Genomic DNA, 56,926 nt, shown 5'->3' on the forward strand with positions numbered 1-56,926 from the left:
TTCCTAAACACATGCTGCACGGTGGTGCCGGAATGCGCGTCTCCGTCGACACCGAGTCCTTCCACCAGCAGAACCGATTCCACCCGGTTCTTGCTGAAATGGTGCTTGCTGCTGCGGCTGACCGAGAGGACTTTGGATTCTGTTGTCGAAGCGGTGGCCTCGGACAGGATTCCCGCAGAGATTGGTGCCACGTTATTACCAGACCAAGGCGCGGTCTGCGGGCGCAACCGGCTTTTGGTCGGCGGTGGCTGTAATCAGCCGAACCCTGGGGTAGTAGGTACTTTCGCACACCTCTGCCTCCAACGATTCGAGGTCGAACGACTGCCGGTGGTGGTTATCCAGCACGCAGACATAGGCCAGCGGTGCTTCGGATTCGGGTGAAATGCTGCGGTCTTCGTCTAGCAGACGGCCCAGCTTCACCACGTCAGCAAGGATTGAGCGGCGCTGGAGGCCGCTTGCGGTGCTGGCTCCCACCTTGAGTTCGGAGATCACTGCGAGATGTTTGAGGATTCCTATCCCGGACTTATCCGAGGAACGGGCCTCACCGTTGGCGTAATGCGGGATCATGATTCCCGGATCAGATAATGCGCAAACCACGCCTGATAGCTCGCTTCGTTAGCCCAAAGGTGGCCGCAGGAGGCTGCGAATACCCTCCATGCAGCCTCGAACTTTTGCGCAACGGGTTCGGGCCCGGGATTCCATGCAGACGTCATCTGATGGATCATTCCATGTTTCGGACGGTGTCTCTGTATTCGCTCTCAAGGGTCGTCTCCTCGTGCTGGCCATGACGTGACTACGGCCGGGAGCCGCTGGGGTGTTAACTAACGGAGCGGAATCCCCAGCCAGATACAGATTCCGCTCCTCAATAAGGTTCTTTAGGTAGCGGGCCAGCACCAGTTTCTCGACCAGATGCCCGACGACGCCGAACGGCGCCTCGAACTCGATGCGGTCAACCATCGTGCTGCCCGCGGCATCCGAACTGAACTCGTGAACGTGCCGGAAGCACCGGAACGGGCCCTTGACCTGCTCGTCGATGAAATAGTTGGGCGGGTCCATCTCGGTGACTCGGCTCGTCATCCGCAGCGGAACCCCGAAGTGCCAGGCCCGCCAGGTGACTTCCTCACCTTTGCTGATGAGGCCGGACGTCACGCCGTCGACGGCCTCGTCCCGGGACCGCGCCATCGAATCCTTGTGCGCGTCAATGCTCCGTGCCCGGTCGAACAGCTCCGGCATTGGCAGGCTCGTCCGGGTGGTGCACTCGAAGTGAACGGTCATGGTCAGAGTATGGCAGGCCGTTCTGCAGCAGCCCGGCGCATTCAAACGCTCCTAGAACTGGATTCCCCGGGAGAGGGCACCGTCCGCCAGGACGTTCGCTCCGGTCATTCGGGAGGCGCGCGGACTGGAGACGAACAGAACGACGTCGGCCACCTCCTGCGCGCTGCCCATCCGGCCGGTGGGGTTCAGCGCCAGGGACGAGGCGAACATTTCCGGGCTGTTCTGTTCCATGCTCTGCCAGACGCCGCCGTCGTGATAGGTATTGCCCGGCGACACCGTGTTCGCGCGGATGCCGGTCCCGGCCAGCTGGAAGGCCAGCCCGGCCATATACGCGATCAGCGCGGACTTGACCGTGCCGTATGGACCGGAGGCGAAATCCACCTCCCGGCCGGAGACGCTGGAAATTGCCACCAGCGACGGCGACTCGCTGCGCCCAACATGCGGGATCGCCGTCTGCATCAGGCGCACGGTGCCCATCAGGTCCACCCGCAGGCAGGCCTCCCACGATTCGGCGCTGTCGTCGATGGCCAGGGCGCTGACGTTGCTGACCACCGCGTCCAGCCCGCCGAAGCGTCCGGCGACGGCATCCACCCAGGCAGCCACGGCGTCGCCGTCGCCCACATCCAGGACGGTGCCTTCCACCTTGATCCCGCTGCCGGCCAGCGCCGTTTCGGTGGCGGTGATTTCGGCCGCGTCCCGGGCGCAGAACGCAACGTTGGCCCCCTCCGCGGCGAACCCTTCCACGATGGCCCGCCCGATTCCGCGGGTTCCACCGGTGACCAGTGCCGTCTTGCCGTTCAACTGCAGATCCATGGTTCCTCCGGGACGGGTTGTCGGGGTTTAGAGGAGTTCTTCGCTGCGCCGGCGCAGGTCGGCGTGCAGCCCGCCGTAGGCTGCGGCCTGCGGGAACAGGGCTTTGCGTGCTTTGACCACCACGGAGTAATTGGCGTCCACGGCATTGGCGATCGGTGCCTGCGCTGTCTGGGTGAGCAGCTGGTAGGCATCCATCTGATGCAGGCCGAAAAGCTCACCGAACCAGCGGACCATCTCGAGCTGGCCGATGCGCCAGGAATCCTCCATAGGCCGGGAGGAGCCGACGGCCATCCATTCGGCATCGGTCTCAAGCCGAGGCCAGGCGGGGGCGCCGCCTTTGATCAGCTCCACCAGGATCGTGGAATGCATGGCCCCTTCGACGGCGGTGCCGCAGGCTTCGCCTTCGCCCTGGCGGTAGTGCCCGTCGCCGATGGAGAACAACGCACCCGGCTGGTTCACGCCGAGGTACACAGTGGTTCCGGCCTTCACCTCCGGGGCGTCCATGTTTCCGCCGAAGCGTTCGGGGACGAGAGAGGAGCGGACCTCCCCGCCGGGAGGGGCCACCCCGACCGTTCCCAGCATGGGTTCCAGCGGCAGGGCGACCTCAAAGTCCCCAAACCGGGCCTGGAACCCGACAGTCTGACGGAGCGAGTCCACGTGGTAGATCCAGGTGGTGTCGGGCAACGGATCCTGCAGGAAGGCGGTCCGGTCTGTGCTGGTGAGCCCACCAAAGAAGGGGATGGTGGCGGAGGCGCCGTAGTTTCGCGCCGGGGTCAGCTCCACGATGTGCAGGGCGAGTGTGTCGCCGGGTTCGGCGCCGTCGACGTAGAAGGGTCCGGTCTGCGGGTTTACGAAGTTGAGGTTGACCTTCTCGCTGGACAGGTCCTCGACCGTGGTCAGCGCGTTGTTGAACGCGTCCTCCGACCAGAGCTTCAACGCGGTTCCCGGCCGAACTGTCATTACAGGCTCGGCCCCGCCGAAGGTGTACACCAGCTGGTCCGGGCGCGGGCGGTACTCAAGGATTTCCATGGGTCCGGATGCTATCGGAGGTTTCCGGTTCTGGATATACGCGGCATGGCACCTGCACCTGGCTGGGGGCCAGACCGAAACGCTGCCGGAAGGCACGAGCGAAAGTACCGGGATCCAGAAACCCCGAAGCAAAGCAGGCGCTCTGCACCGCATGGCCCTGTTCCAGCAATGCCCGCGCATGATTCAGACGGACGCGGCGGATTTCGGCGGCCGGCGACATCCCTGCCTCCGCAAAGACTGCCTGCACCGATCGGACCGATAGATGCACCGATGCCGCAAGCTCCGCCGTCGTGAGTTCCGGATCCGGAAACCGGGATCCGATGGTGCGGTACATGGACTCGCGCAGTTCGGCGCGTGCCTGGACGGCCGGTAATCGGGGACCGGAACCGCGCCGGCGCAGCTCCCGCACGATCTGTGCTTCTTCCCGGGACTGCGCAGTGAAGCTGAGGAGTATGCCGTGGCCAGAGCCGATGCTGCGCGTTGACCAGCGCACCGGACGAGTGTCTCCCGCCCGGGTAACGAACCATTCCGAGGCGGTGTCCGCTCCGGGGGAGCGGACAATCGGGCACTCATGCTCCGGGTAGGGGGAGCCATCCGGGCGGAAGCTGTGCAGCAGGTCGTGGCTTGGGCCGCCCACCACCTCGTCCTCGCCCCGGTACCCCAGGAAACCCATAGCCGCCTTGTTGGCCAGTGCCACAAGACCCTGCTGATCGATGACCCAGAGCGGTAAGGGTGCTTCCCGAACAACTTGCGCCAGCAGATCCATATCGTGTTCTCTCCTGCGTCAGCCGCTCAGAACCTCTAATAACGCCACCGTAAGGATCCCGGGCGTGGAATTGATTTCCCTGTTGTTTCGCGGAGGTAAAAGAGTGAGGTGGTTGCGCACTTCGCATGATGGCCTGCGCATAAAGCCTGTGGGCGGCCTTTCAGGCGCACTTACTTTGGGGGAACGGCAAGTGCCTGCAGACCACTTACGAGGAGACACAAATGACGAATTGGAACACCAACCGCGAGCGGGCCACGCTCAAGGTGCGCACCGCCGTCGCCCGCTCGGATTCCTCCTGGGCGGGCGTGGCCGAGCAGCTTGACCGCCCGTTGCTGTGGACCATCGCGGCCCTCCTGGGCTCGCATCCCATGCCTGCAGAACTGGCTGAAAAGGCTGGAAGCCTCCTGGATCTGGATGAGGAAACCGTTCTTGCACTTCAGGAACAGCCGTACCGAACCATGGGGGAGGAGTTGAAGTCCGATCCCACGATTTACCGGTTCTACGAGCTGCTGGGTGTCTACGGGCCGGCGCTGAAGGAAGCCATTCATGAGGAATTCGGAGATGGAATCATGAGCGCGATCAACTGCAATGTGGAGCTGGACCGGCGCGAAGATCCCGAAGGTGACCGGGTGCGCGTGGTTATTGACGGCAAGTTCCTGAAGTACCAGTGGTAAGGGGCCGGCGATGAGTTATGTGATTCCCAAAGAGTTCGCGCTCCGCATGATCGACGCCGGCCATGCGAAAGTTGCCCTGTCCACGCGCGATACCCTGATCCGCAGCTTCATGGCGGGTGCCATTCTGGCGCTCGCAGCGGCGTTTGCTGTCACGATCAGCACCCAGACCGGCTCGCCGCTGCTCGGTGCGGTCCTGTTTCCCGTCGGCTTCTGCATGCTGTACCTGCTCGGCTTCGACCTGCTGACCGGGGTTTTCACGCTGGTCCCGCTCGCCTGGCTGGACCAGCACCCGGGCGTCACCGTGAAGTCGATGCTGCGGAACTGGGGTCTGGTGTTCCTCGGCAACTTCGCCGGTGCCCTGACCACCGCCGTGCTGATGGCGATCGTCTGGACCTACGGCTTCTCTTCCGAGGTGAGTGAGGTGGGGAAGGCGATCGGGCAGATCGGTGAAGGACGCACCGTGGGCTACGCGGAGCACGGTGCCGCCGGCATGCTCACGCTTTTTGTCCGCGGCGTGCTGTGCAACTGGATGGTGTCCACCGGTGTTGTCGGCGCAATGATGTCAGACGGCCTGGCCGGCAAGGTCATCGCCATGTGGATGCCGATCATGCTCTTCTTCTATATGGGCTTTGAGCACTCGGTGGTCAACATGTTCCTGTTTCCGATCGGCTTGATGCTCGGTGGGGAATTCACGCTGGTGGATTACCTGGTCTGGAACGAGATCCCCACGGTGGTGGGCAACCTGGTGGGCGGGCTGACATTCGTCGGCTTGATGATCTATGGCACCCACGCCCGGACTGCTCCGGCGCGGGAAATGGCGGTAAAGATCAAGGCTTAGGGGCTGTTCCCACCCGGATATTCGGCAGGCCTCCCGCATCATGCGGAAGGCCTGCCGTCGTCGTTCGTTCGAGCTAGGAAACCGGAGCCAGTTCCGGGTAGTCCGTGTAGCGAGGTCGAGCCGGAATAGATTGTTGCTAGGGCCCGATCGTCAGGGGCGGATGGCGCCGTCGGCGAGTTCAAACAGGGTGACCGCAGGCCTCCGTCCGACCACCTTAGGAGTGCTCGTTCGCAAGCTTCCCCAAGACGTGAGGTTGTTCGAGGGAGGCTCCGGTCGTTTCGGCATCGCGCGGCCGGCGGAAGCCGACGAGCGTCAGGTAGATCCCCAGCGAGGCCTCCCAGATGATCTCCGGCAGCGTGGCCAGGGCTGAGGGAACCGAGCTCTGTCCATAGGCCCCGAAGAGCACGGCAACGCCGGACAGTGACATCAGCGGACCGCCAATCAGGCCGAACAGTGCCATCGGCCGCGGCACCAGGTGTGAGCGGTACATCAGGAACCCGAGCAGCAGTCCGTTCCCGATGCCGACCACAAACCCCGGGCCCAGCAGGAACGTCCAGCCGTGCACCGCCACCAGGGCCCGGGCAACGGGCAGGTACTCTGCGGCGTCGTCGCCGGCGGTCTGCCGCAGCGTCACCACAGCGAGGATGCTCAGAATGCCGACGGCAATGAACGTGCACTCCACAATCCGGGCTGCGAAGTAGCCAACCGCCGCCGTCTCGCTGTGCCTGCGCAGCACGGGAAAGAGTACGACGGCGGTGCCGATGTTCGTGATGATCAGTACCAGTTCGCAGACCGCACCGAGAAGGATGCGGGTGTCCGCGCCGGGACCGGTGATGTAGTCCGGGTCCGTGAGCAGCGGTGCGTAGAGTGCGGCCCCGGTGATGGCCGAGACGAAGGTCAGAAGGAAAGGAACCCCGGCGGTCCGGGCGGTCCGGTTGGAGGGTTGCATGGTGTTCCCATCGCCAAAGGTGTACGAAGTACACCGTGTGCCATGAACGTAGGTGTATGACGTACACTCTGTCAAGCATCAACTCCCAGGAAGGCGGCATCGTTGGCACAGGTACCTCAGGATCGGCAGGAGGCATCCGCGTCCCGACCGCGCCTGAACCGGGAAACCGTGCTCCGCGCCGGCGTCGACCTGGCTGACCAGGTGGGGATCGAAGGTTTCACCATGCGCACCCTCTCCCAGGAGCTCGGAGTGGTGCCCATGGCGCTGTACAAGCACGTCGCCAATAAGCAGGAACTGCTTGAGGGCATGGTGGATCTCGTTTGGAACGAGGTCACCGAGCCGGACGCCCGGCACGGCTGGAAGCAGGGAATCCGTGATCGTTCTGTCTCCCTCCGGGACGCCCTCGCCCGGCACCGCTGGGCAGTGGGCCTCATGGAGGCAGCGGGCCGTCCGGGTCCCGAGAACCTGCGGCAGCACAACGCGATGCTGGGATGCCTGCGGCAGAGCGGGTTTTCGTTCCGCACCACCGTCCACGTCATGAGCATGCTCGATGCCTATGTGTACGGCTTCGCCCTGCAGCAGAAAACGCTCTCCTTCGAGACTCCGGAGGAATCGGCCGAGGCAGCCGCAGCAACACACGATGCCGAATCCGCGGAGACAGCGGCCCGTTATCCGTACTTGCTCGAAGTGGTGGCCGAGCTGGCAAAGGATGGCTATGACTACGACGCCGAATTCACCGTCGGGCTGGACGTCCTGCTGGACGGCGTTGAGGCTCTTCGGGGTTCTTGGCGTAGCGCTTAGGTTTGCCGGGACTTGTTTAGGAGAGAATGATCCAGCGGTTAGCGATTCAGTACTTTCTTTTCGACACAGGAGCAAAACGATGGATGACGAGATCCAGCTGATCAATGACGGCGATGGTCTTGCGGTCATCGGTGACCCAAACGCCGTCGAGCGTTTCCTGTTGTCTGAGAGGCTGAAATCGAAGGACCTTGGGTTGCACCGGCTCGGCTCCTCCCTCAATAAGGCCGCTGGCGCGGTCGAGGCAGGTTCCCAGCTAGCTGCCAATTCCGGGCGCTGGGTGCAGCTGACGGAGGAATCTGCACAGGCCATAAAGAAATACGGCCTGATGAAGAACTCTAAAACGGGATTCAGCATGGGGATCGTCCAGGCTAAGGGCCAGGGCGGCGGCATCAAAGCAATCGTCCAGTTCAGCAGCGGGAACGCATCCAAGCTAGCCAACCCCGCACTGTTGGCCGGAGCAGCGGGAATCATGGCACAGGTAGCAATGCAGCAGACCATGGATGAAATCACCGACTATCTCGCTGCGATCGACGAGAAGGTGGACGACATTCTCCGATCCCAAAAGGACGCAGTGCTTGCGGACATGCTGGGGGTGGACTTTGTCATCGAGGAGGCGCTGACCGTCCGTGGGGAAGTGGGCAAGGTATCCGAGGTGACATGGTCCAAGGTGCAGGCGACATCAGGCACGATTGGCCGGACGCAGGCGTACGCACTGCGCCAGCTTGAAGCTCTGGCGGAGAAGCTTGAGGGCAAAACAGCGGTCGGGGACCTCGCCAAGGCAACAAAGGAAGCCGAGGCGAAAGTGCGCGAGTGGCTCGCTGTCCTGGCCCGCTGCTTCCAGCTCCAGGATGCCCTCAACATTCTTGAACTGGACCGTGTTCTTGAGGCGGCGCCGGAGGACCTTGACCAGCACCGTCTCGGTCTAAAGACCGCTCGAAGGCACCGGACGGAACATATAGCGCGGACCACGGGACGGCTGATGGTCCGCCTGGATGCCGCTGCCGGTACGGCCAACTCGAAGGTCCTGTTGAACCCCGCCGCGTCTCGTTCCGTCGTGAAATCCAGCAACGAAGCAGCCGCCGGCATTGCTGATTTTCAGGAACTGCTTGGCATCGACACCGGACGGGAGGCGTTGGACGCCAGGCTTTGGGTTGAGGCGGCTGTAGACGTCAAAGATCGAGTTGTGGTGGCGGGGACCGACGGCGTGAACGCGGCCAAGCGGATCAGTGCGGAAGGTGCTGACGCTGCCAAACGTCTGCGGGCTGAGACCATGGGCAAGGCCAAAGCGGCATCGGGAAAGGTGGCATCCCGACTCGCTCAGCAATCTTCTCGCTGGCGGCGTGACGCCGACTAGCTCTCCCGGATCCGGACCCGGACCCGGCACCTGGTCGCTAGCCATGACCCACCCCGCCCATCCCGCATTACTTCGTGGGCCAGAGAATGAAATCGTCACAGACCGCCCGCACTGGCTCCGGACCTGCAGCGTCCAGGGCAGAGCGCACCATGAGGAGGTGTTCGACTGTCATTTCGAGAGGAGGCTCATCGGGTTGGTAGGTCGTGCGTATGGGGTAATCCACGCCGGGGGTGCTGGTCATCTCAATGTGACACCCAAGGACGTAGGTCACCGGGTGCGATCGGCAGAATTCGATGAGGAGATCAATGCTGTGCGAAAAGGCCTGCCAGTCACTGATATACAGTCGGCCCCGGTACACCGTGTCACCTGTGAAAAGGATCCCGGTCCACGGATCGTAGTACGTGACAGCGGCAGCGTCATGACCAGGCGTGGCAAGAATGTCCAGGGTCCGCCCACCAAGCTCCAGCTGTGTTTTGCCCGAGGTGTCGGATAACCCGTGAAAACGCCACGCTGACAACTTGTCCGCCGGCACAAGGGCCGTATGGGCGCGGTCGACGAACTGGGCATCACCGGCTGTGTGGTCGCCGTGTGAATGTGTATGCAGAATCAACAGTTCGTAGGAATTGTCGACGCCGGGATGGCGGCTCATCCACGAATCAATGAGGCCGTCGACAACTGTACGCAGCGGGAAATGCTGTTCAGACACGGTGGCGCCGGTATCGAGCAGCACCACACGCTCGCTACCGAAGAGGAGGAACAAAAAGGGTGCCTCGTAATTGATTGCCTTGTTCTGCCGAAGAACAACAGTGTCAGCGTCATACCAGTAGACCTGCACATCCGGGTCAACATTGTGTTTGGAGGATTCCGAACCATGGATCCACCGCGTAGGCAAAGGTCTTGCTACCGGCCCGGGGGCATGCAGGATTTCCATCGACATGCGCACTCCTCGTTATGGGACACAATGCGCCCCTAGAGTGTCCAGCCTAATTGCCTGACTCCATGACGATGGATCACGACGGCTCGAGCGGCAGGATATGGGAATTGCTCTTGATAATTTGTTCACAAGCCTCAGGGCTCTTCCTGGCTCAGAACCACGAGACGCGTACTTGCGGTTCCTAGACGCGGCCGGAGATGCTGCTCTCCACAGGAATGGTGGGCCGGAGCATGTCACGGGGTCCTGTTCCTCCTGCTTAGCCCCGCGTTCATGGACCTTGACCGGCACGATCTGCACGCGCGGCTTCCAAGTCACACGCAGCCTGCCCGGGGCTGGTCTGGGGGAGTCTTCCGAAGTCGGGAGAGCCGGCTCGGGCATTATGGAGCCATGACTACCAATCCCCGTGACCTGCACTGGCCCGTCACCACCGGGCGCCTTAGCATCCGTCCCGCCGTCGTCGACGATCTGCCGGATGTGTTTGCATACCGCCGGAAGGCCGAGGTCGCGCAGTGGCTGACAGCCCAGCCCGTGGACATGGATGCCTTCGTAGAGCGGCTCCGGCAGCCGGAACAGCTGGCCGCCATCTTTGTCGTGGAACAGGACGGAGCCCTGATCGGCGACCTCTACCTAGCCCTCCGGGACGCATGGGCGCAGAAGGAGATACAGGAACTGGCGCGGGGAACACAGGCCGAAATCGGCTATGTCATCGCACCCGAGTACGCCGGCCGCGGGTATGCGAGCGAAGCCGTGGCCGAACTGGTGCGCATCTGTTTCGAGGAACTGGGCCTGCGCCGAGTCGTGGCGGAGTGTTTTGCGGACAACACCGCATCCTGGCGGGTCATGGAAAAAGCGGGTATGCGGTGCGAAGGTCGGTCCCGCCAGGCATCCCTGCACCGCTCGGGCCGCTGGCTCGACGACCTGCGCTACGCGGTCCTCGCCGACGAATGGCGCGCCGCGCGGGCCGGTGGAAGCGTCCCGGAGCCCCGGGAGATTCAGCGCAGTTCGTAGGCGCGGACGAACGCGTGCACGCCGTTTATCGTGGTCCGACACACACGGGCCGAATCAACGGTGAGCGGATTGGGTTGCTCGTTGGAAGCCAACAGGATGGTGAGGGCGAAGAAGTGGTCGGCTGCGAGCCGGGGATCGTCGACCTCCGGCAGACCCAACTCGGAGACGTTTGCGATCCGTTCCGCGAAAGCAAGCTCCACTGCGGCGGTCTCGACGTCGTCCTCCGGCGCCGGGTCCTGCCAGCGGCGCTGCGCGGACAGGGCGAGGGCGGCGGCGTATTCCGTGGAGTCGACGACCGCATTGCCGAGGTCGACCGCAATGGAACTGAGTGCCGCCTCTAGTTCGGCAATGCCGGTGATGGCGGTCTGCCCGTCCAGATACTTAGCCCCGGATGGTCGAAGCCAGGTTCCGGGCGGCGCCGCCGCCCCCGGCGGTTGGCACCCCGGTCATGAGGTGCTGGTCCGGGCCACTCCCACGGAGGGCGGCACGGCGGGCCCGTTCACCGTCCGGCTCCCGCTCCGGGGCAATGTGGAACCAAAGGCACCATATGAGGCACTGGGGCAGCCTCCTTCGTCCTCACGCCCCGACCGCACTTCAGGCTCTTCAAACAACCGTCATATCCCGCTCCTTTATTCTGTGTTGGACCCCTGGCAGGACCCACTAATGCGGCGCGGTGCTGGTAATCAGAGGTAACTGCCGGCATGAGCCTCCTGTGCCTACATGCACAGCATTCGGTCTATCGTAACTGCCCTGTCACCGCCTCCTGGACGCAACTTCCCATGCATTAACTGCAGACTGCAGCCATCTGCAAACCCGCCCAGCCGGTTCAGATTCCCCTGGTTTCCGCCCGGGGGCTCCAACCAGGAAACGGGCGTCCGCTACGCGGCCGGCTTTTTGGTACGGAGCGCGCCGTCGCAGAGTTCCGGACCCCCCGGACCTGATGTCTACGACGTTTTTTTGCCGTCGCCTCCCCACCGAAGCCACCCCGGCGGACGTTCCACAAATCTGGCACTGCTCGCTGGTAGCTCCGGCGCCATGGTATTCCCCCCATTGATTACGTGCTGTGTCCCGGACGTCTATCCGCAGAATACCTAGTTTCAGGTCCCGCCGGCTACGTGGTTTTTCTGGACGACGAACCGGGCCACCTTCGGGAACTATGTGTCCGCGAAACGGCGCCACCCCTAGGCTTTCACTGCCTCGGCGGGGGCGTGGAGGGGAAACCACTGGAGGCCCGAGGCAAGTCTCGTATTGCACATCCCAATGCTGAGGAGAACACCGTGAAGAAATCATCACCTGCACTCGTCGCCCTCGCCGCCGCCGCAGTTATGGGGCTCGCGGCCTCACCTGCGTCGGCCGGAGGCCGGCAACACCCACCGGCACCGCCGCCCGCTCCCGTTGCCGGAGAAATAAGCACCGTCGCCAGCGGGCTGGCCGGCCCCCTGAGCTTCGCCGTTGGCCGGGGTGGCGCCATCGACATAGCTCAATCGTTCGTCGGGATCGTGAGCCGTGTCAGCAACGGCGGCGCAACAACTGAGCTCCTTGCTGCGGCACCACAGGAAACGCCGGGTCAGTATGGCACCTCCTCCATCTCCCGCGCACGCGGCACCACCTACTTCGCGGTGAGTACCGGGCAGGGCTCGCGGGATCCGGCAACAAACATCGGGCTGCTGCAGTCGGTTGACCGCAACGGCAACGTGCGGACCGTCGCCGATATTGCCGGCTATGAATATGCTGCAAACCCGGACGGCATCAATACCTATGGGTTCGAAGAAGCACTGCCCGCCGACTGTGCCGCCCAGCTGCCGCCAGGCGTTGCACCAGCGCCTTACACCGGCCTGAAGGACTCCAGCCCGGTTGCCTCCCTGCCCGGCCGGAACGGAATAGTCGTGGCTGACGCCGGGATGAATGCCCTGGTGCTGGCCGGTTACGACGGCAGTGTCTCCACGGTTGCCGTGCTGCCGCCGATCACGTTCACCCTCCCTGCCACCTTCCCTCCCGGCTTCGGGTACCCCGAGTGCATAGCGGGCCTCACCTACCGAGCGGAACCCGTCCCGACCGACGTCGAACGCGGCCCCGACGGTGCCCTGTACGTGACCTCGCTGCCGGCGTTTTTTGACGCCGGAGCTCCCGGATCGGTCTTCCGAATCAATCCGGTTACGGGCGTGGCGGAGCTGGTGGCCTTAGGTTCCATTCGGGCAACCGAACTGGCGGTGAACGACAACGGGGACATCTTCGTGGCAGAACTGGACGAAAACCGGATTTCCGTGGTGCCCGCCGGATCTGACACCCCCGAACTGTTCCTGGAAGTCAACCAGCCGTATGCCCTGGAACTGCGCGGGGACGGCCTGTACGCGTCCGTGGATGTACTGGTCGAAGGCCCTCCGCAGGAGCAGGCCAGCGGCAGAATCATCCGGGTTGAACTGGATGACACCTGCCGCGGCCAACACCATCACCACGGCGGCGGACATCACGGGCACGCTGACAGCGGTGTCTTCAGCGACGGGTCGGAGGACTAGCTATGCCGGTAGAGGAAAGTTCTTTCCTCTACCGGCCCACCCGTGTCGATGCGCAACACTTTGTTGTCGCGAATCCACACCACGTCCAGAGGGATGAGGACGTTGCTCATCCATACCTCTGTTTGTTTGGGTTCCCCCAGATCAAAACCCATTCCTTGTCCGCCGAGCAGATCAACCCGGCCGCTGAGGACCTTCTGCTGTTTTTCTGCGCTGTGGCTGGCCCACGCTGCACCGTTGCGGCTCTATTGCTCCTGTTTTCCGCTGGCGCTCCAGCCAGGAAACGGGCGTCCGCTGCGCGGCCGGCTCTTTGGTCCGGGGCCCGCCGTCGCAGAGCTCCGGACTACGAAAGGGCTCATCTGATAACGATCTTAAGGCAACGACCGATTTGAACCTGACAGATCGGCTGTGCTACTTGTCGACAGCGCTACTCCTGTTAGGCGAATTAACTCGTCTTGGAGGTTAGTAAGTTTGTCGCCTGTCGCCCTGCAGGCCTTTTCCGCGTTTTCCCAGTTCTTTCTCGCAGCTTCTGCGTTGTCTCTCAGGTATGGGGTATAACCCCTGTGTTTCTTTTCCTCTGCATCCAGCCAGAGTTGGTTCAGGTTGGCAGCCTCTAGTTTTTTGCTGGCATACGAGTCCCTCATAGCATGGAATTGTTGTTTCCAGGTACCAATTTTCCGCAGAGTATCTTCAGCGTTTGCCCGAGCAGTCTGAGTCTCTGCCAGCTCCTTCCTGACATTGGCAGTCCCTCGGTCACGAAAACAGCTGAGAAAAAACATCAGTACGACAATGACGCAGGCCACGAAACGAGCAGTCTTATCTTCACTAATAGTGAAGAAAGTTATTACAAGGCTGGCGAACGTTGCCGCCCACGCCGTGAAAAACCCGACGGTACTCTGTAGCGCGTTGTTGAATTTCTCTCTCATACTCATAATCCCTAATATAGGGGCCGCGTGAGCGCATGCGATCCGCATCTGGGGGACCCTTCGGGTCACGAATCCTCATAGCGCTCGGTGACGAGCATTTGGGAAGCGGCCCTGCGCTGCGTGCCGGACTGTAGCCGGGATGTTCCTTCGTCACATCCCGGATCTGTCTACGACGTTTTTTGCTGCTGTCCTTCGGATCATACGTACCCGCTCCAGCCCCTCTAGCTGTACCCGGCCAGGACATTGGTAGCGGCGTGGCTGGTTGAACGAAAGAGAACCTCCGGGTGGGATGTGGCTTGTCAAAGACCCACACCAACCCGGAGGTTCTCGTGTCCCACAGTACTGCCCGTTTAACCGTTTACGGTCGTCTGCTGATCGTCCAACGCCACCAGGCCGGCTGGAAACAGGCCCACATAGCTGCGGCCATGGGTGTCTCACGCAAGTGCGTCAAGACCTGGATCGACCGCTACTCCGCGGAGGGCGAAGCAGGGCTGGCCTCCCGGTCCTCCCGGCCGCATACGATGCCAACGCGCACCGGCGCCCACACTGAGCAGAAGGTCATCGCGGCACGCGCCGAGCATCGCGCCGGGCCCGATGTGCTCGGACCGAAGCTGGGCGTGCCCGCCCGCACGGTCTCACGGATCCTGCGCCGCCACGGGGTTGCTTACCTGCGCGATTGCGACCCGATCACCGGAGACGTGATCCGCTCCTCGAAGGCCACCGCCGTGCGCTACGAACGTGAACGGCCCGGCGAACTGGTGCACATGGACGTGAAATAGCTCGGAAAGATCCCCGACGGCGGCGGTTGGAAAGCTCACAGGCGGCAGATGGGCTCCACTAATGCTCGCAAGTAAACCAAGGTTGGCTACGACTACGTCCACTCCCTCATCGACGACCACTCCCGGCTGGCCTACAGCGAGATCCTGCAGGATGAGAAAGGAACCACCTGCGAGGCGTTCCTGGAACGGGCCATCGCCTATTTCGCAGCGCATGGCATCCCACGGATCGAGCGGCTAATGACCGACAACGCGTGGGCCTACCGCTACTCGCTGCGCGATCTGTGCGCCTTGCACGGCATCACGCAAAAGTTCATCAAGCCCCACTGCCCCTGGCAGAACGGCAAAGTGGAGCGCCTGAACCGCACTCTGGCAAGCGAGTGGGCCTACCGGCGGATATTCACCAGCAACCAGGAACGCACAGCAGCACTTGCACCATGGCTCGAGCACTACAACAATGAACGACGCCACAGGGCACTCGGAGGCAAACCACCCATCAGCCGACTGCTACCAACCTGACGGCCGGGTACAGCTAGTTCCGGGTAGTCCGTGTGGTTTGCGGCACCGTTGGTGTAGAAGGTGGAGTAATCGAGTTCTTTCAGCGGCAGGTCCTCCTGTCAGCGGTGGGCTAGATCAGGATTGGCAAGGGCGGGGTGTCCGACGACGACGGCGTCAGTCAGGTCCTCTTAGACCAGCATGATGGCGTCCTTCTCGGCCTAGGAGAGAGCGTTCCGAATACGCCGCTCAGGAATGATGGCTGGCCAAAGACAAAGGTGAACTCCTCGCCACTCTGTGAAGGATCCGTGAATGTCCTCAGTCACGCCTTTAGTCTCGTCGTTCCGTTCCTGAGTAAATCGAGAGCTTTTCGATGAATCTCGAGTGCGTCCCACCAGTTGTCGGTCTTTCGCCATCCTCGGCAATAAGCATCACCGGCCTACAGCTAAGATCAGTCGGTACTGGTACCGCTTTGCAAAACTTCACATGTTAGATAGGGGTCGAATGAAAATTCGCTCGCTCGAGCTCGCCAACTTCAAGGCGGTCAAGCGCACCACTCTGGAACTGCACCCAACGTTCAACGTTTTGGTGGGGTCCAATGGCTCGGGAAAAAGTAGCGTCTTGCAAGCTCTTCATTGGATGCTGCAATCAGGTAGAAACAAGGTGGTGAAGCCAGGGGCGACGGGAAGAGCTTCTACTCTGTCCGAACGAGACGCCATATTTATGCCATCGCCGGAGTATCTAAGCGCCGGACACGGGGCAGATTACGGCAATTTTAGTAGCAACCCTCAGCTTGACCTTCGAATCGTTGCAGTCGATGATGACGCCAACGAAGTTGAGGCAAAGATGTGGCTCAAGGCCGCCCGAAATGAGGGTATTTCCGTCCATGTGCCTGCAAATAATGAATTCGTCGCATTAGTGCGGGATCGCAGGCGCGAGATCAGCGCCTATATCCCAGGGCTGGCTGGTATCCCGCTAGTGGAAGAGAAGCGGTCGCGACTTATCGTTCATAGGTCGGCTGCAGCGGGTGACTCCAACATGGTATTGCGCAACATGCTCGATCTCTTGCGTAGCCAGACGATCAAAGGAAGGAACGGCCTCGATCTGGTTTCTGAGCTCGTTGCCCGGGTGATGGGTGACTTTGCGTTGAAGGTAGAGTTCGATGACGCCAGCCATACCCGAGTGGTCGCGAATTTTCGCGTCGGCGAAATGGGATCTTTGGGCGATAAATCTTTCCGTCCCCTAGAACTCGCTGGAATTGGCTACCTACAGGTCCTGCAGATCTTCTGTTACTTGATCTACTTCAGGCCTGTTCTGTTGCTCGTTGATGAACCGGACGCGCATCTGTATCCAATCGCGCAAGAACGACTCGTAGAGGTGCTATACGAAATGGCGGCGGAACTAGGCTCTCAGGTTATCCTCACTACCCACAGCCCCTCGATTGTTCGCGCCTTACCTCAAGACTCTCGGGTGATTTGGATGAAGGACGGAAAGGTCGAACAGGGCGGAGACGCTACCGCTCGGCAGTTAATGGGCTGGGGCCTGCTTGACCGGAAAATCATCCTTTTAACGGAGGATACCCGGACGGAAATGCTGCGATCATTGCTTGGTCAGTGGCCAGATCTAGAGCGAGTGACTGCAGTCTGGCCCTTTCACGGCACCGGAAAATTGCCAGCACCGGAGACGCTCGAAGGATTCAAGGGTCTTGTTGGCTCGAATGTAAAGCTCGTTGTTCACCGCGATCGAGACTTCTTGATGCCGCAGGAGACGTCCTCGTTCGCAGAGCCCTATCAGAATGGCGGCCATGCAGTTTGGTTCACGAAATACTCGGATATTGAGTCGTACTGGGCGTCCCCCGATGTAGTCGCTAATCATTTCGACTTGTCCGCGGACGATGCGGAGCAGTTGGTAGAGGAAGCGTACAAGCGTGCAAGCGCCGGCGACGAGGCCCTGCATAAGGTGCGCAAAAAGCGGAACGAAGCGCTGCAAAAGCTAAACAAGGATGGAGCTCTTCCGCACTTCGGCGACGAAGAGGTGCTGAGAGAGGCTACCCGTGATGGCAAACAGTTTGCGGTGCTGGGGAAAAAGCTCATTTCTGAACTCCGCAACGTCGCCGCGGAGCAGGGGCACGCCCACGCAAACACCTTTGGAAAATCGGTTCCTCCACAGTCACAGCCCTACCTGGGTGACGACCTGAGAGCAATTCTTAAATCCTGCCTATAGTGAGGTGGCCACCCAAAGTATCAGGCGGAATTTCTTGAAGCCGGACAGCCCTTGGCAGAACGACAAGGTGAAGCCGTAAGTCCGCATACCGAACGGAGAGTCTGGCTGCCGCCAGATATGTGCGTCCAACACTGAACGCCAAACTGCCGGTGGGCGGGACGCCTCATGAAAAAACTGCCTGTTGAGGAGAGGGCTCTCGCAGGCAGCGTGGGGGATGACGGTTCTTGGATGTGGGCCGACCGTGTCTTGAGCAATATGTCTCATCTGCGGGAGTCTCTGAAACACGAAAATCAACCTCAGATGTTACGAGGCAGTGTGGCGAGCCTTGGACGTGGCAAAGCTGTGACTGTCAATCGAGAGTGGGCGACTGTCACAGCTCAACTGGGGGGCTCTATGTCTTACAAGCCATGGGTTGTGAGACGCAGTGAACGAGACAACTGCAATAGCGCAGCCTTTAAGGCATTGAGTGTCCTGCAATTGTGTATCAGAACCTAGTAACGAGGTTTCGGCGCGATCCTGGGATTTAAGACAATTCTGGTTCAGTCGCACGGTAACGGAGGATTTGTATCGTCCGCCGTTGGATGAGACTCGGATGTTCTGAGTAGCGGCTAAACATCACTTGACGTGACCGGCACCACAAGGCACTATGGATAATATACGATTTCGTACTTCATTCAGGAGAGACATGGGCAACGACGCCACCACGGACACGCTGAAGCAGGCCGGCAAGGTCATCGCCGTCCACATCAACTACCCCTCACGGGCAGCCGAACGCGGACGCACCCCGGAACAGCCCTCATACTTCCTGAAGCCCGGATCCTCACTCGCCCTCACCGGAGGCGCCGTGGAGCGTCCGGCCAGCTGCGAACTGCTCGGCTTCGAAGGTGAAATCGCCCTGATCATCGGCAAGACCGCACGCCGCCTGAGCATCGACGAGGCCTGGAGCTACGTCGGGGGAGTGACTGCCAGCAACGACCTGGGCGTGTACGACCTGCGCTGGGCAGACAAAGGCTCCAACCTCCGCTCCAAGGGCGGCGACGGCTTCACCCCGGTTGGCCCGGCCATCCTGGACGCAGCCGACGTCGACCCCGCAGCACTGCGCGTCCGCACCTGGGTCAACGGCACTCTCGCCCAGGACGACACCACTGAAGATCTCCTCTTCCCCTTCGCGCAGCTGGTGGCGGACCTCTCCCAGCTGCTCACGCTGGAACCGGGCGACATGATCCTCACCGGCACTCCCGCCGGCGCCTCCGTAGCTGTCCCCGGCGACGTCCTGGAAATCGAAGTGGACGTCCCCGCCACCGGAGCAACCACCGGCCGCCTCACCACCACCGTCACCGAGGGCACGACGGCGCTGGCCGCCTTCGGCGCGCAGCCCAAGATTGACGACAAGCAGCGTGAAGAAGCCTGGGGCTCCGCCGAAAAGGCCGGGCTGGCCCCCAAGGAGGAACCGGCGTCGGCCCTTACCCCCGAGCTCAAGGCGAAGCTCGAATCCGTCGCCACCGCCACCCTGTCCTCGCAGATGCGCGCCCGCGGCCTGAACAACGTCTCCATCGACGGACTCAGCGGCACCAAGACCGGCCGCAAGGTGGTCGGCACCGCCCGCACCCTGCGCTTTGTCCCCAACCGCGAGGACCTCTTCAAGACCCACGGCGGCGGCTACAACGCCCAGAAGCGCGCCATCGACTCCGTCGGTGAGGGCGAAATCCTGGTCATGGAAGCCCGCGGCGAAAAGGGCACCGGCACCCTGGGTGACATCCTCGCCCTGCGCGCCAAGCACAACGGCGCCGCAGCCATCATCACCGACGGCGGTGTGCGCGACTACTCCACCGTGGCCGGCATCGACCTGCCCGTCTACTGCGCCAACCCGCACCCCGCAGTCCTCGGCCGCAAGCACGTCCCCTGGGACACGGACCTGACCATCGCCTGCGGCGGCGCCACCGTGCAGCCCGGCGACATCATCGTGGCCGACGACGACGGCATCCTGGTCATCCCGCCGGCCATCGCCGAGGAACTGGTGGAGGCCTGCATCAAACAGGAACACCAGGAGGAGTTCATTGCCGAAATGGTCAAGGCCGGCCATGGCGTGGACGGGCTCTACCCGATGAACTCGGCGTGGAAGGAAAAGTACGAGGCCTGGGCGGCGGAACAGGCATGAGCACCGCCGACAGCAGCACCGCCGCCGGCTCCAAGTCGGAGCAGGCCTATGCCCAGCTGAAGGACCGGATCCTGTCCGGAGAAATGACCCCGGGCTACCGGCTGGTCCTCAGCAGCATCGCCAATGACATGGGCTTCAGCGTGGTCCCGGTGCGCGAGGCCATCCGCCGCCTCGAAGCCGAAGGACTCGTCCACTTTGAGCGCAACGTCGGCGCCACCGTGGCCGGCATCGATCCCGACCTGTACCTGCACACCATGCAGACCCTCAGCATCATCGAGGGTGCCGCCACCGCGCTGGCCGCCCCGAGCATCAGCACCGACGACCTGGCGAAGGCCCGGGACCTGAACCGGCAGATGCGCGCCGTCCTCGACGCCTTCGATCCGGTCCGCTTCACCCAGCTGAACACCGAGTTCCACGCCCTGCTGTACGGTCCCTGCCCCAACCCGCACATCCTGGACCTGGTCCACCGCGGCTGGAACCGGCTGAACCGGATGCGCACCTCCACGTTCCGGTACGTGCCGGACCGGTCGCACGCCTCGGTGGAAGAACACGATCACCTCCTGAACCTGATCGAGGCCGGCGCCCCGGCGTCCGACGTCGAGCACGCCGCCCGCGCGCACCGCACCAACACGCTCAACGCCTTCCTGGCGCAGGCCCACCAGCCGCCGTCGCCCATCTGACGGACCGTCTGACAGAACCAACTGACTTGTAACGACTGAGAACACAGAACGCAGAAAGAGGACCACCCCATGGCCGAACACTTTGTTCCCGAGAACCTTCCCACCCACATCCAGCACTTCATCAACGGTAAGTTCGTCGACTCCGCCAACGGCGCCACCTTCGACGTGCTGGATCCGGTCACCAACAAGACGTACGCCACCGCCGCCGCAGGCCAGAAGGAAGACATCGACGCCGCTGTCGCTGCCGCCCGCGACGCCTTCGTGAACGGCCCGTGGCCTAAGATGAAGCCGCGCGAACGCGCCCGCATCCTGAACAAGATCGCCGACGCCGTGGAAGCCCAGGAAGGCCGCCTGGCCGAGATGGAAACCTTCGACACCGGCCTGCCCATCACCCAGGCCAAGGGCCAGGCCCTGCGCGCCTCGGAGAACTTCCGCTTTTTCGCGGACCTCATCGTCGCCCAGTTCGACGACGCCATGAAGGTTCCCGGCGCCCAGATCAACTACGTGAACCGCAAGCCGATCGGCGTGGCCGGTCTCATCACCCCGTGGAACACCCCGTTCATGCTCGAGTCCTGGAAGCTCGCCCCGGCCCTGGCCACCGGCAACACCGTGGTGCTCAAGCCGGCCGAATTCACCCCGCTCTCCGCCTCTCTCTGGGCGGACATCTTCACTGAAGCCGGCGTTCCGGCGGGTGTATTCAACCTGGTCAACGGCCTGGGCGAGGAAGCCGGCGACGCATTGGTCAAGCATCCGGACGTGCCGCTGATCTCCTTCACCGGTGAGACCACCACCGGCAAGACGATCTTCCGCAACGCCGCGGAGAACCTCAAGGGGATGTCCATGGAGCTCGGCGGCAAGAGCCCCTGCGTCATCTTCGCCGACGCGGACCTGGACTCCGCCATCGACTCGGCCCTGTTCGGTGTCTTCTCGCTCAACGGTGAACGCTGCACCGCCGGCTCCCGCATTCTGGTGGAACGCCCGGTCTACGATGAGTTCTGCGAGCGGTTCGCGGCCCGCGCCAAGACCATCGTCGTCGGCGACCCGCACGACCCCAAGACCCAGGTGGGCGCCCTGGTGCACCCGGAGCACTTCAAGAAGGTCGCCTCCTACGTGGAGATCGGCAAGACCGAAGGCCGCCTGCTCGCCGGCGGCGGACGCCCCGAAGGCCTGGAGGAGGGCAACTACATCGCCCCCACCGTCTTCGCCGACGTTGCTCCCGACGCACGGATCTTCCAGGAGGAGATCTTCGGCCCCGTCGTCGCCATCACCCCCTTCGACACCGAAGCCGAAGCCCTGGAACTGGCCAACAACACCAAGTACGGCCTGGCCGCCTACATCTGGACGTCAGACCTCACCCGCGCGCACAACTTCGCGCAGAACACCGAAGCCGGCATGGTCTGGCTGAACAGCCATAACGTCCGCGACCTGCGCACCCCGTTCGGCGGCGTGAAGTCCTCCGGCCTGGGCCACGAGGGCGGCTACCGTTCCATCGACTTCTACACCGACCAGCAGGCCGTGCACATCACCCTGGGCAAGGTCCACACCCCCAAGTTCGGGACCGACGACGCCGCCGCGGTTGCCGGCTAAACAGGGTTGCCGGCTAAGCGCCCCGGACACTTCCACTTCGTTTGCAAAGGAGCAACACCATGAGCATTTCCATCCACAATCCGAATCCCATTCCGACGCCGAGCATCCAGCCGCCGGACATCATCCGCTGCGCCTACATGGAGCTGATCGTCACCGACCTGGCGAAGTCCCGCCAGTTCTACGTGGACGTCCTTGGCCTGCATGTCACCGAAGAAGATGACGAGGCCATCTACCTGCGCTCCCTGGAGGAGTTCATCCACCACAACCTGGTGCTGCGCAAGGGACCGGTCGCCGCCGTCGCGTCCTTCGCCTACCGCGTGCGCACTCCCGAAGACGTGGACGTGGCCGAGGCCTACTACAAGGAAATGGGCTGCCGCACCGAACGCCGGGCCGAGGGCTTCACCAAGGGCGTGGGCGACTCGGTCCGCGTGGAGGATCCGCTGGGTTTCCCGTACGAGTTCTTCTACACCGTGGACCATGTGGAGCGCCTCACTCAGCGCTACGACCTCTACTCCGCCGGCGAGCTGGTGCGCCTGGACCACTTCAACCAGGTCACCCCCGACGTCCCCCGCGGCCGCGCCTACCTGGAGGACCTGGGCTTCCGCGTCTCCGAGGACATCAAGGATTCCGACGGCGTCACCTACGCCGCCTGGATGCACCGCAAGGACACCGTCCATGACACGGCGCTGACCGGCGGCGACGGCCCGCGCATGCACCACGTTGCCTTCGCCACGCACGAGAAGCACAACATCATCCAGATCTGCGACAAGATGGGCGCCCTGCGCATCTCCGACCGGATCGAGCGCGGCCCCGGCCGGCACGGCGTCTCCAACGCCTTCTACCTCTACATCCTGGATCCGGACGACCACCGCATCGAGATCTACACGCAGGACTACTACACCGGAGACCCGGACAACCCCACCATCACCTGGGACGTCCACGACAACCAGCGCCGCGACTGGTGGGGCAACCCCGTGGTCCCGTCCTGGTACACCGAGGCCTCCCTGGTCCTGGACCTGGACGGCAACCCGCAGCCGCTGGTGGCCCGCACGGATTCCTCCGAAATGGAGGTGACCGTCGGTGCGGACGGCTTCTCCTACACCCGCGGCGACGAGACCGATTACAAGGTCGGCTCCCAGCTCTAAGCAGGTTCGATCCGAACAGAAAGCAGTGCGGTGCTAGATAAATCAACTCTCCAGGCGGTGGCCGACGAGCTGCTCGAGGCCAAGCGGACCCGAACTCCGGTGCCGCTGCTGACCGCCCGCTATCCCGATATGACCATCGAGGATTCCTACGCGGTGCAGAACCTCTGGGCGGACCGGCTGCTGGCCTCCGGCCGCCGGCTGGCCGGGCACAAGATCGGCCTGACGTCCAAGGCCATGCAGGCCGCCACCGGCATCACGGAACCGGACTACGGCATCATCCTCGATGACATGGTGCTGGAAAACGGCGCCACCCTGGACTGGGATTCCTACACGCATCCCCGGATCGAGGTGGAGCTGGCCTTTGTTCTGGGCAAGCCGCTGGCCGGCCCGCACTGCACAATCTTCGACGTCCTGGACGCCACGGACTACGTGGTGCCGGCGCTGGAGATCCTGGACTCCCGGATCGAGATGGAGGGCCGGAGCATCGTGGACACCATCGCCGACAACGCCGCGATGGGTGCCATGGTGGTGGGCGGCAACCCGGTGAAGGCCGCCGACGTCGACCTCCGCTGGGTCTCGGCCCTGCTCTACCGCAACCAGGGCATCGAGGAAACCGGCGTTGCCGCCGGGGTGCTGAACCACCCCGCCGCCGGCGTGTACTGGCTGGCCAACAAGCTGGCCGCGCACAACACGTCGCTGCAGGCCGGGGAAATCATCCTCGCCGGATCGTTCACCCGGCCCATGTGGGTCTACAAGGGCGACACCGTGTACGCAGACTACGGACCGTTGGGAACCATCACATGCCGCTTCGAGTAACCCCCGAGGAAACCTTCGCCGCCAGGATCGCCGCCCGCGGCCGGCAGACCGGCATGTGGGTCTGCTCCGGCAGCCCGCTGGTCGCCGAGATCTGCGCCGGCTCCGGACTGGACTGGCTGCTGATTGACGCCGAGCACAGCCCCAACGGGCTGGAATCCCTGCTCGCCCAGCTGCAGGCCGTGCACGGTTACCCGGTGGCCCCGGTGGTGCGTCCGCCGTCGGGCGATCCGGTGCTGCTCAAGCAGTATCTGGACCTGGGCGTGCAGAACCTGCTGATCCCCATGGTGGACACCCCGGAGCAGGCCGCGGATCTGGTCCGCGCCGTCCGGTATCCGCCGCAGGGCATCCGCGGGGTGGGCAGTGCCCTGGCCCGCGCGTCGCGCTGGAACCGGACTGACGGCTACCTGCAGAATGCCGCTGACACCCTCACCCTGCTGGTGCAGATTGAAACTGTTACGGCCGTGGACAACGTGGCGGCCATTGCCGCCGTCGACGGAGTGGACGGACTGTTCATCGGCCCGTCCGACCTCGCCGCCTCCATGGGCCTGCTGGGCCAGCAGGCCCACCCGGACGTGGTGGCCGCCGTCGAGCACTGCATCCGCGAGATCAAGGCCGCCGGCAAACCGGTGGGCGTGAACGCGTTCGCCGAGGCCACCGCCCGGCGGTACATCGCTGCCGGCGTCGACTTTCTCCTGGTGGGCGCCGACGTCGCGCTCCTGGCCCGGGGGAGCGAGACCCTGGCCGCCACCTATATTTCCGCCGCGGACGACGACGCCCGCGCGAGTTACTGACAAGGATTTCCATGGCTGTTGCCGCTGGCAGTTCCGCTATATCCAGGCAACGGGCACCCTTGGTCACGTCGTTCATGTGACGTATTACCAAATCCGGGAACTTTGTGCGGCTGCCGCGATGACATTTCGACCACACCGGTTGAATCCGCCTGCTCAACGATGAGCGTGCCCGTTGCGGCACACTACCCGGTGGCCGGTTCGCGGCCTGGCCTCAGTCGATGGCGGCGTTGTAGGCCGTTTCGAACGCGTCGCTCTGAATGAGGGTGCGGCCCTCGGAGCTATCCATGGCCTTTGGAACTCGGGGCATGGCCTCCTCGGCGTTTTTATCCACCGTCCACTGCCGTGCCGGGCCAGGCTCCAGAGATTCACGCCCCATAACGATCACCTGCGGGTCGCCGTCTACAAACGCCTCAATGGCGATCACGTAGAGACCGGTCTCGGGGTCTTGAACGGCAGCTGCGTTGCCGCCGCGGACTACGCCTGGCTCGTTGGCCAGCATTCCTTCGGTAATCACAGCCGGGACAGGCTCGATGACTTCCAACGGGACCTCATCGGGGGTTGCAGTCTCGGTGACCTCCGGTGCGGTTTCCTGGGTGACCGTCACCTCGGGTTCCGGAGCCGGATCGGGAGCCTCCCCGCCGATGGCGGTGGCCACGCCGCCCACAAGGATGAGGGCAGCAACACCGGACGCGATCTTCTGCTTGCGGGTGAGACGGGACAATGTTGATTTCACGCCGTCAAACTTCATGGTTTAGTCTGTTCCTCCTCTCTTCCTCTGCTGTTAATTTTATCGCCGTCACGTGTCGTAGGCCATAGAGAAATAGACCAGCCGGGGCTGGACAGCGGGCAGTGAGGGTTCTGAGATCGTCCGCACACATCTCCTGTGACAGAGAAAAGATGCCAGAGAAAGGACCCCGGCACGGAAAGCCCCTGCACGGAAGAAGGCGGGGGCTTTCTTCTTGCCCGGTGAGCACTAGATCCTATTCGCGCTCCGAGCCGGCTACGTGGACGGCGACGCCAAACTCCTTCCCACACTGGATATGGGTGAATGCGCCCCGTCAGGCACGGCTGGTCAAACCTTCAGCCTCAAGGCCCTGGTATAAATCCACGGCGTATACGCAGTTTGATCTCTATTACCGGACGGGTACGGGAAGCCGGCCTGAGGGCTTCCACAGCCTGGACCCAGGGAAGCTGGACATCGCCGCCCTTGCCCGCTGGCGCAACTGCGGCGGGTTTCGGACTGAACTTGTTCAGCAACGGAGTCCTGATCACCGACGACAACTCTTTGACCGTCATTCAACAGGGTTTGCTCCGGCGGATGGGGGCACAGTCGCGCCCTTTGCTGGGCGAATGCGCCAAGACACGTCTCGATGGACCCCCGTCACCACCGAGCGGTTGTTGTTGCGCCGCATCATGGGCACTTACCACGGTGCAACCGTCCGCATCCATACGGATCCGAGGACCACCAGGTACAACCGGAAGCCCCCCACCATTGAGAAGGCTGAAAAACTTCTGAAGTTCTTCCTTGGCCACAGAAACCGGGAAGGTTTTGGCTATTGGGCAGTGGCGGAACGGCCACACCTGGAGACTGTCATCGGGTTCACCGGGCTGCACCGGGCAGTGGTTGTCTGCACGGAGGTTCTGAACCTGTACTACAACTACGATCCGTCCGTTTGGGGGCGGGGTTATGCCACTGAAGGAGCTAGGGAAGCGGTGCTCCGGGGCAGGGAATTGCTGCCTGAACTGCCTGTGCTGGTCAGTATGTCGGACCGGAATCTTGCCTCTGCGAGAACAGCCCAGGCCGCGGACCGCGCTGGCGGCAGGCCTGCAGCGGAACCCCGCGCTGGACCGGCAGATCGGACGGACAGCGGATATCTACTTCACCCTCGGCTGGCCGGCCCCGGCACGGCAGGAGAGCCCCGGAGCAGCCCCATACCGTTGACCGGGGCTGATGTGCTGCCGGACAGTTGAGCCATGCCTTTCAACGCCGCACCGCTGTGGGACGCGCTGGCCGGAACCGTCAGCTCGGGCAAATATCCGGGCCTGGTCGCGGGGGTGCGGATCAACGGCGAGACCGAAGTCTTCGCCACCGGTTTCCTGGGCACCGAGTCTACGGCGCCCATGGCTGAGGACACTCCTTTCCGCATCGCGTCGCTGAGCAAGCCGATGGGCGGAGCGCTGGCCCTGAGCCTGGTGGCGGACGGGAAGCTGGGACTGGACGACGACGTCGCCCGCTGGCTTCCAACGCTGGCGGCACCGCGCGTACTGGCCACCCCGGATGCACCGCTGTCAGTGACCGTTCCGGCACGCGGCCCGATCACCGTCCGTCACCTGCTCACCTTCACCGCGGGCCTTGGCATCGACTTCGGGGCAACCCCGTATGCGGCGGCGACGCGGGAGCTTTTATGGGGTCCGAATCCGCCGGACCTGCCGCCGGAAGAATATCTCTCGCGGCTCGGGCAGCTGCCCCTGGCGCATCAGCCCGGGGAACGGTGGATGTACCACGCCAGCGCCGACGTCCTCTCGGTCCTGCTCCCGGCCGTCGCGCTTGATCCGCTCGGCCAGCTGTTCGAGGAGCGGATCAGCGGGCCGCTGGGGCTGGCCGGCACCGGTTTCCCCACCGGCCGCGAGGAGTTTCCGGTCCAGTATGAAGCGGCCGACGGCGGACTGCGCGAGGCCGTGTCCTACCGCGACGCCCTGGCCGCGCCTCCGGTGTTCGAGTCCCTGGCCGGCGGACTGGTGTCCACCGTTCCGGACTACCTCACCTTCCTGTCCGCACTGGCCGACGACCAACTGCTTCCGGCCGCGCTACGGGAGATGATGACCAGCGACCAGCTCACCGGACCGCAGCGCGCCGGGATGATGGAGATGGCCGGCCCCGACGAATCCTGGGGCTTCATGACGGCGGTGCAGGTCGGCGTCGGCGAGCCGTGGTCCGAACCCGGCATGTGGGGCTGGTCCGGGGGCTCGGGGGTTTGCGCAGCGGTGTACCCGAACGGTGACATGGGCGTGGTCTTCACCCAGCGCTTCCTCAACGGACCACGGGACAACTTCGATTTCTTCTGGGAACCCTTCGGCGCGCTTCGGGACAGCGCCCGGCCGTGAAGTCCGGCTCCGTCCGGACAGGCATCCCATCCGGTGGCGGCACCGGCGCCTGAGGCGTTGAACCTGTTGCCGGTCCCGGGGATTTGCTAGCGTCTTGCCGCAGGGATTCGGCACCGCATGCGGCGGAACAGAGATGAAGGCAGAGCCATGGTCACTGTAAAAAACCTTGATGGGGAAGCCTTATGGGCGTTGGCCCACAGCGAGCGGGCAGCACTTGCGGAGGATCTCGCCGGTCTCACGGAGGACCAATGGCAGCACCGCAGTTTGTGCGGAGACTGGACGGTTGAGCAGGTCCTGGCCCACCTGACGGCGGCAGCCAGCCTCAATCAGCGGCAGTGGCTGCGGAGCATGGCGGCGTCACGGTTCCGTCCGGAGGTCCACAACCAGCGCAGGCTTGCGCAGCATCTGGGAGCCGACCCCTCGGAAACTCTCCAGCGCTTCCGGGCAGTCATCAGCAGCACCACCGCACCGTCCGCCCACACCGCGGCGTATCTGGGAGAAGTGGTGGTCCATGCCCAGGACATCCGCCAGCCCCTGGGCCTGCTCCGGCCGCCGGGCCTTGAAGCACTCGCGGCCGTGGCGGCGTTCTTCGTCACCCGGGACTTCACGGTTCCCAGCCGGACCTATTCCACGGGGCTCCAGCTGAGGGCCACCGATGGTTCCTTCACCGCCGGCTACGGGCTGCTGGTCACCGGGCCACTGCTTGCCCTGGTCATGAGCATTGCCGGCCGTACCGCATATCTGGATGACCTCGGTGGGCCCGGTGCCCCAACACTGCGGGCACGCGTTCAGCGTGCCGGCGCCGGATCCGTTGCCCAGTAAGCCAGTACGAGCTCGGTCAGGAGAACGCCCCAGGCTGGTGAACCGCTCCAGAGACACATGCCCGCTCACCTTAAGCGTCGAGCGAACTGGCAGCGGAAAACGACAGGCTAACGGATGGCAGCAGCAATCACTTCGGACACAATCCTGGGATTGGTAACGTCATATGTACTCCTTCCTCCGCCGGGACCTGAGCTGCCGCCACGATGCTGTTCCCGCGCCGAAAGATGAATTCCATCGAGCCCACAGAGCGCAGGAACATCCTCTACCGCTATTCCTCCGCCGGCCTGCACCTGTGGTTTTCCGGCAGCGTAACGGTGCAGCTGTTCCAGTACCCTGACTCCATGACGGCAGGTTGCTGCTCCACCTGACGTGAGTATCCGATCCACCCCCAGAGCACGAAGCGAGTCAATTAGTGTCCGGAGGCAAATACCGTTCTCAATCAGCACATCGACACATCGATGGACGGTGATCTCCACCGCGGGATTCTCCTCGCGTGCTGCTGCGATGAGAACCTGCAGTACCTCGGCATCCAGCGACCGGTCAGCGTCCGCAAGTGCCCCAATCACCACACCGGTAGCGCCGGCGCGGACCGCATAGCGCGTATCTGCAACCATGACTGTGGTTTCTGCCGCAGAATATACGTAGTCTCCTGCCCGCGGGCGGATCAGAACGTGTACGCCGATGCCCACGGCCACCGTCTGCTGAATGGTCGCCAGGGAGGGGGTGAGCCCGCCCAGAGCCAGAGCCGCGCATAGCTCCACACGGTCAGCCCCATTTTCCATGGCTGTTTGTGCACCGGCAGCGTCCTGGACCGCAATTTCGATCCGAGGCCTCATGAAGCATCGGAGGCAACGGATGGATACACAGTTGCGGTCAGATCGGGGTCCGGCATGTCCGTGTCAAACGGGAACATGGGACGGTCAATATTCCGGTGTCCAAGCCGGAGCAGGTCCTGATCCACCCCGCCCGGTGTGAGGGCCAGCTGCCAGTCCGCAGCGAGATCAAACAACTCGGGTTCCAGATAGCCGATTTTGACGACCAGAAGATCGGTATCTGATACGGTTACCCCGGCTGCCGCAAAGTCTGATATCCGATGGTATGGCTTGCGCCGCTCGGTGATGATCGCCTCAACCGAGCCTACCTTGATGACCGCAACGCGTCCGGAAGTTTCATCACCATCCGTTGTACGGACCACCGTGCCGGCCAGTGGGACGGGACCCGAGTGGACGGCATCGACAACGGCACCGGCCGAGATATTGATCTCCGCTCCAGTTCCCGCTGCGTGGCACGCCGCAACGGCGTCGGCGTCGAAGAGTGACGCAAAAACGGTACGCGGCCCGCCGTCTCCGAACCGAGGGTCATTGAGCAGCTGGGTCAGCGTCCAGGTGACGTCTCCTGAGCCTCCGGCCGTCGGGTTGTCACCGGAATCGGACAGCACGTAGGGGCGGGCCGCGTCCGCTCCTAATGCCGCATTCAGGCACTCGTCCAAAGGTGCAGCTGGTGCCACGAAGCTGAAGTCCCGCCGTGCATCCCAGACGCTTTGTGCGAGTTCTGATGCCTTGTGAGCTGCGAGCTCGGCGTCGTCTCCGGTCACGACGACGGAAGCGTAGCAGCGCGGCTCGTCGGCCCATGCGTAACCAATCCAAATGGAGGCATCCACAATGCCGTCTAAAGCCTCGATGCCGGGAATGACCTCATAGATCCGCTTTGCTGGATTCAGCCGGGTTGAGGTCTTCTCACCGGGTAGCAATACCGGGATCCTGACATGCGCCTTCGCTGGTGCGCCTGTACCGTCAGTCAGCCTGACAAGCAAGTTCTTCATGGCGCGCGTTTTCGTTTCCTGCTCATCTTCGTGCGGTGCCATGCGATAACACGTCATCAGATCGCATGCCGCGACGAGTTCCGCCGAAACATTGCCATGCAGGTCCATAGTGGCGGAGACAAGGGTACGCGGCGAACGGGTTCTGACGCTGACCTCGTCCAGCGCCGCGCGTACGGCCGCGGCCAAATCCGCTTCGGCATCCTGTCGGCCCAGGACTGTCATGGCCCCGTGAATGTCGAGAAGGAATCCATCAAACGGTCCTGACGAATGGATCATGTCCACAAGTTCGGTTTTTAGGGTCTCGTATACCTCCGGAAGGACCGCGCCTCCGGGAAGCGACCGGGCATGGATCAACGGGAACCACTCCGCAGACTCGGCTACTTCCGGAGAGTATCCCCTTCCGGCAGACTGCAGTGCTGTATAGCGTGAATGCAGTTGTGCGCCCCTGGTGAAGTTGAACGCCTCGAAACCTGAACGGTGGGGTGAGAAATTCGATGACTCTATAGACATTCCTCCAATACCGATTCGGGGACGCTTGGATTGTGAATTCATGCTGAGGGACTCCTTCGGCGGTACAAGTGTTGATTATCGGGACTTAGACGGCAGCGGGGCGTGTGAGCGGGCCCGGCAGGCTTCTGGCGTTGAGTAGGTGCACGATGGACAGTTCTGCGGCTCCGATTAGCCCTGGCTGGATGCCCGGGCGGGATGCCTCGACGCGTAGCCGGGACGTAACGAGAGGCAGGCAGCGTTCATAGAGCTGGGAGCGCACGGCGGCCACGTAGACATTGGCTGATGAAAGGCCTCCGGCCAGATAAACATCCCCAGGGTTGAAGAAATTAACCACCGTGCTGAGTGCCAAACCAAGCTGCCTGCCGGCTTCACGGACTACTCCATTAGCGGTTGGATCACCGTCGCGTACCTTGTGCAGGACTTCATTGATGTTCTTAACGGCGATACCGGATTCCGAAAGGTCACGGACTATGGCAGCGCCGGAGGCGATCGTCTCCAGGCAGCCGCGATTCCCGCAGGAGCACATCCGATCATTAGCTGCTTCCACTTTGGTATGCGTAATGTCACCGGAAGCGTAGGACGAACCGCGGTATAACTCTCCGCCTGCGATGATCCCCGTACCTATGCCCGTACCGGCCAACACAGTTATTGAGTTCGTCGCGGCGTCGGCCCGGGACAAGAACTCGCCGAGGGCTGCCATATTCGCGTCGTTGTCGGTGACGGTAGGGACAGAGAGAGCACCTTCCAGGAGCGCACCGACATCCTGCCGGTGCCAACCAGGCATCCGAGACGGAGCTATGACCGTTCGGTTTTCTGTGTCCACTGGCCCGGGTAAGCCGATTCCCGCGGCAAGGAGGTCGCCACCGGTGCTGCGGATCAGCGTGTGGACTTCCTGGACCAGCAGATCCACTGTCGCCTCCGGTCCGTCGGCAACATTTACCGCAATCGATGAGGAAGCCAACACGTTCCGAGATAGGTCTGAAAGACCTACGGTTGCGTGTCGAGCGCCTAAGGCGATAACCGCCGTGCGTCCCGAACGATGCGCGATGGACAGAAGGCGCCCGGGCCGGCCGCCGAGCGAGGGAGCCACTCCTTGCTCCTCAATTACTCCGGATGCGATGAGTTCTGTGACTTTCGCCGACACTGTGGAGGGCGCAAGCCCCAGGGACTTCGCTAGGGCCGAACGAGTGGTGGGCTCGACAGAGATTCTGCGGAGTACATCGACGGCGAGATTGCCGACGCTCATGGGTTTCCTTTCGATGGCTACGCACTTTTGCGATGCAGGGACCGCAGATGCTTCTGAAGCCAAAACTCATAAATGCTTAAAAGTTCCCAATATCAACATTGTGCTCTAGATTACACATAGTTCTTCCGAGAACGTAGGTACTTTGTTCGCTATCGAATTAAGTGGATTGTCGGTCACCGACCCGTACAGGAGAAACTCCCATGCCTATAAACCCCAAACGATTGAAAGTGAGCCTGACCGCCGCCTTTGCGGTAGGGACACTGCTGCTCACGGGATGTTCTGAGAGTTCCGGAGGCCAGACGGAAGCCTCCGGGAGTGAAGCGTCACTACCGGCCGGAGTGGACACCTCCGTGGTCAACTACGCACTTCCTCCGAACGCCACACCGAACTGGATCCTGCCGATCGGTACGGCCGGCAAGATGGCAACGCATAATTCCTCCATCACCCAGGCGCTTTGGTCTCCGCTGATGACGTTCGACGGGTCCAAGGGTGAGATGAAGTTGGACCTTGAAACGGGTATTGCAGACAAGATGGAGTATTCCGAGGATGGAACGTCGGTGACTTTCCACCTGCGCGAGATGAACTGGAGCGACGGCACGCCTATTACCACCCGGGACGTCGAATTCTGGTTCAACCTCATTCGAGCGAATAAAGACGCATGGGGTGGCTACAAAGAGGGACGCCTTCCCGACAACATCACGAACATCGATTACACCGATGAGAAAACGTTCACGCTCACCTTTGACAAGGTGTACAACCAAGATTGGCTTTCCTCAACCCAACTCATCAGCATCAAACCCCTGCCGCACCACGCATGGGCTAAGACCGCGGATGACGCTGCTGCAGGCGACGGAGATCGGACGGATGCGGGCGCCAAGGCCATCTTTGAATATCTCGTGACGTCAGCGGAGGATATGTCCTCCTACCCAACGAACCCCCTATGGCAGACCGTTTCCGGCCCCTTTACCTTGGGTGGTTTCGACAACTCTGGAAAAGTCACCTTGGTCAAAAACGATGGCTACAGCGGGAAGGACGCCGCACAGGTCCAGACCGTCAACCTGCTTCCGTTCACCTCTGCGGATGCGGAAGTGAACCTGTTGCGTTCCAAAGGCATCGACTACGGCTACATTCCGACGTCGCTGATGGACCAAAAATCGCAGTTCGAATCAAACGACTATGCCATTGATCCGTGGGAAGGATGGGCAGTTACGTACATGCCCTACAACTTCAATAATCCGGAGATGGGGGACACATTCAAGCAGTTGTACGTGCGACAGGCGCTACAAAGCGCAATCGATCAGGAGACAATTTCGAAGACCGTGTGGAAGGACGGCGCCAACCCGGTCTACGGTCCGGTTCCTCAGGACATTGATTCCTCCTACTTGTCGGATGAGCAGAAAGATAACCCGTACCCCTTTGATATGGACAGGGCCAAGCAACTGTTCGCGAACCATGGGTGGGAAGCTGGTTCTGACGGTGTTTTAGTCTGCGAGGACGCAGGGACCGGTGAAAGTCAGTGTGGCGAAGGTGTGGAATCCGGGACCAAGATGGAACTGACCATGATGGTCCAGTCTGGTTCCGACGAAGCTGATAAGCAGTTTGCTGCAATGCAGTCCTCATTTCGCGACATCGGTGTTGCCGTCACGTTTGACCGCGCTCCGCTCAATACCGTGCTTAATCGGACCGTCCCCTGCGAGCCCGACACTGCGGACTGCTCATGGCAGTTCTCCTACTTTGGTGCCGCCGGCTCCTGGTACTTCCCGGCGTATCCCACAGGGGAACGGATTTTCGCCACGGACGCTTCGGTGAACTTCGGCAACTACTCAAACCCCGAGGCAGACCAGCTGATGAGCGACGCTTTGGAAACGAATGATCCCGCCACCATGCAGAAGTATTCCGCACTTCTGGCGGAAGATCTGCCGGTCATGTGGCTGCCCAACCCCGTGTACCAAGTCTCAGTTATCCGCGACGGACTGACGGGCACCACACAAGACCCAACGGCTAACTTCTTCCCCCAGCGCTGGGGCTGGAACAACTAACCAGTCTGGCCGGACCAAGAACATAGAGTAGGAGAATGGCTGATGTCGACCACCGCCACTCGCGATCGCTCAGGGGCACGGACATTTGGCTGGTTCTTAGCCAAAAGGATTGTGCAGGCGGCGGTCGTCATCGCGATCGTCTCAATAGTCGTGTTTATGTTGCTTCAAGCGCTCCCGGGCGGACCTGCACGGGGGATTCTGGGACAACAGGCGACTGAAGCCCAGATTGAGGCCTTCAACCATGAGATGGGCTTCGACCTGCCACTTATCCAGCAGTACTTGAATTACGCGGGCCAGTGGCTACACGGTGACCTGGGCCGGTCATTTGTCATGAACACGGAAGTGTCTGATGTGATCCTGCAGCGGTTGCCGAAGACGCTGGTCCTGGCACTAACCGCTGTCTTTGGCGCCCTGGCAATCGCGATTCCGCTGGGAATGGTGCAGGCGCTCCGGCGCAACAAGCCCTTTGACTACGTGATGACCGGGTTGAACTTCATTGTGTACTCTACACCGAGCTTCTTCCTGGGGCTGCTGCTCATCATGCTCTTCAGTCAGGTACTGGGATGGCTTCCCGCAACGGCGCCGCAGGGAAACACTGTGGCGGAAATCCTCTCCCACCCGAAGGAAATGATCCTGCCGGTGCTTACCAGTGGGCTGGCCGGCGTGGCGACTTTCTCGCGCTATATGCGCTCATCCACGATCGATAATCTGCACGAGGATTATGTGCGGACGGCGAGAGCAAAGGGCACCCCGATCAATAAAGTGGTTTTTCGGCACGTCTTGCGAAACTCCCTGACTCCGGTTGTGACGATGCTTGGTTACTACCTACCCGTAATGTTCGGTGGCGCGCTGGTGGTCGAACAGCTCTTCAACTTCCCCGGAATGGGCCTGCTCTTCTGGAACGCAGCACAGACCAGTGATTTCCCGGTTCTGCTGGGCTGTGTCCTGGTTATATCCGTGGCAACCGTCATCGGATCATTGCTCGCCGACATCACCCAGTTCATACTCGACCCCCGTGCCCGTGGAGGTGTCCGATGAGTGCCTCGATACTCGCCCGTCCTGCCCAGAAATCCCCCGGGGCACGTGCTCTGCGCCAGTTCCGTTCCAACAAGCTGGCGCTCCTTGGGGTAGGCATTGTGCTGGCCTTGGTACTTTTCTGTTTCGTCGGACCACTCGTCTACCCGACAGAACAGGTCTCCACCGACTTGATGCAGGCGGATCTCCGCCCTGGCCAGGACGGCCATCCGCTAGGTACCGACGGTCTGGGATACGACGTCCTGGGGCGGCTGATGGTTGCTGGCCGCACATCGATTCTCATCGGGCTTGCAGCCGGCGTGCTGGCAACCGTCCTCGGCACCTTGTGGGGGTCTGTGGCGGGCTACCTCGGCGGAGTGGTGGATTCTGCCATGATGCGGGTTGTAGATGCCGGCATTGCCATCCCCGGCATCTTCTTGCTCCTGGTTATTTCCGCTGTCGTCCGGCCGAGCGAATGGATGTTGGTGCTGATTATCGGTGCAGTGTCCTGGTTAGTGCCGGCCCGGCTCACACGAGCGGAAGCACTATCGCTGAAGAGCCGGGAGTACGTACTGGCAATCAAGGCCACCGGGGGTAGCAATCGGCGCGCCATCCTGAGGCACATCATTCCGAATACAATCGGAACCGTTGTTGTCAATGCAACCTTTCAGGTGGCGGACGCCATCCTGTTGATCGCCTACATCAATTTCCTCGGGATGGGCTTGCAGCCGCCGGCCACGGACTGGGGGGCCATGCTTTCAGACGGAATTTCGTCTGTCTACTCCGGCACTTGGTGGCTGATCTTTCCGGCGGGAATCGCCATAGTCCTGGTTGTGAGCGCTTTCAACTTCATTGGTGACGGACTCCGTGACATGTTCGATGTAAGGGGCCGATCATGAACGGCAATTCCAGCAGTGCAGCAGCACCTTCAACGCGCCTTCCAGCACTCAGCATTGAAAATCTGACTGTTGACTTCAAGACGGATAACGGCACGGTGAATGCCGTACGAGGTGTGTCCTTCGAGGTTTCGAGGGGCGAGGTTCTGGCCATTGTCGGGGAATCCGGCAGTGGAAAGTCCATCACTTCCCTAGCGGTCATCGGTTTGCTTCCGGGCAGCGCCCGGGCCGCCGGAGTGGTTGAAGTTGACGGTACCAGCGTCCTGAACGCCTCGGAATCCGTAATGAACTCAATCCGCGGCAACGTCGTGTCCATGGTCTTCCAAGAACCGATGACGGCATTGAATCCGTCAATGAAGGTTGGAAACCAGGTGGCCGAGGCCATCCTGAACCACAACAAGCTCTCCACATCCGAAGCCAGCAGACGTGCCGTCAGGCTCCTGGCGAAGGTTGGTATTCTGGACGCGGCGGCGAAAGCGCACAGCTACCCGCATCAATTGTCTGGCGGCCAGCGCCAACGGGTTGTCATCGCCATAGCCCTAGCCTGCAACCCCATCATGATCATCGCCGATGAACCAACGACGGCCCTTGACGTTACAGTGCAGGCCGACATTCTGGAACTGCTGCGGGAATTAGTGAAGGCAACGAATACCGCCCTGTTGCTAATCACGCACAATATGGGTGTCGTGGCGGATCTGGCGGATAGAGTCGTGGTGATGAATGCTGGCAGGATTGTCGAATCCGGTTCGGCGGTTCAGGTCCTCACTGCCCCCGCAGAGCCCTACACCCAGGCACTGCTCGCTGCTGTTCCCGCGCTTCCCGAGACTCAGTGGGATCGAATTGTTGCCGAAGAACGTGCGGGGGAATCTGCCAGTTTGGAAAAGAGTCTCCCCGCGGCCACCAAAGACGCCGTTCTAGACATGCGGAGCGTGTGCGTCGATTACAGCTCCAGCGGGCGCAAGGTCCGCGCTGTTGATCGGGTCAATCTGTCGATCGGACAGGGAGAGATTGTTGGTTTGGTGGGAGAATCGGGTTCGGGGAAATCGACCCTCGGAAGGGCGCCTTTGGGCCTGGTCCCGGTTACATCTGGCGACATCACACTGTTCGGTGCGCGCGTCGGCGCCACTTCCCGGCGTGAGCTGCGGAAATTGCGCTCCCGTGTCGGCGTTATTTTCCAGGACCCTGGCGGATCCTTGGATCCGAGGATGACAGTGGGGGACTCTATTGCCGAACCTTTGGTGATGCACGGCGTTGAGGGCCGCCGGCCAGGCCGCAGGGAACGGCAAAACAGGGTCGACGAATTGCTTGAAGCAGTGCGGCTGCCCGGGGACGCGGGCTTCCGTTATCCACATGAGCTCTCCGGAGGCCAGCGGCAACGCATCGGCCTTGCGCGTGCCCTCGCCCTGACGCCGGAACTGTTGATCGCAGATGAACCCACCAGCGCCCTGGACGTTTCGGTACAGGACGAAGTCCTCTCACTGCTGATGGAATTGCAGAAGGAGTTTGGCTTTGGCTGCCTGTTCATTAGCCACGATCTGGCGGTGGTCCACTCGGTATGCCAACGCGTGACAGTCATGCGGAATGGCCGGGTCATTGAGACCGGCGACACGGCTGAGGTGCTGCAGTACCCGCAGGCATCTTATACGCGCCACCTCCTTGCCTCTGTCCCGAGTCCCAATCCGATCACGCAAGAGGAACGCCGCACTGCGCGGCTGGCCCTGGCTACTGCTAAGTCTGAGGTTGTCTAAGGATGTACCCGCGGCTGGGAATAGATATCGGCGGGACCAATATCTCCGCTGTCGTTATGGATGAAGACGGATTTGTCCGGGGGCGGTCGGTCCAGGAGACTCCGGCCAGATGCGGCGGAGATGCCATAGTGGAGGCTTGTCACTCCGCTGCAACAGCCGCTACAGCCCGTGCCGGAGTTTCGCCGCTGGTAGCGGGCGCCGGCGCTGCGGGCGTTATAGATGCCGATGGTGTTGTCTTGGCTGCAAGTGATTCCTTTGCTGGATGGGCAGGCTATGCGCTCGGCGCTGAGCTCAAGCGCAGTTTGGGTATGCCTGTGCGCGCGGGAAATGACGTTGCCGCGTTTGTCTTGGGCGAGCAGCGTTTCGGAGCCGGGCGGCTTTTGACGAACTTCTTCGGAATCGCATTGGGCACGGGTGTGGGCGGAGGTCTCGTCTTGGACTCGGGCCTGCACACCGGGGAAACGGGTGCTGCGGCCGAAATTGGGCACATTCCGGGGTTCGGCGACAGGCTGTGCACGTGCGGCCGCAGAGGACATCTCGAGACCCTCGCATCAGGTCGCTCCATTGCGACGTTGTTTGCCGAGGCAACGGGACGACAGCACACAGCCAAGGAAATCGCAGAGTTGGCCCGCAGAGGCGATACGGATGCCGCATCAGTGTTCCAAATTGCCGGTGCGGGGGTGGCGCGCGCCGCTTTGATCATCTCCGGGGTTCTGGATATTTCCACCTTTATCATCGGGGGAGGAGTCGCCCACGCCTGGGATATTCTGCAGCCTTCAGTAGATGCAGAGCTGCTAAATTCCCCACCCATATCCGGAAACCCTGTCAGCATTCTCAAGAGCGCGCTCGGGTCGGATGCGGTGGCGATCGGTGCCTCTCAGTTTGCGGATTCACTGCCCTCGTTGCGCGCATTCCACTGAAGCTCAGCTTCCCTTATACCGCCCTTTTCGGAGCGCTGTCATGGTAAGTCCGGGAGCTAGAGGCGCTGGTAACAGAGCCACAGCTTGCCCCAACACTGCGGGCACGCGTTCAGCGTGCCGGAGTGCAGTGAGAGCCCTTACTTCGCTGCCAGGAGCAGGCCGGAACGCGGGATCGAGGGCAGCTGGGACAGCGAAATGCTCAGGTCCTGCGCCGGAACACGGTAACCGCCCGAGGCCAGCATCCGCACCGCTGTCTTCACCAGTTCCAGCGTGAGGGCCTCGCCGGGGCACCGGTGTGCGGTGGTGACCTGGCCGGCCCCCTGCGGCACCAGCCGGTAGGGATTGTCATCCCAGGAGCGGAACCGTTCGGGGCGGAAGGCTTCGGGATCCGGCCAGAGCCGGGCATCATGGTTGGTGCCGTAGATGTCCAGCATCACCCAGGCGCCAGGCCGGAAATCATGGCCGTTCCAGCTGAACTCCTTCAGTGCAGTGCCGGCGATGGCCGGGAAGAAGGGATAGTAGCGCCGCACTTCCTGGGCGAAGGGCTCCAGGTCCTCCAGATCCTCCGGGGTGCCGGCCGCGAACTGCTGCTGCCACTGGGGATGTTCCACGAGGGCTGTGCCGGCGAAGGTGATGAAGCGGGCCACCGCTACGATCGGACGCAGCACGTTGAGCAGTTCAACCGCCGCGGTGTCCGCCGGCAGCAGGTTCCCTTCCCGGTCTCGGTGGTCGGCCACCAGCCCAACGGCCGACGTCGGCGGCACCTGCATGCTGCCGGACCGGATCGCTTCGATAATCTCCTGCGCCCACTTTTCCGTGCGGCGGCGGCGCAGCTGGGCCCACCAGTTCTGCGGCCCGAAGGAACCGGCCTGGTCCACCATCAGTCCGAATTCGGCCGCACGCTGGTCCACCTCGGCATCGGAGACCTCAATGCCGGCCCATTCACACGCCGCGGCGGTGAGCATCCAGCGTGCTTCCTTGTGCAGGACCACGGCTGATGAAGTCCAGCCGGCGCTGCGCCGGCGCCAGACGGCCTCAAAGATTGACCCCAGCCGGGCAACGGATTCGGGTGCCATCATGTCCATGAACATGCCCTTGCGGTGGTGGTGCTCGGCGCCGTCGAGGGTCTGCACGCTGCCCTTGTCCTGGAGCAGGTGCACCACGGTGGGCGGCAGGGCGCCCTTGCGGCTGAAGCGGTCGCCGTCGTAAAAGATCCGGGCCGCTTCCTCACCGCGCATGCAGTACACCGGGCGTCCGGCGATGCGGGTGCGGAACAGGTCCGTTCCGAGGCGGTCGCAGCGTGAGGAAATGAATGTGTATCCCTCCCGCAGGAAGGCCAGGGAGCTGTCCAGTGCGGGCAGTTTAGAAATCATGAAAGTCGCTCCGGAGGATGGGTAGTCAGGATGCTTACTATCTTCAGCCTACCCAAACGGGATGCTGCTTCACACGGCGGGTGCCGGCGCCGGATCCGTTGCCCAGTAGCCCAGGGCCACCACGGGAAGGATGACACCGAGACTGGTGAACAGCTCCAGCGCGGCCGGACCATGGCCGCTGACCTCGCCGGTGAGCGTCATGGTGATGGTGATGGACGAGAGCATGAACACCAGCACCAGCACTGCCGCCAGGGCGGTGCCCGCTGCCCGCAGGCCGGCCCGCCGTCGTCGTACCGAGACCCACAGGGCCGGCAGAATCAGCGCAATCCACACCCAGTGATGGAACCAGGAGATCGGCGAGATGGCCAGCATGACCACCGCGTTGGCGCTGATCGCGGCGATGATGTCTCCGCGGCCATCAGCACGGCGGATGGCCAGGTACCCCAGGACGACGACGGCGGCGGAGGCCAGGAGCCACAGCGGGCGCTGCAGGGACTCGGGGGTGCCCAGATGCGCGATCAGCGAGTTCAGCGACACGTTGTACATGTCGGTGGTATCGCCCACCCGGCTGGAATCGGACAGCGCATCGAACCAGAACGTGCGGGACTGGGCGGGGGAGGCAAGCCAGCCCACGGCCACAGTGGCAGCGAAGGTTGCCCCCAGAGTGAGGATGGCGCGCCAGTCGCGGCGCACCAGGAAAATCAGGCCGAACGCCAGCGGAGTGAGCTTGATGCCGGCAGCCAGTCCGATCAGCATGCCGCGGGGCACCCGTCCGGCGGGACGGACCAGATCCGCCACGATCAGCAGCATGAGCATCGGATTGATCTGGCCGAAACCCAGTCCTTCACGCCACGGCCCCAGCAGGCCGATGAACAGGGTGGCCAGGACCACCACTCCGGCGGGACCGCCGAGCGCGCTCTGCAGGCGCGCGGGAACGGCGTCCTCGTGCCGGAGGTAGCGGGACACCAGAAACGCTGTTGCCACCAGGCAGGCGCAGGAAGTGGCAGTCAGCAGTACCAGTCCGGCGGCTTCGGGGAGGAAGGCAAACGGGGCCAGAAGGAGCGCCGCGAACGGCGGATAGGTGAACGGCAGGCCGCGGGTGTCGGTCTCCACCAGGGCCGGGTCATACAGCTGGTGTTCGCTTTTGCCCAGAAACGCCAGCGCGCCCTCGCGGTACACGGTGAAATCCAGGCCGTGGATCTGGGCTCCGAATACCACCAGCACGAGGGCTGCGGGTATGCCAAGGATGAGCCAGAGAAGCGTGCTGCGGGTCCGCGTGCCGTGAGCCGACGTCGATAATGCCATGCCTGCCAGTCTAGTTGGGCCTCCGGGCGGCAACCGACCCGGCCCGGGCGGCAGGGCCGTCCGCTGGGGCGCCGTCCTGCTGCTGTCCCAAGGTGCGCAGCGAGGAGCGGCTGAGGCAGAATGCGGCGATTCCTGCCGTCGCCGCGCCGCAGCAGGCAATCGTGGGAACCGGCCCCGCGGCATCACTGATCCAGCCGAGCAGGTTGTTGGCCAGGAGCAGGGGGATCATCTGGGCCAGCACGGCTGCCGACTGGACCCGCCCCAGATGGGACTGCGGAACGAGGGTGAGCATCAGCGGAGCAACCTTGCCGCTGAACACTCCGGTTCCCAATCCGGCGACGGCGGCCGGCGCACCGCACAGCCACGGGTTCGGCACCAATGCGAGGACCATCATCGCCGCACCGCAGAGTGCCAGCCCCGCCACCGGCGTCACCCGGGTGAGCGCCCGGCGGCCCCTGGCCACGATGAGCAGCACCACCGCCGCCATGCCCGCTGCGTAGCATCCTGCGACTGTTCCTGCTGCAGCAGCGTCCCAGCCTCTGCTTCGTCCCAGAAGCGGCACAAGCAGCGTGGTCAGCGGCAGCACCAAACCGGACACAGCGGCCAGCAAACCCAGAACCGCCCGGATCTGCACCAGTTTCCAGGCGACACGGAGCCCGTCCGCAGCTTCGCGCAGCATGGAGCGGTGCACTCCGGGTGAGCCCCCGTCCGGAACAGATACCGATGTCCGGGCAACAGCAACGGTGCGCCGCAGGCACAGAAGGACTATGAACATCAGCAGGTAGCCGCCGGCGGCAGCGGCAGCGCTTCCGCCCAGCGTCAGCCACACGACGACGACGCCCCCGGCTGCCGGCCCCGCAGCCGCGGTCAGCTGGATCAGCGCCTGGCGTGCCGCCGTCGCCCGCAGCAACGCGGGCCCGGGCGTCAGCAGCCGGGGAAAGGTGGATCTGGGTTCCCATCAGGGTCCAGACCGTGCCGAAAAGCCACCAGGAGTAGGACGCCGGCAAGCGCTCTGCCTCGGCACCGGAATGGATGGAATCGGGTCCGGGCAAGGGGGCTCCTGACTGATCTGTATTTCCAGATCACTGGGTGATCCATCAGAGTAGGCCGCTGAACCGCGGACGTCACCCCTAATATTCGTCAGCAGGCTTAGTGTTGTATCCGACGTTGCAGGCGGGGAAGAGCTCCGCGGACGCGGGGAAGGGAACGGCATGAGCGAGGAACGCCGCAGGGAAATTGGGGAATCAGAAGCTCCCGTTGAGGATGAGCTGCAGGAGTCCTTTGAAAACACGATCACCGAAGGAGCGGAGCGGCTGCACCGCACCTTCCGCACCGTTCTCGTTACCGGATTCTTCGGAGGACTTGAGGTGGGGCTGGGAGTCATGGCGTATCTGGCCGTGATGCACCAGACAGGAGATCATCTGCTGGCCGGAATCGCCTTCAGTGTCGGCCTCATTGCGCTGTTCCTGGCGCACAGCGAGCTCTTCACCGAGAACTTCCTGATGCCGGTGGCGGCCGTGGTGGCCAAGGAAGCCAGCGTCAGCCAGCTGCTCAAGCTCTGGGGCGGAACCCTGCTGGCCAACCTGGCCGGCGGCTGGATCATCATGTGGATTGTTATGCAGGCCTTTCCGCAGTGGGAACCAACAATTGCCGAATCGGCCCGGCATTTCACGGACGCACCGTTCTCCCTGCAGACCGTTGCACTCGCCGTTCTGGGCGGCAGCACCATCACCCTGATGAGCCGCATGCAGCAGGGCACGTCCTCGGACCCGGCAAAAATCGTCGCCACCGTGATTGGCGGCTTCCTTCTGGCCGGGCTCCAGATGTTCCACTCCATCCTGGACTCGCTGCTCATCTTCGGAGCCATCCAGTCCGGTGCCGGCATCACCTACCTCGACTGGCTCGCCTGGTTCGGCTACACGCTGCTCTTCAACATGGTGGGCGGCTTGGTGCTGGTGACGGCCCTGCGTCTGGTGCGGACCAAGGAACTGCTCAAGCAGCGCCGGGCGGAAGCTCCGGCCGACCCCAACGCCGCCCGCGGCGAGGGCTAGGGCAGAGGCGGGTTAGGGGGAGGGCGAGCCTTTCGTCTGCCGAGCGAGGGCCGCACTGATAATGCGCGCCGCTTCCGGAAACGCCCCGGGGTTCGGTCCGGAGTAGTTCAGGCGCAGGTGCGGGCCCGTCGGTTCGGCCGGGAACCATTCATCTCCCGCCGCCACCACCACGCCGTCGCGCTCGCAGTCCAGCACCAGGCGGGGCAGATCAGTGGCGTCCGGCAGCCGCACCCACAGGTTCAGCCCGCCCCGGGGCAGCACCGCCACGTGGGCACCGGGCACATGGTCCCGCAGGGCTGTGTGCAGCAGATCGCGGCGTACGGCCAGCTGCCGGCTCAGCCCGCGCAGGTGCGCAGCCCACCCCGGCTGCGTAACGACGTCGAGCGCCACCGCCTGCAGCATGCCGCTGACGTACATCGACTGCGCCTGCGTGTCCGCCAGGATGCGTTCGCGGGCCGGGCCGCGGGCCACGATGCCGGCCACCCGGACAGCGGGCGAGACGCTCTTGGTGAGTGAGCGCAGGTACACCACGTGACCGCTGTCATCGCGGGCCGCCAGCGGATGAGCTTCAGCCGTGATGCCAAAATCATGCGCCCAGTCATCTTCGATCAGGAACGCTCCGTACCTCCGGACGACGTCGAGCACGTCGCCCGGAGCGGACGCGGACCACTGGATCCCCGTCGGATTGGCGAACGTGGGCTGGGCATAAAAGGCGCGCGCCCCGGTCTGCTCAAAAGCCCGGACCAAGTCTTCGGGATCGGGCCCGTTGATACCGCTGGGAATGGGCACAACCTCCACGCCGGCCTGCGCCGCAGCGAGGATGGCACCCCAATAGGTGGGCGATTCCATCAGCAGCGGACGGCCGGCGCCCACTAGCGCCCGGAAGACGGAACTGAGCCCGCTCTGGCTGCCGGGGAGAATGACGACGTCGCTGGGCGCCGGGGGCGCGACGCCGGCCGGGGTGCCCGCTTCCAATTCGCCGGCGAACCAGGCCTGAAGTTCCGGCAGGCCGGCTGCCGGAGAACGGCTGACCGCGGCACCGCTGCGGGCCGCGCGCGTGAACGCGGTGCGGACCAGGCGTTCGGGCAGCAGCTCGCGGTCCGGATAGCCGGAGTGCAGGGAAATGACGTCATTGGAAGCAGTGCGCAGGGCTGCGGAGAGCTGCGGTGCGCGGACATGGGGCGTGCCCAGGGCGGCGGTCTGCCAGCCGTAGTCGTTGGGGCGGGCGAAGCGGACCGCACGGACAAACGTGCCCACTCCGGGGCGGGTTTCCACTGCACCCTGGGCAGCCAGGGTCCGCAGTGCCTGCTGCACCGTAACCGGACTGGCGCCGTACTGAGCCACCAGCGCCCGGGTGGAGGGGAGCATGGCTCCGGGCAGGGCCGTGGAGATCCAGGAGCGCAGGCCTGTGACAATCCGATCGCTACTGCTATCGTGAGACATGTCACAGCATAGTAGCGCTACTGTCTTGAAACCACCACTGCTATCCACAAAAGCCGGCCTCGGCTGGGGCCTGCTCGGAGTGCTCGCCTTCTCCTTCACACTGCCGCTGACCCGCATCGCCGTGGGGGACGGCGGGGACGGCGGAATGTCTCCGCTGTTCATCGGTGCCGCGCGGGCAGTCATCGCAGCGGTTCTCGCGGCGCTCGCCCTGACCCTAACCCGGCAGAAGCTGCCGCACGGCCGGCAGTGGCTGCGCCTCGGCGTTGTGGCCGGGGGAGTGGTGCTTGGCTTCCCCCTCCTGACGTCCTTTGCCCTCACTTCCTCTCCGGCCAGCCACGGGGCCGTCGTCGTCGGTCTGCTGCCGGCTGCCACGGCGGTGGCGGCAGCGGTGCGCGGACGCGATCGGCCGCCGGTGGCCTTTTGGCTGGCGGCAGCTGCCGGAGCTGGCGCCGTCGTCACATTTGCGGTCGTGAGCGGCGGCGGACTCGGCGGCCTGCACCTTGCTGATTTGCTGCTCTTCGGCGCCGTACTGGCCGGTGCTGCGGGCTACGCCGAGGGCGGGCTGCTCGCCCGCGAGCTGGGGGCCTGGCAGACGGTGTCCTGGGCACTGGTACTTGTTTCGCCGCTGATGATCGGGCTGACGGCCGCCGCGGCCATCCGGCAGCCGCCGTCGGGCACGTCCGGCGAGTGGGCAGCGCTTGGTTACCTGGGTGCCGTGAGCATGTTCCTGGGGTTCTTTGCCTGGTACCGGGGGCTGGCCATCGGGCCCATGGCGCAGGTGAGCCAGGTGCAGCTGGCCCAGCCCGTGCTCACCATCTGCTGGGCGGCGCTGCTTCTGAGGGAACAGCTGGGCTGGGCAACGCTCCTGGGCGGGGCCGCCGTGATCGCCTGTGCGGGGATCTCCGTCAGCACGCGGCGCAGGCGCGCCGCCGGCTGACGCTCCTGAACCGTCAGTCCCCATCCTCTTCGCCTGCGGCATCGGTCGGCGCGGCAAGCCCGAGTTCTTCGATATCCAGTCGTGCCTGCAGGCGAAGCAGCACGGAGTCGTCAATCCGGCGCTCGTCGCGCAACCGGATCACCGTATTCCGTTTTGTGGCAACGAGCGCAAGTGCCAACTCGCGGTACTGCTGTGCCCTGGCCAGCCCGTCCGTGTGGCGGGCGGGGTCGTCCCCGTGGTGCAGGGCGTTCAGGATGCTCAGCCGCTGCCGGTATTCGGTCTGCAGCTCTTCGATCACCTGCGGATCCGTTCCGAGCCGGGACGCGGCTGCGGACAGAGCGGACAGGGCATCGCTCAAGGCCGATGTTTCTGCCACGCGCAGCTCCTCGGTGCGGACCTCCCTATTGGGGGACAGCTTGGCCCACCGCAGGCCAGCAGCAGCACCGGTGCCGGCAGCCCGAGCCGCCCCGCGGCGAGGGTGCAGATCAGCACAGCCAGACAGAGGACCACCACCAGCTCGGAACCAAGCATGTCAGGGCCGGTAAGGTCCGCAGACGGAGATGAAACCCGTGCAGTTCTCCATTCCTCCACGGTAGGGGTGTGCTGCCTCCCGCGGGAGCCACGACGAGCGCGTACATCCTGGCAGGCAAAAGGCAAAGGCAGAGGCAGACGGCATGTCGGTCCCCGCTGATGCCGCAGGCACTGGCAGGATCGGGCACATGCGACATATGGGGATTCTGCTTTTTGACGGGGTTGAAGAACTGGACGCCGTAGGGCCGTGGGAGGTCCTGGCGTACTGGACGCAGACATATCCGGAGGACAACTACGACGTGCGCCTCCTGTCCGCAGACGGGAAACCCGTCACGGCGGCCAAGGGAATGCTCCTGACGCCGCACGCCTCCCGGTCGGAAGCGCCGGACTTTGACGTCTTCCTTCACCCCGGCGGACGGGGTGCGCGGAAGCTGATGGTGGATGAGCAGCATCTGGAATGGATGCGGGCCCTCCGGGCACAGGTTCCGCTGATGGCCAGCGTGTGCACGGGAAGCCTGGTTTACGCGGCCGCCGGACTGCTGGCGGGCCGCCCGGCCACCAGCTACTGGGATTCCCTGGCCCTGCTGGCCGAGCTGGACCCCACCATTGAGGTCCGCTCCGAAGAGTGCTGGGTGGACGACGGCGATGTGGTCACCAGTGCGGGCGTGAGCGCCGGCATCGACATGGCCCTGCACCTGGTCCGCCGGCTGGCGGGGGAAGAGCGTGCCCGCCAGGTGCGGAGGGGTATCCAATACGATCCGCAGTCTCCGGTGTAGGAACCGGGTCAATCATTCACTGAACCCGCTAACGTCTGAGGGGTCAGCTAGGGTCGGCGGTAACCGGGCACCTGGACGTGGCACCGGGCGGGCGGCAGGGGAAGGAACGGGTCGTGATGAAAACGGAAGAGACCGTGGAACACCTGGATGTATTGATCATCGGCGCCGGACTCAGCGGCATCGGCGCGGCGTGCCGGCTGCGGCAGGAGCATCCCGGCCGGACAATCGCGCTGCTGGAATCCCGCAGCCGTCCGGGAGGAACCTGGGACCTCTTCCGTTATCCCGGAGTCCGCTCAGATTCAGACCTTTACACCTTCGGCTATGACTTCCGGCCCTGGCGTGAAGAAAAAGCAATCGCCGACGGCCCGAGCATCCTGCAGTACCTGAAAGACACCGCTGCGGAGTACGGCGTTGATGCCCTTATCCGGTACCACCACCGGGTCCTCGCGGCGGACTGGTCCAGCCGGGACTCGCGCTGGAACGTCACGGTGGAACGCACCGTGACTCCGCGGGAGGGCGCAAGCGGTGCCGGGGAACCCGCCGGATCCGGGGAAATCCTGCATCTTTCGGCCGGCTGGATCTTTAACGCCGCGGGGTATTACCACTACGGCCAGGGGTATGCGCCGGAGATTCCGGGGCGGGAACTCTTTTCGGGTCCGGTGGTGCATCCGCAGTACTGGCCGCAGGACCTGGACGTGGCGGGCAAGCGGATAGCGGTGATCGGCAGCGGTGCCACCGCAGTAACCCTGGTCCCCGCGCTCGCAGACCTCGGCGCGGAGGTGACCATGATCCAGCGCACCCCCACTTACATCCTGCCCATCCCCGCGGAGGATCCGATCGCGCGGCGGCTGCGCGGCGTCGTCGGACCCGAACGCACCGGACGCATCATGGCCGAAATCAGCGCCCGCCGGCAACGCGCCATCTGGGTCTTTTGCCAGCGCTGGCCGCGTACCGCGCGCAAGGCCATCCGGCGCATCCAGTCCGGCGTGGTTCCCCCGGATTTTGACGTGGACACGCACCTCAACCCGCCGTACCAGCCCTGGGACCAGCGGCTGTGCGCCGTGCCGGACGGCGACTTTTTCACTGCCCTGCGCAGCGGCCGGGCAACCATGGTCACCGGGCAGACGGCCGGCTTCAGTGCGCACGGCATCCGGCTTGCCTCGGGCGAGGAGGTGGAGGCCGACGTCGTCGTGACCGCCACCGGGTTCATCGTCCAGGTGCTGGGCGGCATCCAGATGCGGCTCGACGGCGTTCCGGTGCGGTTGCCCGAACATGTGGCGTACCGCGGCGTGATGCTCAGCGGCATTCCGAACATGGCCTTTGCCATCGGCTATACCAATGCCTCCTGGACGCTGAAGGTCGGGCTGCTGACCCGGTGGTTCTCCCGCCTGCTGACCCACATGGACCGGCACGGGCTGAGCGCAGCTGTCCCCGTTACGCCGGAGGGCCTTCAAACGCGGCCGCTGCTGGATTTCGGCGCCGGGTACGTCCAGCGCAGCCTGGCCGACCTGCCGCGGCAGGGCACGCAGGAGCCGTGGCTGATGACCATGAACTTCCTGGCTGACCGCAGGGATCTGCAGAAGGGAAACGTGGTGGATGAGTATTTGCAGTTCACGGCCGCCGAGGACGCAAACAAGCCGGAAGGGGACCGCTTTGCTTCCCTCGGATCCGGGGTGCGGCTCTGCTACCGGGTGAACGGGCCGGACGACGGCGAACCGGTGGTCCTGGTCGCCGGTCTCGGGCTGGACCTGACCTGTTGGCCGAACGGTTTTGTGGACGGCTTGGCCGCAGCCGGGTACCGCGTCATCCGGTTCGACAACCGCGACGCCGGCCGGTCCAGCCGCATGGCAACACCCACGCCGTCCCTGCTGCACCAGGCGCTGGGACGTCCGGTGCCCGGGGCCTACCAGGTCGAGGACATGGCGGAGGACGTCGTGGAGCTTTTGGATTACTTGGAGATTTCACGCGCCCATGTCGCGGGAATGTCCCTGGGCGGCATGATTGCCCAGTCCGTGGCCGCCCATCACCCGGACCGGGTCCTCACCCTGACCTCTATGATTTCAACCACCGGTGCCCGGGGAATCGGCGAGGCGTCCCTGTCCACCAAGCTGAGGTTTGCGGCACGGCCTCCGCGCACCCGGGAGCAGTTCATCCGGTCGCGGGTTGCCCTGATGGGCCATCTGTCCGGCCGGACTTACCCTGCCGATGCCGGCTTCGAGACCGAACAGGCCGGGCTGGCCTGGGACCGCGGTGACTACCCGGACCGGGGAACTGCCCGATCCCGGCAGTTGGGGGCCATCAACGCTTCTTCAGACCGCACCCGCGACCTGGCCGCAATCCAGGCTCCCGCGCTGATTATCCACGGAGACCGGGACCCGGTGGTGCATCCCAGCGGGGGCGCCGCCACAGCGGCCGCCATCCCCGGAGCACGCCAGGCCACGGTTCCCGGCATGGGCCATTACTTCCATTCCGCCGTGGTGCCCGAACTGCTGCGGCTCGTTACCGGACACCTGGCTTCAGGCAGGGCAGCGGACTCAGCCGGCGCCGCGGAACGGTCCGCCTACTGAGCCATTCCGGGGGAAACCGGAACAAAGTTGATCTTGTTGTTGTCCAGGACCCGCTTCTTTGCAATGCGGGTGAATCCCTTGGCGTCCAAATGGTTCTTTTCGCGGAAATCCGCCAGGGCGGCGTCGTAGGCCTTGTTCATCTGCTCGCCGGTGATGATTTCGGTGGTTCCGTCGGTGAAGCTGATGCTGACGGACGCCGACTGGGGAAAATGGCGGTCCATGCGAACGAAGCCGTCGGTGTCCTGCTGAAGAGAGATCAAGTGTTTCCGCCTTTAGAGATGATGAGGTTCCAGTCTTCCCTATCTTTGCGGTGCCGCTTTACCAGGTGACCGGCGGCCGACGGCGATTGTTGCCTCCGGTTCCTCCCCGCAGACGATTCCCGGGTGCAGTCCCCGCGCCGCCATGAGATGAGCCACAGCCCCGGCCTGACTCCGGCTGCACTCCACCAGCACCCAGCCTTCCGGCCCCAGCCACGCAGGGGCCGACTCGATGATGCGCCGCAGCACCTCCAGTCCGTCAGCACCGCCGTCGAGAGTCAGCGGGGGTTCATAATCCCGTGCCTCCGGGGGCATGGTGCCGAGCTTGGCGGTGGGAACATAGGGGGCGTTGGCGACGACGACGTCGATCCGGCCGCGGAGCCCGCACGGCAGCGCCTCGAACAGGTCGCCCTGCAAAACCGATGCCTGCCCCGCCAGATTGATGCCGGCGCAGGTGACGGCAGCGGTTTGAAGATCAACGGCGTAAGCCTCCGGCGCGGGGGTCGTGTGCGCGGCAACGGCCATGCTGACCGCCCCGGATCCGCAGCAAAGCTCCACGAACACCGGACGGCTGAGGCTTTCGAGCAGCGCAATGGCTCGGGCTGCGAGCAGCTCCGTCCGCCGCCGGGGAATGAAGACATTGGGGGCAACCGGTATCCGCAGCCCGTAAAACTCTGCCCAGCCAAGGACCTGCTCAAGCGGGAAACCGTCGCAGCGCTGCTGAACCATCTGATCCAGAGTTGCGGAGCCGGCGGCTTCAGCGAGCAGGAGGCGGGCCTCCTCTTCGGCAAACACACAGCCTGCCGTGCGGAGCCGTGCTGCCAGTGATTCCTCGGAGGGTCGCATCAGTCTTGCCGGAGGGTGAACAGAAACGGCGGGTAGGGGCCGCGCAGATCCATGGCGCCGAGCAGTGTGCTGCTGTTCACCCGACGGAATATGTCGTTGACGGGCAGTGCGTCGTAGATCATGGTTGCGCTCAGAACTCCGCGATACTGCGTCATGCGCAGGCGCGCCTTCGGTTGGGAGGTCCGGGCCAGCGGCAGCAGCGGCCGAATCATGCGGGCGGCGAGCGGTCTGAGGACGGTTGGTGTGCGGACCAACGGCGCCAGCCGGAGGGCGGCGGCCAGCGGAACAACTCGGGGATTCACTTCAAAGCGCCTTCCGCGTCTGTCGGCAAAGACCAGCGGGTGTGCGCCGTCGGGCCCGTCAAACTGCTTTCCCTGCCATCCCAGGGGTCCCAGGAGTCCGTCGAACGGGTGGCCGGTGGGCAGATCTGCACCCTGCCAAAAGCCTTCGAGCTCTTCGATGCCCACCGGTGGGAGCGAATCGAAGAAGTCCAGGGCTTGTTCCGCGGTGGTGCCGGACCTGAGTTCGCTCAGCCTGGTGTCGGGATGGTGATCGTTGCGATCCATTCCTTGGTCCTCAGATCTGTTGTCCGTCGGCCCTTATGGTTCTTTATTGTCCCCGCGGGGACGTGCTCTGCCAGTAATCACGGGTAAAGAACCAGTAATGGAAAAGGCCGCCGAAAAGGTCATCGCACAATAAAATAGAACACATGTACGAATCTTTGCGGCAGATGAGATCCCAGCCCGGAGCGAGGAAGCTTTCCGGGCTGATCCCGCAGCACGGCTGCGGCAGTGGTGGCCTCGATGCGGCTGAGCGGACATCGACGGTTGAGCGGACATCGAAGATTCAGCGGACATCGACGGTTGGGCGGACGTTGAACCCCGAGGGGATGGCGGGGGCCGAGCGGACGTCGACGGCTGACGGGAGATTGGCAGCATTGGAAGCGGGAGAGCGGGCGCGGCTGATCGATGAGATCCGCGCGTTGGAAGAATTGAAGGCAGCGGCTGCGGCAGCTCAGGCCCGGGCAGCTGCAGCCTTTGATGCTTCAACGCGCCGGGCTCAGGCCCGGGCAGGGGTAGCGGCAGAGTATCTGGGCCGCGGGGTGGGAGCGCAGATCGGGTTGGCTCGCCGCGAGTCTCCACACCGAGGCATGCGCCTGCTGGGGCTGGCTCGGATCCTCACGGAAGAGATGCCGTACACTCTCCGGGCCCTGAGCGCCGGTGTCATCAGCGAGTGGCGGGCAACGCTTCTGGTGCGGGAGACCGCGTGCCTGTCGCTGGAGGACCGGCAGCATGTGGATGAGACGGTGGCAGGGAACCTCAATGAGCTGGAGGCATTGGGAGACCGGCAGCTGATTGCCCGGATCAAGTCACTGTCGTACGGCCTGGATCCGCAGGCAGTGGTCAAGCGTGCGGCGAAGGCGGTTTCGGAGCGGTATGTGTCATGCCGGCCGGCGCCGGACACCATGACCTATCTGACCGGGTTGCTGCCGGTGTCCCAGGGGGTGGGAGTATTCGCGTCTCTGTCCCGGGAGGCTGATCGGTTGCGGGCGGCGGGGGATCCGCGGAGCCGGGGCCAGATCATGGCCGACACGTTGGTGGAGCGGGTCACCGGACAGGCACGCGCTGAAGATGTGCGGGTGGAGGTGCAGCTGATCATGACCGACCGGTCCCTGCTCGCCGGCGTCCTGCCGAATCCGGTTGGTGGAGAAGGGAAAGAGACCGGCCGCGGAGGCGTTGTGGTTCCGGACGGTTCGGAGCCTGCCGTATTGGCAGGGTACGGAATGGTGCCGGCGCAGTGGGCGAGGGACCTGATCCGCGGGAACCAGGCCGAAACAAAGCCGCGCCAGGCCGGAACAAAGCCGGGCAAGGCCGGAACAGAACCCGGCAAGGACGCTGCAGAGACCAATGCGCGGACCACCGCATCTGTCTCCCGCCGGACGGCAACAGCACTTTCGGGCCCTTCACAAGATGCCGGACCGGCATCCGAATGGGGAAGGGCGCCAGAGCATCCGGTACGGCCGGATCCGCGGACCGAGGTGTGGTTACGCCGGTTATACGCGGTGCCGGAGACGGGCCAGCTGACAGGAATGGATTCCCGGGGACGGCTGGTACCGCGCGGCTTGGCGCGCTTCATCGCAGCCCGCGACCACGTTTGCCGTATGCCGTGGTGCGGGGCTCCCATCCGGCATTACGACCATATTGTTCCGTTCCGGAAGGGCGGGGCGACCTCGGCGGAGAATATCCAGGGGTTGTGCGAGGCATGCAACCAGGCCAAGGAAGCACCGGACTGGAGTGCACGGACCGGCACCGAGGGCCGACATACGGTGGTCATCACCACGCCCACGGGCCATGCCTATAGTTCCACTGCGCCGCGGCCGCCGGGCTTGAAGTGAACACCTTGGCCAAGCACGGGGTGGGGTATGAGGTTGGGCATGAGGCAATACACGAGAGAATAGGGGATGTGAGCACACCGCAGATATCCGGCATCCCCAGTTTCCTCCCGCAGGTGCCGTTCGACCTTCAGCACATTGGGACGGGATTGGTTTTCGCGGAGGCGCTCGCCGATCTGTTCTCCGCCCTTGATCCCCAAAACGGGAAGAGCGCCGCAGTTGTGCAGGCTCCGCCGGGAACCGGAAAGACGACGCTGGTTCCGCCACTGCTTGCCAATCTTCTGGCTCTGCAGGAAAGTTCAGCCGGACGGCCGCCGCGCATTGTCGTGACGCAGCCGCGCCGGGTGGCGGCACGATCGGCAGCCCGCCGGCTCGCCGCGCTGGACGGCAGCCCGGTGGGCGCCCGCATCGGCTATACGGTGCGCGGCGAGAGCCACACCAGCCCGGAAACCATCGTCGAGTTCGTAACCCCCGGTATCCTGCTGCGCCGGCTCCTAACCGATCCGGGGCTGGAAGGCATCACCGCCGTCGTCCTCGATGAAGTGCATGAGCGCGGATTGGAAACGGACTTGCTGCTGGGCATGCTCACCGAGGTCCGGCAGCTGCGCGAGGACCTGACCTTGGTGGCCATGTCCGCCACACTGGACGCGCCGCGTTTTGCTTCGCTGATCGGGAACGACGGCGGCGGCCCGGTCCCCGTTGTCGGCTGTCCGTCTGCCCTCTATCCGCTGGACATCCGCTGGCAGCCAGCTCCTTCCCTGCGTCTGGACGAGCGCGGGGTGACGCGGACCTTCCTGGACCACGTTGCCGACACAGCGGCTGCCGCCCACGCCGAACTCCTGACCGGGAACCCGCAGGCCGACGCCCTTGTTTTCGTTCCCGGAGCCTGGGAAGTCTCGTCCGTCGCCTCCCGTATCCGCAGCCGCGCCGGCGCCGGAACCGAAGTCCTGGAACTGCACGGACAGATCGATCCGCGGGACCAGGACCGCGCGGTATCCGGCCGAGCAGCAGGAGACCGGCCCCGGATCATCGTCTCCACCAGCCTGGCCGAGTCCTCCCTGACCGTACCAGGAGTTCGCTTGGTCATCGATTCCGGGCTGGCCCGCGAACCGCGCCGGGATGCAGCGCGCGGAATGTCCGGCCTGGTGACCGTTTCCTGTTCCCGGGCCTCAGCGGAGCAGCGGGCCGGACGTGCTGCCAGGCAGGGACCGGGCCGTGTGGTTCGCTGCTATGACGAGCGAACTTTCGGTGCAGCTCCGGCACATCAAACGCCCGAGATTTCCGTGGCGGATCTGACCTCCGCAGCTCTCGTCCTGGCCTGCTGGGGCTCGCCGGGAGGCGAAGGCCTGGCGCTGCCGGATGCTCCGCCGCACGCAGCCATGGAAGATGCCCAAACTGTACTGAAGACCCTCGGCGCCGTGGATGTTTCCGGAGCCGTCACCCGTGTGGGCAAGACCCTGGCCCGGATCCCCGCCGATCCCCGCCTGGCAAGGGCTCTGCTGGACGGCTCCAAGGTGGTCGGAGCCCGCACTGCGGCGGAGGCCGTAGCACTGGTCGCAGGGGATCACCGTGCACCCGGCGCTGACCTTACCCGGCTCCTGGCTGCCCTGCGGTCCGGACGGGAGCCGGGAGAGCGCCGCTGGTCCGAGGACGTGCGGCGCATGCAGGGAATTGTCCGCCGTGAAGGGTCAAGGGGCGAAAAAGCATCTGCCGGGAATCCAATCCGTCCTTCGGATCCAGCTGATGTTCCGGTTTCGGAGACCATGGGATTCGTCGTCGGACTGGCGTTCCCGGACCGCCTTGCCCGCAGGGTGCCCGGGGAAGGACCGGAGCGCTACCTGCTCTCGTCCGGAACCCGCGCCGGACTGCCGGCCGGCAGCCCGCTGACCGGCCACGAATGGCTCGCAGTCGCCGAAGTCACCCGCGCCCAGGGCCGTGACGCCGCCGGCACCGGAGCGGTGATTCGCTCGGCTGCACCGCTGAGCGGAGAAACTGCCGCTGCCGCGGCGCAGCACCTGCTTACCGACACGGTTGAAGCTCGGTTCGTGTCCGGCCGGGTCACCGCCAGGCGTGAGCGCCGCCTCGGGGCGATCGTGCTGTCCTCCACACCGGTGCGGCCGACGGCGGCCGAAGGCAGGGCGGCAGTGGCGCGGGCTCTGAAGCAGGAAGGGTTGGGCATCATTGGTTTCTCTCCCGCCGCGGATGCGCTGCGGCGCCGTATGGCATTGATCCGCCGCGAGCTCGGGGAGCCGTGGCCGGATGTCTCCGAGCCGGCGCTGCTGGCCCGTCTGGATGACTGGCTGGCTCCCGAACTGTCGGCCCTCGCCGCAGGCGCCTCGGTGAACGGCATAGACCTCACAGAACCACTGCGCCGCCTGCTGCCGTGGCCCGAGGCTTCCCGGCTGGCCGAGCTCGCACCGGAACGCCTCGCCGTTCCCAGCGGCTCCAATGTCCGGATCAGCTATCCGGAACCCGACGACGACGGCGGCCGACCGGTTGTAGCGGTCAAGCTGCAGGAGTGCTTCGGCTGGGCGGAAACCCCGCGCGTGGTCCAGGGCAGGGTGCCCGTGCTGTTCCATCTGCTGTCCCCGGCACGCCAGCCGCTGGCTGTGACCGATGATCTGGCATCCTTCTGGGCCGGACCGTATTTGCAGGTGCGGGCCCAGATGCGCGGCAGGTATCCCAAACACCCCTGGCCCGAGGACCCCTGGTCGGCCAAGGCGACTGCCAAAACCAAGGCCCGGATGTAGCGGGGCGGCGGAGCGGCGGGGTAGCGGGGCTGCGGGGCGGCGGCGTTACGGGGTAGCGGGGCGGCGGGGCTGCCCCGCTGCGACAGGCATCACGTGGGGTGTTCCGCTGCCGGAGCGAAGTGCACTCGTAGGCTGGAAGAGCGGCGACCTGTCTCTTCAGCCGCAGTGAAAGGCCCGTTTTTCCGTGATCCACTCCCTTCATAATTTCCTGTCGGTTCCGGCTGGCCGGGGCCACCGGATTCCGGCAGTCCGCGTTGCTGCGGGGCTGCTGATTCCGCTCCTGGTACTGATCCTGCTCGACCGCACCGACTTGACGATGTGTGCCATCTTCGGGTCCTTGACGGGAGTCTTCGGCCGCAGTGAACCGCATTGGCGCCGGCTTCGGCATCAAACCCAGTCCGGTGCCCTGATGACCCTGACCGTGGTTGCCGGAGTGACCATGTCGCTGGCCGGACGGAGCGGATGGGAAGTCGTGGCGGCCGCTACCCTTATCGCCGGAATCATCTCCGTTGCCGCCGACTATCTGCGTGTCCGCCCGGCCGGACCGTTCACCTACATCTTCGCTTTCACTGCGACCGCCGCCGCACCCTTTTCCGGTTCCCCCGGCGAAGCCGCACTGGCGGCAGGCGGGAGCGCGCTGACGGCCATATTGCTCGGAATCGCCGGCCGGGCACACGCCCGCAGGCATACCCCCGTGCTTCCCCTGACACCGCGGCCGGCACCGGACTGGAAAGCAATTTTCAAGCACTCAGGCCGGTACATCGCGGCCGTCGCCGCCGCCGGTTCCCTCGCCGCGCTGGTGGGACCGGGACACAGCTACTGGGCCATGCTGGCGGCGTGTGCCCCGATCGCCGCCGCTGATGCGGCGCGGGCTCCACTGCGGGCCGTACATTTCATTGTGGGAACCTACGCAGGTGTGCTGCTCTCCGCCCTGCTGCTGCAGCCGGACTGGACCCCGGTGCAGCTGGCCGTCCTGCTGACACTGCTCCAGTTCGCCGGGGAGGTCTACGTGATCCGGCATTACG

At 63.9% G+C, this 56,926-nt stretch carries 50 protein-coding genes and 2 pseudogenes (2 of these 52 cut by a window edge); 29 read left to right on the forward strand and 23 right to left on the reverse strand.

Going from position 1 to position 56,926, the window contains the following annotated elements:
* The 6 genes in view from AC4D2W_RS02160 to AC4D2W_RS02185 are tightly spaced (at most 51 nt apart) and all read right to left on the reverse strand, a layout consistent with a single transcriptional unit that may run on beyond the window.
* Positions 1–191 carry the 5' end (the start) of an MOSC domain-containing protein gene (locus tag AC4D2W_RS02160; protein WP_490925268.1) on the reverse strand. The gene continues 400 nt to the left of window position 1, outside the view, so 191 of the gene's 591 nt are visible here — the first part of the coding sequence; the start codon lies at positions 189–191; the stop codon falls past the left edge of the window.
* A 4-nt stretch (positions 192–195) separates the two neighbouring features.
* Positions 196–567: a hypothetical protein gene (locus tag AC4D2W_RS02165; RefSeq protein WP_490925269.1), complete on the reverse strand. Its 372-nt coding sequence runs from the start codon at positions 565–567 to the stop codon at positions 196–198.
* Positions 568–615: 48 nt separating this feature from the next.
* Positions 616–1,275 carry an SRPBCC family protein gene (locus AC4D2W_RS02170; RefSeq protein WP_490925270.1) on the reverse strand — a complete coding sequence of 220 codons (660 nt, stop codon included), beginning with the start codon at positions 1,273–1,275 and terminating at the stop codon, positions 616–618.
* A 51-nt stretch (positions 1,276–1,326) separates the two neighbouring features.
* On the reverse strand, positions 1,327–2,088 hold the full coding sequence (locus AC4D2W_RS02175) for an SDR family NAD(P)-dependent oxidoreductase (RefSeq protein ID WP_490925271.1): 762 nt from the start codon (positions 2,086–2,088) through the stop codon (positions 1,327–1,329).
* A gap of 27 nt (positions 2,089–2,115) precedes the next feature.
* Complete coding sequence (locus tag AC4D2W_RS02180) at positions 2,116–3,117, reverse strand: acetamidase/formamidase family protein (protein WP_490925272.1); 1,002 nt, start codon at positions 3,115–3,117, stop codon at positions 2,116–2,118.
* A complete protein-coding gene (locus AC4D2W_RS02185; protein ID WP_490925273.1) occupies positions 3,104–3,883 on the reverse strand; it encodes a helix-turn-helix transcriptional regulator in 780 nt (259 codons plus the stop codon). Before AC4D2W_RS02185 ends, AC4D2W_RS02180 begins: the two co-directional genes overlap by 14 nt.
* Before the next feature lie 221 nt (positions 3,884–4,104).
* On the opposite strand from AC4D2W_RS02185, the gene cynS reads away from it, so the two are divergent.
* Positions 4,105–4,557, forward strand: coding sequence for a cyanase (cynS, locus tag AC4D2W_RS02190; RefSeq protein WP_490925274.1), 453 nt, complete (start codon positions 4,105–4,107; stop codon positions 4,555–4,557).
* 10 nt (positions 4,558–4,567) lie between these two features.
* Complete coding sequence (locus AC4D2W_RS02195; protein ID WP_490925275.1) at positions 4,568–5,395, forward strand: formate/nitrite transporter family protein; 828 nt, start codon at positions 4,568–4,570, stop codon at positions 5,393–5,395.
* 214 nt (positions 5,396–5,609) lie between these two features.
* Here the strand turns inward: AC4D2W_RS02195 and AC4D2W_RS02200 are convergent, their stop codons facing one another.
* The gene (locus tag AC4D2W_RS02200) at positions 5,610–6,344 is read right to left on the reverse strand and encodes a DUF4386 domain-containing protein (RefSeq protein WP_490925276.1); all 735 of its coding nucleotides are present in this window, start codon (positions 6,342–6,344) and stop codon (positions 5,610–5,612) included.
* A 102-nt stretch (positions 6,345–6,446) separates the two neighbouring features.
* On the opposite strand from AC4D2W_RS02200, the gene AC4D2W_RS02205 reads away from it, so the two are divergent.
* Positions 6,447–7,145, forward strand: coding sequence for a TetR/AcrR family transcriptional regulator C-terminal domain-containing protein (locus AC4D2W_RS02205; RefSeq protein ID WP_490925277.1), 699 nt, complete (start codon positions 6,447–6,449; stop codon positions 7,143–7,145).
* 79 nt (positions 7,146–7,224) lie between these two features.
* Complete coding sequence (locus AC4D2W_RS02210; protein WP_490925278.1) at positions 7,225–8,499, forward strand: hypothetical protein; 1,275 nt, start codon at positions 7,225–7,227, stop codon at positions 8,497–8,499.
* 67 nt (positions 8,500–8,566) lie between these two features.
* On the opposite strand, the gene AC4D2W_RS02215 is transcribed toward AC4D2W_RS02210, so the two are convergent.
* Positions 8,567–9,436 (reverse strand): MBL fold metallo-hydrolase, encoded by an 870-nt coding sequence (locus AC4D2W_RS02215; protein ID WP_490925279.1) that lies wholly within the window; start codon positions 9,434–9,436, stop codon positions 8,567–8,569.
* 384 nt (positions 9,437–9,820) lie between these two features.
* On the opposite strand from AC4D2W_RS02215, the gene AC4D2W_RS02220 reads away from it, so the two are divergent.
* Positions 9,821–10,441, forward strand: a complete 621-nt coding sequence (locus tag AC4D2W_RS02220) for a GNAT family N-acetyltransferase (RefSeq protein ID WP_490925280.1) — start codon at positions 9,821–9,823, stop codon at positions 10,439–10,441.
* On the opposite strand, the gene AC4D2W_RS02225 is transcribed toward AC4D2W_RS02220, so the two are convergent.
* Positions 10,426–10,641, reverse strand: coding sequence for a hypothetical protein (locus tag AC4D2W_RS02225; RefSeq protein WP_490925281.1), 216 nt, complete (start codon positions 10,639–10,641; stop codon positions 10,426–10,428). The two genes, AC4D2W_RS02220 and AC4D2W_RS02225, sit on opposite strands and share 16 nt — an antisense overlap.
* Before the next feature lie 1,077 nt (positions 10,642–11,718).
* Here AC4D2W_RS02225 and AC4D2W_RS02230 point away from each other — a divergent pair.
* Positions 11,719–12,957 carry a ScyD/ScyE family protein gene (locus tag AC4D2W_RS02230; protein WP_490925282.1) on the forward strand — a complete coding sequence of 413 codons (1,239 nt, stop codon included), beginning with the start codon at positions 11,719–11,721 and terminating at the stop codon, positions 12,955–12,957.
* On the opposite strand, the pseudogene AC4D2W_RS02235 reads toward AC4D2W_RS02230, so the two are convergent.
* Positions 12,954–13,160: pseudogene (locus AC4D2W_RS02235) on the reverse strand (DUF192 domain-containing protein); the annotation flags it as partial. The gene AC4D2W_RS02230 and the pseudogene AC4D2W_RS02235 overlap by 4 nt on opposite strands.
* Positions 13,161–13,325: 165 nt before the next feature.
* Positions 13,326–13,886, reverse strand: coding sequence for a hypothetical protein (locus AC4D2W_RS02240; RefSeq protein WP_490925283.1), 561 nt, complete (start codon positions 13,884–13,886; stop codon positions 13,326–13,328).
* A gap of 323 nt (positions 13,887–14,209) precedes the next feature.
* Here AC4D2W_RS02240 and AC4D2W_RS02245 point away from each other — a divergent pair.
* From AC4D2W_RS02245 to AC4D2W_RS02280, 8 genes and pseudogenes are all read left to right on the forward strand, one after another.
* Positions 14,210–15,175, forward strand: a pseudogene (locus AC4D2W_RS02245) (IS481 family transposase).
* 480 nt (positions 15,176–15,655) lie between these two features.
* The gene (locus AC4D2W_RS02250; protein WP_490925284.1) at positions 15,656–17,374 is read left to right on the forward strand and encodes an ATP-dependent nuclease; all 1,719 of its coding nucleotides are present in this window, start codon (positions 15,656–15,658) and stop codon (positions 17,372–17,374) included.
* Between the two features lie 685 nt (positions 17,375–18,059).
* A complete protein-coding gene (locus tag AC4D2W_RS02255; protein WP_490925285.1) occupies positions 18,060–19,532 on the forward strand; it encodes a fumarylacetoacetate hydrolase family protein in 1,473 nt (490 codons plus the stop codon).
* Entirely contained in the window at positions 19,529–20,212 is a 684-nt protein-coding gene (locus tag AC4D2W_RS02260) for a GntR family transcriptional regulator (protein ID WP_490925286.1), read from the forward strand. Before AC4D2W_RS02255 ends, AC4D2W_RS02260 begins: the two co-directional genes overlap by 4 nt.
* Before the next feature lie 69 nt (positions 20,213–20,281).
* Positions 20,282–21,799: a 5-carboxymethyl-2-hydroxymuconate semialdehyde dehydrogenase gene (hpaE, locus tag AC4D2W_RS02265; protein WP_490925287.1), complete on the forward strand. Its 1,518-nt coding sequence runs from the start codon at positions 20,282–20,284 to the stop codon at positions 21,797–21,799.
* Positions 21,800–21,858: 59 nt separating this feature from the next.
* The gene (gene hpaD, locus AC4D2W_RS02270; protein WP_490925288.1) at positions 21,859–22,944 is read left to right on the forward strand and encodes a 3,4-dihydroxyphenylacetate 2,3-dioxygenase; all 1,086 of its coding nucleotides are present in this window, start codon (positions 21,859–21,861) and stop codon (positions 22,942–22,944) included.
* Positions 22,945–22,974: 30 nt separating this feature from the next.
* Complete coding sequence (gene hpaH / locus AC4D2W_RS02275; protein WP_490925289.1) at positions 22,975–23,760, forward strand: 2-oxo-hept-4-ene-1,7-dioate hydratase; 786 nt, start codon at positions 22,975–22,977, stop codon at positions 23,758–23,760.
* Positions 23,745–24,551 carry an HpcH/HpaI aldolase family protein gene (locus AC4D2W_RS02280; RefSeq protein ID WP_490925290.1) on the forward strand — a complete coding sequence of 269 codons (807 nt, stop codon included), beginning with the start codon at positions 23,745–23,747 and terminating at the stop codon, positions 24,549–24,551. The genes hpaH and AC4D2W_RS02280 overlap by 16 nt, the downstream gene beginning before the upstream one ends.
* A 211-nt stretch (positions 24,552–24,762) precedes the next feature.
* On the opposite strand, the gene AC4D2W_RS02285 is transcribed toward AC4D2W_RS02280, so the two are convergent.
* Positions 24,763–25,299: a hypothetical protein gene (locus tag AC4D2W_RS02285; RefSeq protein ID WP_490925291.1), complete on the reverse strand. Its 537-nt coding sequence runs from the start codon at positions 25,297–25,299 to the stop codon at positions 24,763–24,765.
* Between the two features lie 602 nt (positions 25,300–25,901).
* On the opposite strand from AC4D2W_RS02285, the gene AC4D2W_RS02290 reads away from it, so the two are divergent.
* The 3 genes from AC4D2W_RS02290 to AC4D2W_RS02300 all read left to right on the forward strand — a co-directional run bounded on the left by AC4D2W_RS02290 (position 25,902) and on the right by AC4D2W_RS02300 (position 28,478).
* Positions 25,902–26,522 (forward strand): GNAT family N-acetyltransferase, encoded by a 621-nt coding sequence (locus AC4D2W_RS02290; protein WP_490926000.1) that lies wholly within the window; start codon positions 25,902–25,904, stop codon positions 26,520–26,522.
* A 3-nt stretch (positions 26,523–26,525) separates the two neighbouring features.
* On the forward strand, positions 26,526–27,656 hold the full coding sequence (locus AC4D2W_RS02295; protein ID WP_490925292.1) for a serine hydrolase domain-containing protein: 1,131 nt from the start codon (positions 26,526–26,528) through the stop codon (positions 27,654–27,656).
* 147 nt (positions 27,657–27,803) lie between these two features.
* The gene (locus AC4D2W_RS02300; RefSeq protein WP_490925293.1) at positions 27,804–28,478 is read left to right on the forward strand and encodes a maleylpyruvate isomerase family mycothiol-dependent enzyme; all 675 of its coding nucleotides are present in this window, start codon (positions 27,804–27,806) and stop codon (positions 28,476–28,478) included.
* 107 nt (positions 28,479–28,585) lie between these two features.
* Here the strand turns inward: AC4D2W_RS02300 and AC4D2W_RS02305 are convergent, their stop codons facing one another.
* The 3 genes from AC4D2W_RS02305 to AC4D2W_RS02315 are packed head-to-tail and all read right to left on the reverse strand — an operon-like array spanning position 28,586 to position 32,056.
* The gene (locus AC4D2W_RS02305; RefSeq protein ID WP_490925294.1) at positions 28,586–29,314 is read right to left on the reverse strand and encodes a copper homeostasis protein CutC; all 729 of its coding nucleotides are present in this window, start codon (positions 29,312–29,314) and stop codon (positions 28,586–28,588) included.
* Positions 29,311–30,852 (reverse strand): M81 family metallopeptidase, encoded by a 1,542-nt coding sequence (locus AC4D2W_RS02310; protein WP_490925295.1) that lies wholly within the window; start codon positions 30,850–30,852, stop codon positions 29,311–29,313. Before AC4D2W_RS02310 ends, AC4D2W_RS02305 begins: the two co-directional genes overlap by 4 nt.
* Positions 30,853–30,895: 43 nt before the next feature.
* Positions 30,896–32,056, reverse strand: coding sequence for an ROK family transcriptional regulator (locus tag AC4D2W_RS02315; RefSeq protein ID WP_490925296.1), 1,161 nt, complete (start codon positions 32,054–32,056; stop codon positions 30,896–30,898).
* Between the two features lie 200 nt (positions 32,057–32,256).
* Between AC4D2W_RS02315 and AC4D2W_RS02320 the strand changes: the two genes are divergently transcribed.
* Genes AC4D2W_RS02320 through AC4D2W_RS02340 form a run of 5 tightly spaced genes read left to right on the forward strand, consistent with a single transcriptional unit; the run spans position 32,257 to position 38,673 of the window.
* On the forward strand, positions 32,257–34,095 hold the full coding sequence (locus tag AC4D2W_RS02320) for a peptide ABC transporter substrate-binding protein (RefSeq protein ID WP_490925297.1): 1,839 nt from the start codon (positions 32,257–32,259) through the stop codon (positions 34,093–34,095).
* A 42-nt stretch (positions 34,096–34,137) separates the two neighbouring features.
* On the forward strand, positions 34,138–35,133 hold the full coding sequence (locus AC4D2W_RS02325) for an ABC transporter permease (RefSeq protein ID WP_490925298.1): 996 nt from the start codon (positions 34,138–34,140) through the stop codon (positions 35,131–35,133).
* Positions 35,130–36,008 carry an ABC transporter permease gene (locus AC4D2W_RS02330; RefSeq protein ID WP_490925299.1) on the forward strand — a complete coding sequence of 293 codons (879 nt, stop codon included), beginning with the start codon at positions 35,130–35,132 and terminating at the stop codon, positions 36,006–36,008. Before AC4D2W_RS02325 ends, AC4D2W_RS02330 begins: the two co-directional genes overlap by 4 nt.
* On the forward strand, positions 36,005–37,753 hold the full coding sequence (locus AC4D2W_RS02335) for a dipeptide ABC transporter ATP-binding protein (protein ID WP_490925300.1): 1,749 nt from the start codon (positions 36,005–36,007) through the stop codon (positions 37,751–37,753). The genes AC4D2W_RS02330 and AC4D2W_RS02335 overlap by 4 nt, the downstream gene beginning before the upstream one ends.
* Before the next feature lie 2 nt (positions 37,754–37,755).
* Entirely contained in the window at positions 37,756–38,673 is a 918-nt protein-coding gene (locus tag AC4D2W_RS02340) for an ROK family protein (protein ID WP_490925301.1), read from the forward strand.
* A 137-nt stretch (positions 38,674–38,810) separates the two neighbouring features.
* Here AC4D2W_RS02340 and AC4D2W_RS02345 read toward each other — a convergent pair whose 3' ends face one another.
* From AC4D2W_RS02345 to AC4D2W_RS02355, 3 genes are all read right to left on the reverse strand, one after another.
* Positions 38,811–40,046 carry a cytochrome P450 gene (locus AC4D2W_RS02345; RefSeq protein ID WP_490925302.1) on the reverse strand — a complete coding sequence of 412 codons (1,236 nt, stop codon included), beginning with the start codon at positions 40,044–40,046 and terminating at the stop codon, positions 38,811–38,813.
* 69 nt (positions 40,047–40,115) lie between these two features.
* Positions 40,116–41,351 carry a glycosyltransferase 87 family protein gene (locus tag AC4D2W_RS02350; protein WP_490925303.1) on the reverse strand — a complete coding sequence of 412 codons (1,236 nt, stop codon included), beginning with the start codon at positions 41,349–41,351 and terminating at the stop codon, positions 40,116–40,118.
* A 10-nt stretch (positions 41,352–41,361) separates the two neighbouring features.
* Positions 41,362–42,282, reverse strand: a complete 921-nt coding sequence (locus AC4D2W_RS02355) for an MFS transporter (RefSeq protein WP_490926001.1) — start codon at positions 42,280–42,282, stop codon at positions 41,362–41,364.
* A 280-nt stretch (positions 42,283–42,562) separates the two neighbouring features.
* Here AC4D2W_RS02355 and AC4D2W_RS02360 point away from each other — a divergent pair, with 280 nt between their 5' ends.
* Positions 42,563–43,402 carry a formate/nitrite transporter family protein gene (locus AC4D2W_RS02360; RefSeq protein ID WP_490925304.1) on the forward strand — a complete coding sequence of 280 codons (840 nt, stop codon included), beginning with the start codon at positions 42,563–42,565 and terminating at the stop codon, positions 43,400–43,402.
* Positions 43,403–43,414: 12 nt separating this feature from the next.
* Here the strand turns inward: AC4D2W_RS02360 and AC4D2W_RS02365 are convergent, their stop codons facing one another.
* A complete protein-coding gene (locus AC4D2W_RS02365) occupies positions 43,415–44,845 on the reverse strand; it encodes an aminotransferase-like domain-containing protein (RefSeq protein WP_490925305.1) in 1,431 nt (476 codons plus the stop codon).
* Between AC4D2W_RS02365 and AC4D2W_RS02370 the strand changes: the two genes are divergently transcribed.
* Positions 44,844–45,782 (forward strand): DMT family transporter, encoded by a 939-nt coding sequence (locus tag AC4D2W_RS02370; protein ID WP_490925306.1) that lies wholly within the window; start codon positions 44,844–44,846, stop codon positions 45,780–45,782. The two genes, AC4D2W_RS02365 and AC4D2W_RS02370, sit on opposite strands and share 2 nt — an antisense overlap.
* A 13-nt stretch (positions 45,783–45,795) precedes the next feature.
* Here the strand turns inward: AC4D2W_RS02370 and AC4D2W_RS02375 are convergent, their stop codons facing one another.
* Positions 45,796–46,158, reverse strand: a complete 363-nt coding sequence (locus tag AC4D2W_RS02375) for a hypothetical protein (protein WP_490925307.1) — start codon at positions 46,156–46,158, stop codon at positions 45,796–45,798.
* Between the two features lie 352 nt (positions 46,159–46,510).
* Between AC4D2W_RS02375 and AC4D2W_RS02380 the strand changes: the two genes are divergently transcribed.
* Together AC4D2W_RS02380 and AC4D2W_RS02385 are read left to right on the forward strand one after the other, a co-directional pair.
* Entirely contained in the window at positions 46,511–47,089 is a 579-nt protein-coding gene (locus tag AC4D2W_RS02380) for a DJ-1/PfpI family protein (protein ID WP_490925308.1), read from the forward strand.
* Between the two features lie 116 nt (positions 47,090–47,205).
* Positions 47,206–49,656, forward strand: coding sequence for an alpha/beta fold hydrolase (locus tag AC4D2W_RS02385; protein ID WP_490925309.1), 2,451 nt, complete (start codon positions 47,206–47,208; stop codon positions 49,654–49,656).
* On the opposite strand, the gene AC4D2W_RS02390 is transcribed toward AC4D2W_RS02385, so the two are convergent.
* The 3 genes from AC4D2W_RS02390 to AC4D2W_RS02400 are packed head-to-tail and all read right to left on the reverse strand — an operon-like array spanning position 49,650 to position 51,325.
* Positions 49,650–49,916, reverse strand: coding sequence for a hypothetical protein (locus AC4D2W_RS02390; RefSeq protein ID WP_490925310.1), 267 nt, complete (start codon positions 49,914–49,916; stop codon positions 49,650–49,652). The two genes, AC4D2W_RS02385 and AC4D2W_RS02390, sit on opposite strands and share 7 nt — an antisense overlap.
* A 39-nt stretch (positions 49,917–49,955) precedes the next feature.
* Entirely contained in the window at positions 49,956–50,759 is an 804-nt protein-coding gene (locus AC4D2W_RS02395) for a putative protein N(5)-glutamine methyltransferase (protein ID WP_490925311.1), read from the reverse strand.
* The gene (locus tag AC4D2W_RS02400; RefSeq protein ID WP_490925312.1) at positions 50,759–51,325 is read right to left on the reverse strand and encodes a DUF4334 domain-containing protein; all 567 of its coding nucleotides are present in this window, start codon (positions 51,323–51,325) and stop codon (positions 50,759–50,761) included. The genes AC4D2W_RS02395 and AC4D2W_RS02400 overlap by 1 nt, the downstream gene beginning before the upstream one ends.
* Before the next feature lie 362 nt (positions 51,326–51,687).
* Between AC4D2W_RS02400 and AC4D2W_RS02405 the strand changes: the two genes are divergently transcribed.
* The 3 genes from AC4D2W_RS02405 to AC4D2W_RS02415 all read left to right on the forward strand — a co-directional run.
* Positions 51,688–53,154, forward strand: coding sequence for an HNH endonuclease (locus AC4D2W_RS02405; protein ID WP_490925313.1), 1,467 nt, complete (start codon positions 51,688–51,690; stop codon positions 53,152–53,154).
* A gap of 68 nt (positions 53,155–53,222) precedes the next feature.
* Complete coding sequence (gene hrpB / locus AC4D2W_RS02410; RefSeq protein WP_490925314.1) at positions 53,223–55,901, forward strand: ATP-dependent helicase HrpB; 2,679 nt, start codon at positions 53,223–53,225, stop codon at positions 55,899–55,901.
* A gap of 184 nt (positions 55,902–56,085) precedes the next feature.
* Positions 56,086–56,926, forward strand: the 5' portion of a protein-coding gene (locus tag AC4D2W_RS02415) for an FUSC family protein (RefSeq protein ID WP_490925315.1). The gene runs 227 nt beyond the window's last position; 841 of the gene's 1,068 nt are visible here — the first part of the coding sequence; it begins with the start codon at positions 56,086–56,088; its stop codon lies off the right edge, out of view.

It is taken from the genome of Arthrobacter sp. TJ-58 (assembly GCF_058269295.1).

Excerpts from the sequence above, each read along its gene's own strand:
- AC4D2W_RS02165 (WP_490925269.1), bottom strand. The coding sequence starts at position 567 with ATGATCCCGCATTACGCCAACGGTGAGGCCCGTTCCTCGGATAAGTCC.
- AC4D2W_RS02170 (WP_490925270.1), bottom strand. The coding sequence starts at position 1,275 with ATGACCGTTCACTTCGAGTGCACCACCCGGACGAGCCTGCCAATGCCG.
- AC4D2W_RS02175 (WP_490925271.1), bottom strand. The coding sequence starts at position 2,088 with ATGGATCTGCAGTTGAACGGCAAGACGGCACTGGTCACCGGTGGAACC.
- AC4D2W_RS02180 (WP_490925272.1), bottom strand. The coding sequence starts at position 3,117 with ATGGAAATCCTTGAGTACCGCCCGCGCCCGGACCAGCTGGTGTACACC.
- AC4D2W_RS02185 (WP_490925273.1), bottom strand. The coding sequence starts at position 3,883 with ATGGATCTGCTGGCGCAAGTTGTTCGGGAAGCACCCTTACCGCTCTGG.
- cynS (WP_490925274.1), top strand. The coding sequence starts at position 4,105 with ATGACGAATTGGAACACCAACCGCGAGCGGGCCACGCTCAAGGTGCGC.
- AC4D2W_RS02195 (WP_490925275.1), top strand. The coding sequence starts at position 4,568 with ATGAGTTATGTGATTCCCAAAGAGTTCGCGCTCCGCATGATCGACGCC.
- AC4D2W_RS02200 (WP_490925276.1), bottom strand. The coding sequence starts at position 6,344 with ATGCAACCCTCCAACCGGACCGCCCGGACCGCCGGGGTTCCTTTCCTT.
- AC4D2W_RS02210 (WP_490925278.1), top strand. The coding sequence starts at position 7,225 with ATGGATGACGAGATCCAGCTGATCAATGACGGCGATGGTCTTGCGGTC.
- AC4D2W_RS02215 (WP_490925279.1), bottom strand. The coding sequence starts at position 9,436 with ATGTCGATGGAAATCCTGCATGCCCCCGGGCCGGTAGCAAGACCTTTG.
- AC4D2W_RS02220 (WP_490925280.1), top strand. The coding sequence starts at position 9,821 with ATGACTACCAATCCCCGTGACCTGCACTGGCCCGTCACCACCGGGCGC.
- AC4D2W_RS02240 (WP_490925283.1), bottom strand. The coding sequence starts at position 13,886 with ATGAGTATGAGAGAGAAATTCAACAACGCGCTACAGAGTACCGTCGGG.
- AC4D2W_RS02250 (WP_490925284.1), top strand. The coding sequence starts at position 15,656 with ATGAAAATTCGCTCGCTCGAGCTCGCCAACTTCAAGGCGGTCAAGCGC.
- AC4D2W_RS02255 (WP_490925285.1), top strand. The coding sequence starts at position 18,060 with ATGGGCAACGACGCCACCACGGACACGCTGAAGCAGGCCGGCAAGGTC.
- AC4D2W_RS02260 (WP_490925286.1), top strand. The coding sequence starts at position 19,529 with ATGAGCACCGCCGACAGCAGCACCGCCGCCGGCTCCAAGTCGGAGCAG.
- hpaE (WP_490925287.1), top strand. The coding sequence starts at position 20,282 with ATGGCCGAACACTTTGTTCCCGAGAACCTTCCCACCCACATCCAGCAC.
- hpaD (WP_490925288.1), top strand. The coding sequence starts at position 21,859 with ATGAGCATTTCCATCCACAATCCGAATCCCATTCCGACGCCGAGCATC.
- AC4D2W_RS02280 (WP_490925290.1), top strand. The coding sequence starts at position 23,745 with ATGCCGCTTCGAGTAACCCCCGAGGAAACCTTCGCCGCCAGGATCGCC.
- AC4D2W_RS02285 (WP_490925291.1), bottom strand. The coding sequence starts at position 25,299 with ATGAAGTTTGACGGCGTGAAATCAACATTGTCCCGTCTCACCCGCAAG.
- AC4D2W_RS02290 (WP_490926000.1), top strand. The coding sequence starts at position 25,902 with ATGCGCCAAGACACGTCTCGATGGACCCCCGTCACCACCGAGCGGTTG.
- AC4D2W_RS02295 (WP_490925292.1), top strand. The coding sequence starts at position 26,526 with ATGCCTTTCAACGCCGCACCGCTGTGGGACGCGCTGGCCGGAACCGTC.
- AC4D2W_RS02300 (WP_490925293.1), top strand. The coding sequence starts at position 27,804 with ATGGTCACTGTAAAAAACCTTGATGGGGAAGCCTTATGGGCGTTGGCC.
- AC4D2W_RS02305 (WP_490925294.1), bottom strand. The coding sequence starts at position 29,314 with ATGAGGCCTCGGATCGAAATTGCGGTCCAGGACGCTGCCGGTGCACAA.
- AC4D2W_RS02310 (WP_490925295.1), bottom strand. The coding sequence starts at position 30,852 with ATGAATTCACAATCCAAGCGTCCCCGAATCGGTATTGGAGGAATGTCT.
- AC4D2W_RS02315 (WP_490925296.1), bottom strand. The coding sequence starts at position 32,056 with ATGAGCGTCGGCAATCTCGCCGTCGATGTACTCCGCAGAATCTCTGTC.
- AC4D2W_RS02320 (WP_490925297.1), top strand. The coding sequence starts at position 32,257 with ATGCCTATAAACCCCAAACGATTGAAAGTGAGCCTGACCGCCGCCTTT.
- AC4D2W_RS02325 (WP_490925298.1), top strand. The coding sequence starts at position 34,138 with ATGTCGACCACCGCCACTCGCGATCGCTCAGGGGCACGGACATTTGGC.
- AC4D2W_RS02330 (WP_490925299.1), top strand. The coding sequence starts at position 35,130 with ATGAGTGCCTCGATACTCGCCCGTCCTGCCCAGAAATCCCCCGGGGCA.
- AC4D2W_RS02335 (WP_490925300.1), top strand. The coding sequence starts at position 36,005 with ATGAACGGCAATTCCAGCAGTGCAGCAGCACCTTCAACGCGCCTTCCA.
- AC4D2W_RS02340 (WP_490925301.1), top strand. The coding sequence starts at position 37,756 with ATGTACCCGCGGCTGGGAATAGATATCGGCGGGACCAATATCTCCGCT.
- AC4D2W_RS02345 (WP_490925302.1), bottom strand. The coding sequence starts at position 40,046 with ATGATTTCTAAACTGCCCGCACTGGACAGCTCCCTGGCCTTCCTGCGG.
- AC4D2W_RS02350 (WP_490925303.1), bottom strand. The coding sequence starts at position 41,351 with ATGGCATTATCGACGTCGGCTCACGGCACGCGGACCCGCAGCACGCTT.
- AC4D2W_RS02360 (WP_490925304.1), top strand. The coding sequence starts at position 42,563 with ATGAGCGAGGAACGCCGCAGGGAAATTGGGGAATCAGAAGCTCCCGTT.
- AC4D2W_RS02370 (WP_490925306.1), top strand. The coding sequence starts at position 44,844 with ATGTCACAGCATAGTAGCGCTACTGTCTTGAAACCACCACTGCTATCC.
- AC4D2W_RS02365 (WP_490925305.1), bottom strand. The coding sequence starts at position 44,845 with ATGTCTCACGATAGCAGTAGCGATCGGATTGTCACAGGCCTGCGCTCC.
- AC4D2W_RS02380 (WP_490925308.1), top strand. The coding sequence starts at position 46,511 with ATGGGGATTCTGCTTTTTGACGGGGTTGAAGAACTGGACGCCGTAGGG.
- AC4D2W_RS02385 (WP_490925309.1), top strand. The coding sequence starts at position 47,206 with ATGAAAACGGAAGAGACCGTGGAACACCTGGATGTATTGATCATCGGC.
- AC4D2W_RS02395 (WP_490925311.1), bottom strand. The coding sequence starts at position 50,759 with ATGCGACCCTCCGAGGAATCACTGGCAGCACGGCTCCGCACGGCAGGC.
- AC4D2W_RS02400 (WP_490925312.1), bottom strand. The coding sequence starts at position 51,325 with ATGGATCGCAACGATCACCATCCCGACACCAGGCTGAGCGAACTCAGG.